General features: G+C 63.6%; 44 protein-coding genes and 1 tRNA gene. 19 read left to right on the top strand and 26 right to left on the bottom strand.

All coding sequences use genetic code 11. From position 1 onward, the window contains the following. Positions 1 to 315, top strand: a 315-nt coding sequence (locus tag QM467_RS17965) for a DUF2019 domain-containing protein (protein WP_283367713.1), incomplete at its 5' end; no start/stop codon positions are given. A gap of 114 nt (positions 316 to 429) precedes the next feature. Here QM467_RS17965 and QM467_RS17970 read toward each other — a convergent pair. The 3 genes from QM467_RS17970 to mnmA form a co-directional block, all read right to left on the bottom strand. Further along, positions 430 to 506: transfer RNA gene (locus QM467_RS17970), tRNA-Met, on the bottom strand. A gap of 77 nt (positions 507 to 583) precedes the next feature. Next, positions 584 to 1,243 (bottom strand): class I SAM-dependent methyltransferase, encoded by a 660-nt coding sequence (locus QM467_RS17975; RefSeq protein ID WP_283367714.1) that lies wholly within the window; start codon positions 1,241 to 1,243, stop codon positions 584 to 586. Then, positions 1,240 to 2,445: a tRNA 2-thiouridine(34) synthase MnmA gene (gene mnmA / locus QM467_RS17980; protein ID WP_283367715.1), complete on the bottom strand. Its 1,206-nt coding sequence runs from the start codon at positions 2,443 to 2,445 to the stop codon at positions 1,240 to 1,242. Before mnmA ends, QM467_RS17975 begins: the two co-directional genes overlap by 4 nt. 359 nt (positions 2,446 to 2,804) lie before the next feature. Between mnmA and sciP the strand changes: the two genes are divergently transcribed. Next, positions 2,805 to 3,080: a CtrA inhibitor SciP gene (gene sciP / locus QM467_RS17985; RefSeq protein ID WP_243066288.1), complete on the top strand. Its 276-nt coding sequence runs from the start codon at positions 2,805 to 2,807 to the stop codon at positions 3,078 to 3,080. 52 nt (positions 3,081 to 3,132) lie between these two features. On the opposite strand, the gene QM467_RS17990 is transcribed toward sciP, so the two are convergent. Together QM467_RS17990 and QM467_RS17995 are read right to left on the bottom strand one after the other, a co-directional pair. Beyond that, a complete protein-coding gene (locus QM467_RS17990) occupies positions 3,133 to 4,176 on the bottom strand; it encodes a UPF0104 family protein (RefSeq protein WP_283367756.1) in 1,044 nt (347 codons plus the stop codon). Between the two features lie 132 nt (positions 4,177 to 4,308). Beyond that, on the bottom strand, positions 4,309 to 4,707 hold the full coding sequence (locus QM467_RS17995; protein WP_283367716.1) for a flagellar export protein FliJ: 399 nt from the start codon (positions 4,705 to 4,707) through the stop codon (positions 4,309 to 4,311). Between the two features lie 518 nt (positions 4,708 to 5,225). On the opposite strand from QM467_RS17995, the gene ctrA reads away from it, so the two are divergent. Further along, the gene (gene ctrA, locus QM467_RS18000) at positions 5,226 to 5,927 is read left to right on the top strand and encodes a response regulator transcription factor CtrA (protein WP_283367717.1); all 702 of its coding nucleotides are present in this window, start codon (positions 5,226 to 5,228) and stop codon (positions 5,925 to 5,927) included. A gap of 144 nt (positions 5,928 to 6,071) precedes the next feature. Here the strand turns inward: ctrA and QM467_RS18005 are convergent, their stop codons facing one another. The 7 genes from QM467_RS18005 to QM467_RS18035 all read right to left on the bottom strand — a co-directional run bounded on the left by QM467_RS18005 (position 6,072) and on the right by QM467_RS18035 (position 13,388). Continuing rightward, a complete protein-coding gene (locus QM467_RS18005) occupies positions 6,072 to 7,079 on the bottom strand; it encodes a zinc-dependent alcohol dehydrogenase family protein (protein WP_283367718.1) in 1,008 nt (335 codons plus the stop codon). A 79-nt stretch (positions 7,080 to 7,158) separates the two neighbouring features. Further along, positions 7,159 to 7,527, bottom strand: a complete 369-nt coding sequence (locus QM467_RS18010) for a response regulator (RefSeq protein WP_283367719.1) — start codon at positions 7,525 to 7,527, stop codon at positions 7,159 to 7,161. A gap of 129 nt (positions 7,528 to 7,656) precedes the next feature. Beyond that, positions 7,657 to 8,616 carry a thioredoxin-disulfide reductase gene (gene trxB, locus QM467_RS18015; RefSeq protein WP_283367720.1) on the bottom strand — a complete coding sequence of 320 codons (960 nt, stop codon included), beginning with the start codon at positions 8,614 to 8,616 and terminating at the stop codon, positions 7,657 to 7,659. Positions 8,617 to 8,807: 191 nt separating this feature from the next. Continuing rightward, positions 8,808 to 10,187 carry a (Fe-S)-binding protein gene (locus QM467_RS18020; protein ID WP_283367721.1) on the bottom strand — a complete coding sequence of 460 codons (1,380 nt, stop codon included), beginning with the start codon at positions 10,185 to 10,187 and terminating at the stop codon, positions 8,808 to 8,810. Positions 10,188 to 10,238: 51 nt separating this feature from the next. Next, complete coding sequence (glpD, locus tag QM467_RS18025; protein ID WP_283367722.1) at positions 10,239 to 11,750, bottom strand: glycerol-3-phosphate dehydrogenase; 1,512 nt, start codon at positions 11,748 to 11,750, stop codon at positions 10,239 to 10,241. Between the two features lie 121 nt (positions 11,751 to 11,871). Then, positions 11,872 to 12,999, bottom strand: coding sequence for an S-(hydroxymethyl)glutathione dehydrogenase/class III alcohol dehydrogenase (locus QM467_RS18030; protein WP_283367723.1), 1,128 nt, complete (start codon positions 12,997 to 12,999; stop codon positions 11,872 to 11,874). 152 nt (positions 13,000 to 13,151) lie between these two features. Further along, complete coding sequence (locus QM467_RS18035; protein WP_283367724.1) at positions 13,152 to 13,388, bottom strand: hypothetical protein; 237 nt, start codon at positions 13,386 to 13,388, stop codon at positions 13,152 to 13,154. Positions 13,389 to 13,487: 99 nt separating this feature from the next. Here QM467_RS18035 and QM467_RS18040 point away from each other — a divergent pair, with 99 nt between their 5' ends. The 6 genes from QM467_RS18040 to QM467_RS18065 all read left to right on the top strand — a co-directional run bounded on the left by QM467_RS18040 (position 13,488) and on the right by QM467_RS18065 (position 19,552). Then, positions 13,488 to 14,438 carry a quinoprotein relay system zinc metallohydrolase 2 gene (locus QM467_RS18040; RefSeq protein WP_283367725.1) on the top strand — a complete coding sequence of 317 codons (951 nt, stop codon included), beginning with the start codon at positions 13,488 to 13,490 and terminating at the stop codon, positions 14,436 to 14,438. 299 nt (positions 14,439 to 14,737) lie between these two features. Further along, positions 14,738 to 16,540 (top strand): lanthanide-dependent methanol dehydrogenase XoxF5, encoded by a 1,803-nt coding sequence (gene xoxF5 / locus QM467_RS18045; protein WP_283367726.1) that lies wholly within the window; start codon positions 14,738 to 14,740, stop codon positions 16,538 to 16,540. A gap of 240 nt (positions 16,541 to 16,780) precedes the next feature. Next, complete coding sequence (locus tag QM467_RS18050; RefSeq protein WP_446737800.1) at positions 16,781 to 17,275, top strand: c-type cytochrome, methanol metabolism-related; 495 nt, start codon at positions 16,781 to 16,783, stop codon at positions 17,273 to 17,275. A gap of 61 nt (positions 17,276 to 17,336) precedes the next feature. Further along, positions 17,337 to 18,167, top strand: coding sequence for a quinoprotein dehydrogenase-associated putative ABC transporter substrate-binding protein (locus tag QM467_RS18055; RefSeq protein WP_283367728.1), 831 nt, complete (start codon positions 17,337 to 17,339; stop codon positions 18,165 to 18,167). Next, positions 18,164 to 18,709: a PQQ-dependent catabolism-associated CXXCW motif protein gene (locus tag QM467_RS18060; protein ID WP_283367729.1), complete on the top strand. Its 546-nt coding sequence runs from the start codon at positions 18,164 to 18,166 to the stop codon at positions 18,707 to 18,709. Before QM467_RS18055 ends, QM467_RS18060 begins: the two co-directional genes overlap by 4 nt. 33 nt (positions 18,710 to 18,742) lie before the next feature. Further along, positions 18,743 to 19,552: a quinoprotein dehydrogenase-associated SoxYZ-like carrier gene (locus QM467_RS18065; protein ID WP_283367730.1), complete on the top strand. Its 810-nt coding sequence runs from the start codon at positions 18,743 to 18,745 to the stop codon at positions 19,550 to 19,552. A gap of 161 nt (positions 19,553 to 19,713) precedes the next feature. On the opposite strand, the gene QM467_RS18070 is transcribed toward QM467_RS18065, so the two are convergent. The 6 genes from QM467_RS18070 to QM467_RS18095 all read right to left on the bottom strand — a co-directional run bounded on the left by QM467_RS18070 (position 19,714) and on the right by QM467_RS18095 (position 24,675). Next, on the bottom strand, positions 19,714 to 20,094 hold the full coding sequence (locus QM467_RS18070; RefSeq protein WP_283367731.1) for a hypothetical protein: 381 nt from the start codon (positions 20,092 to 20,094) through the stop codon (positions 19,714 to 19,716). Continuing rightward, positions 20,075 to 20,740 (bottom strand): hypothetical protein, encoded by a 666-nt coding sequence (locus QM467_RS18075; RefSeq protein ID WP_283367732.1) that lies wholly within the window; start codon positions 20,738 to 20,740, stop codon positions 20,075 to 20,077. The genes QM467_RS18070 and QM467_RS18075 overlap by 20 nt, the downstream gene beginning before the upstream one ends. Positions 20,741 to 20,821: 81 nt before the next feature. Next, positions 20,822 to 21,526, bottom strand: a complete 705-nt coding sequence (locus tag QM467_RS18080) for a response regulator transcription factor (RefSeq protein WP_283367733.1) — start codon at positions 21,524 to 21,526, stop codon at positions 20,822 to 20,824. Positions 21,527 to 21,797: 271 nt separating this feature from the next. Then, on the bottom strand, positions 21,798 to 22,409 hold the full coding sequence (locus tag QM467_RS18085) for a hypothetical protein (protein ID WP_283367735.1): 612 nt from the start codon (positions 22,407 to 22,409) through the stop codon (positions 21,798 to 21,800). 36 nt (positions 22,410 to 22,445) lie between these two features. Continuing rightward, entirely contained in the window at positions 22,446 to 23,426 is a 981-nt protein-coding gene (locus QM467_RS18090; RefSeq protein ID WP_283367736.1) for a PQQ-dependent catabolism-associated beta-propeller protein, read from the bottom strand. A gap of 25 nt (positions 23,427 to 23,451) precedes the next feature. Then, positions 23,452 to 24,675 carry an ABC transporter substrate-binding protein gene (locus QM467_RS18095; protein WP_283367737.1) on the bottom strand — a complete coding sequence of 408 codons (1,224 nt, stop codon included), beginning with the start codon at positions 24,673 to 24,675 and terminating at the stop codon, positions 23,452 to 23,454. Positions 24,676 to 24,862: 187 nt separating this feature from the next. On the opposite strand from QM467_RS18095, the gene QM467_RS18100 reads away from it, so the two are divergent. The 5 genes from QM467_RS18100 (at position 24,863) to QM467_RS18120 (ending at position 30,654) form a co-directional block, all read left to right on the top strand. Beyond that, positions 24,863 to 25,351, top strand: a complete 489-nt coding sequence (locus tag QM467_RS18100; RefSeq protein WP_283367738.1) for a DUF2380 domain-containing protein — start codon at positions 24,863 to 24,865, stop codon at positions 25,349 to 25,351. 94 nt (positions 25,352 to 25,445) lie between these two features. Beyond that, on the top strand, positions 25,446 to 26,021 hold the full coding sequence (gene gfa / locus QM467_RS18105; protein ID WP_283367739.1) for an S-(hydroxymethyl)glutathione synthase: 576 nt from the start codon (positions 25,446 to 25,448) through the stop codon (positions 26,019 to 26,021). Between the two features lie 119 nt (positions 26,022 to 26,140). Beyond that, positions 26,141 to 26,971, top strand: coding sequence for an S-formylglutathione hydrolase (gene fghA, locus QM467_RS18110; RefSeq protein ID WP_283367740.1), 831 nt, complete (start codon positions 26,141 to 26,143; stop codon positions 26,969 to 26,971). Positions 26,972 to 27,132: 161 nt separating this feature from the next. Continuing rightward, positions 27,133 to 29,355: an RNA degradosome polyphosphate kinase gene (locus QM467_RS18115; RefSeq protein ID WP_283367741.1), complete on the top strand. Its 2,223-nt coding sequence runs from the start codon at positions 27,133 to 27,135 to the stop codon at positions 29,353 to 29,355. Between the two features lie 81 nt (positions 29,356 to 29,436). Next, entirely contained in the window at positions 29,437 to 30,654 is a 1,218-nt protein-coding gene (locus QM467_RS18120) for a PQQ-dependent sugar dehydrogenase (RefSeq protein WP_283367742.1), read from the top strand. Between the two features lie 2 nt (positions 30,655 to 30,656). Here QM467_RS18120 and QM467_RS18125 read toward each other — a convergent pair whose 3' ends face one another. Then, entirely contained in the window at positions 30,657 to 31,871 is a 1,215-nt protein-coding gene (locus QM467_RS18125) for an MFS transporter (RefSeq protein ID WP_283367743.1), read from the bottom strand. 156 nt (positions 31,872 to 32,027) lie between these two features. Here QM467_RS18125 and QM467_RS18130 point away from each other — a divergent pair, with 156 nt between their 5' ends. The 3 genes from QM467_RS18130 (at position 32,028) to QM467_RS18140 (ending at position 34,451) form a co-directional block, all read left to right on the top strand. Further along, positions 32,028 to 32,972: an ABC transporter ATP-binding protein gene (locus QM467_RS18130; RefSeq protein ID WP_283367744.1), complete on the top strand. Its 945-nt coding sequence runs from the start codon at positions 32,028 to 32,030 to the stop codon at positions 32,970 to 32,972. Next, positions 32,969 to 33,730 carry an ABC transporter permease gene (locus tag QM467_RS18135; protein WP_283367745.1) on the top strand — a complete coding sequence of 254 codons (762 nt, stop codon included), beginning with the start codon at positions 32,969 to 32,971 and terminating at the stop codon, positions 33,728 to 33,730. The genes QM467_RS18130 and QM467_RS18135 overlap by 4 nt, the downstream gene beginning before the upstream one ends. A 220-nt stretch (positions 33,731 to 33,950) precedes the next feature. Continuing rightward, a complete protein-coding gene (locus QM467_RS18140; RefSeq protein ID WP_283367746.1) occupies positions 33,951 to 34,451 on the top strand; it encodes a J domain-containing protein in 501 nt (166 codons plus the stop codon). Between the two features lie 17 nt (positions 34,452 to 34,468). On the opposite strand, the gene QM467_RS18145 is transcribed toward QM467_RS18140, so the two are convergent. The 3 genes from QM467_RS18145 to QM467_RS18155 all read right to left on the bottom strand — a co-directional run bounded on the left by QM467_RS18145 (position 34,469) and on the right by QM467_RS18155 (position 36,871). Beyond that, positions 34,469 to 34,726, bottom strand: coding sequence for a hypothetical protein (locus QM467_RS18145; RefSeq protein ID WP_283367747.1), 258 nt, complete (start codon positions 34,724 to 34,726; stop codon positions 34,469 to 34,471). A 64-nt stretch (positions 34,727 to 34,790) separates the two neighbouring features. After that, on the bottom strand, positions 34,791 to 35,963 hold the full coding sequence (hemW, locus tag QM467_RS18150; protein WP_283367748.1) for a radical SAM family heme chaperone HemW: 1,173 nt from the start codon (positions 35,961 to 35,963) through the stop codon (positions 34,791 to 34,793). 200 nt (positions 35,964 to 36,163) lie between these two features. After that, positions 36,164 to 36,871, bottom strand: coding sequence for a response regulator transcription factor (locus QM467_RS18155; RefSeq protein WP_283367749.1), 708 nt, complete (start codon positions 36,869 to 36,871; stop codon positions 36,164 to 36,166). Positions 36,872 to 37,653: 782 nt separating this feature from the next. On the opposite strand from QM467_RS18155, the gene QM467_RS18160 reads away from it, so the two are divergent. Next, on the top strand, positions 37,654 to 38,862 hold the full coding sequence (locus QM467_RS18160; RefSeq protein WP_283367750.1) for a YbjN domain-containing protein: 1,209 nt from the start codon (positions 37,654 to 37,656) through the stop codon (positions 38,860 to 38,862). 36 nt (positions 38,863 to 38,898) lie between these two features. Here the strand turns inward: QM467_RS18160 and QM467_RS18165 are convergent, their stop codons facing one another. From QM467_RS18165 to QM467_RS18180, 4 genes are all read right to left on the bottom strand, one after another. Continuing rightward, positions 38,899 to 39,108 (bottom strand): hypothetical protein, encoded by a 210-nt coding sequence (locus tag QM467_RS18165; RefSeq protein ID WP_283367751.1) that lies wholly within the window; start codon positions 39,106 to 39,108, stop codon positions 38,899 to 38,901. Positions 39,109 to 39,231: 123 nt separating this feature from the next. Beyond that, positions 39,232 to 39,861, bottom strand: a complete 630-nt coding sequence (rdgB, locus tag QM467_RS18170) for an RdgB/HAM1 family non-canonical purine NTP pyrophosphatase (protein WP_283367752.1) — start codon at positions 39,859 to 39,861, stop codon at positions 39,232 to 39,234. Beyond that, a complete protein-coding gene (gene rph, locus QM467_RS18175; protein ID WP_283367753.1) occupies positions 39,858 to 40,568 on the bottom strand; it encodes a ribonuclease PH in 711 nt (236 codons plus the stop codon). The genes rdgB and rph overlap by 4 nt, the downstream gene beginning before the upstream one ends. A gap of 106 nt (positions 40,569 to 40,674) precedes the next feature. Then, positions 40,675 to 41,844, bottom strand: a complete 1,170-nt coding sequence (locus tag QM467_RS18180) for a glycosyltransferase domain-containing protein (RefSeq protein WP_283367754.1) — start codon at positions 41,842 to 41,844, stop codon at positions 40,675 to 40,677. Positions 41,845 to 42,118: 274 nt separating this feature from the next. Here QM467_RS18180 and lepA point away from each other — a divergent pair, with 274 nt between their 5' ends. Further along, a complete protein-coding gene (gene lepA, locus QM467_RS18185; protein ID WP_283367755.1) occupies positions 42,119 to 43,924 on the top strand; it encodes a translation elongation factor 4 in 1,806 nt (601 codons plus the stop codon). The last annotated feature ends 106 nt before the right edge of the window (positions 43,925 to 44,030 follow it).

Genomic DNA, 44,030 nt, shown 5'->3' on the forward strand with positions numbered 1-44,030 from the left:
AAGCAATCTGCGATTGACTATTATTCGGCGTGTGACGACGATAATTTCGCGAAGCAAAAAAAAGTCGTCGACCGTAGACGTGAGATCGTCCGGAAACTCGATGCTTTTGGGACCCAAGGCCGCCTCGCTTTAATGCCCCTCCTCGCCGATGCCGACCAAGGGGTGCGAGTTCTCGCCGCCGCCTTTCTTCTCAAGGTCAGCCCCGAGCAGGCGATCCCTGTGCTTCGTGAAATCAGCAAAGGTCCAACATTTTTCCCGCGGATTGCCGCAGGGAATTTTCTCGACAGTTACGCCAAAGGAAAGTGGAATCGGTAAGCGCCCATAGCAAGTGGCGCAAGGTAATTTCGACGCTTAGGACGCGATCCATGGTAGCGGCTTGGGCGTATGATCGGCGGCAATATTTTGTGTAACTTATTGTTTTTATTAAAATGGTAGCGGAGGAGGGACTCGAACCCCCGACACAAGGATTATGATTCCTCTGCTCTAGCCGGCTGAGCTACTCCGCCCCCGAAGCGCGGCAAAGCCGCGCCTCAAGTGGGCGGTCTATAGTCCGCCGCCGCCGCCATTGTCAAGGAATGCGCGCCTAATTAATCCGCTCGATGCGAGCGAGCGTGAAAAGCCCCAGCGGCGCGATCTTGCGGCGCTCGACAAGGCGCATATCGGAGCGCGCGGCGATCCAGTCGCCGAGAACCGCCCAGGGAAATTCCGGCCGCCAGCCAAGCGAGGCGGATTTCTTGCCGAGCCAACTTTCGGCCCAGGCGATCGGCCCTGATTCGGCGCCGACATGATTGACGAGGACGATCTCGCCGCCCGGCTTCAAAACCCGCGCCAGTTCGTCCAGCGTCGCGGCGGGATCGGGCACGACCGTCAGCACATAGGGCGCGACGACCGCGTCGAAATGAGCGGCGGGAAAGGCCAGCCGTGTGGCGTCCATCACGCAGAGGCCGGCGACCTGCAACAGCCTTTCATTGGCCGCGCGCATCTGGGCCCGGCGCAGCATTGGCTCCGACAGATCGACGCCGACCACCGAGACGTCAGGGTCGAACATGGGCAGTTCCAGCCCGGTGCCGACGCCGACATCGAGAATCAGGCCGCCCCGCCTCTGCGCCGCGGCGACGGCGGCGCGCCGGCCCGGCGCCATGACCGCCGCGAAGGCGAGGTCATAGACCGGCGCCCAGCGGGCATAGGCCTCCTCGACATGCGCATTCTCCAGCTGCGCGATTTCGCGGCGCGCTTCCGTCATGCGCTGGCCGCGCGCGACAGCGGCTCGACGGCAACGGTCGCGGCTTGCGTGCTGCGGATGAAGCCGCCGCCAAGCACGCGGGCGCGCGGCTCGGCGTTTTCGTAAAACACGCAGGCCTGGCCTGGCGCGACGCCGCTTTCGTCATCGACGAATTCGACGCAGATCTCGCCATTGCGGCTTTCCAGCACCGCCGGCACCGGCGGGCGCGTCGAGCGCACCCGCACGGCGATCTCAAGCCCCGCTGCCGCCATGTCGTCCAGCGCGCCGGGGCCGATCCAGTTGACGTCGCGCAGCGCCACCTGCTTGGTCGCCAGCGCCGAGCGCGGCCCGACCGTGACGCGCGCCTTCGCGGCGTCAATCTTGACCACATAAAGCGGCTCGCCCGCGCTCGCGCTGGCCGAACCCAGGCCGAGGCCGCGCCTTTGCCCGATGGTGTAATGCATGACGCCGGAGTGGCGGCCAAGCACGCGGCCGTCGACATGGACGATCTCGCCCGGCGCGGCGGCCTGCGGCGCCAGACGCTCGACAATATCGCTGTAACGTCCGGTCGGCACGAAGCAGATGTCCTGGCTGTCCGGCTTGTCGGCGATGGCGAGGCCGAAACGGCGCGCATGTTCGCGCACCTCGGGCTTGCTCATCTCGCCCAGAGGAAAGCGCAGCAACTGCAATTGCTCGCGCGTGGTGGCGAACAGGAAATAGCTCTGGTCGCGGTCGGAATCCTTGGCGCGATAGAGCGCGCGCTCTGGCCCGTCGGCGCGCGAGGCGATGTAATGGCCGGTCGCCAGCGCGTCGGCGCCGAGATCGCGGGCCATGTCGAACAGATCGGTGAACTTGATCTGCTGGTTGCAGGTCACGCAGGGAATCGGCGTCTCGCCCTCGGCGTAGGATTGCGCGAAGGCGTCGATCACCTTGGCGCGGAAGCGAGTCTCGTAATCCAGCACGTAATGCGGAATGCCGAGGCGGGCGGCTGCCTGCCGGGCGTCGAAAATATCCTGGCCCGCACAGCAGGAGCCGGGGCGATGCTCGGCCTCTCCCTGGTCATAGAGCTGCATGGTGACGCCGACCACGTCATAGCCCTGCTCCTTCAGCAGGGCCGCGACCACCGAGGAATCCACGCCGCCCGACATGGCCACGACCACGCGGCATTGCTCCGGGGCGCCCGGCAGGTCGAGACTGTTGAGAGGGTTCGTTGCGGCGTCCATGAATGCAGGTCTTGCCCGTGGGCTGTGCCGTCCCTCGGGACGGCGGAGTAACGGCGCGCGAACCGCGCCGGGCTTCCCCACTTTGGCGCGCTCCGCCTGTTCTTACTTCAATAAGCCGTCCGCCCTCCTTTTTCAACGCGTTTGGCGCAAACCCTCCGACGTCGAAAATGGTTAACGCGAAATTCCCGCCTGTTCCGATCCAGAACATTTTAGCCAATTCGCTAAGAATTTGGCAAGAAACCCCCGTTCAAACAAGTGTTTATCGCTCATTTCCGAGTGATTTGCTTAGCCGTTTTTTAAGCCCCTCGCGTTAGGCTGAAATCCTAGTCAGGGTTCTCCGCGTAACGTGAGTATCAAGCATGACCGAGCCCCACCGTCCGAGGGTCAAATATGTCATCGGTCCCGATGGCAGTCCGTTGACCATCGCTGACCTGCCCCCGCCCTCGACCAAACGGTGGGTGATCCGACGCAAGGCGGAAGTTGTGGCCGCCGTCCGAGGCGGACTGCTTTCGCTGGAAGAAGCCTGTAGCCGCTATACGCTGACTGTGGACGAATTCCTGTCCTGGCAGATGTCGATCGACCAGCATGGCCTCGCCGGCCTGCGCACGACCCGTCTGCAGCAATATCGCATGTAAATCGGTGCGCCCCTGAAAAGCCCCTGGACGCCGGCCTGAAAGCCGGCGTTTTTTATTGCGGCTTGCCTTGGGGCTTGGCTTCCGGCTTTCCATGCAGCGGGGCCCGGCCTTCGGCCTTTTCCTCGGCGAGGTGATGATGGTGCACGATCGCCTCGGCGAGCCGGCGCCGCTCGAAGGCCAGGACGACGAAAATCGCGATGACGAGCGGGATCAGCAGATAGAGCAGGCGAAACAGCAGCAGCGCCGCCAGCACGCCTTCATGCGGCGCCCCGGGCATGCTTTTCAGGAACACAAGCTCGAACACGCCGAGTCCGCCGGGCGCATTCGAGGCGAGCGCGGCGGAAAATGAAAAGATGAACACCGCGACCACGACGAGAAAGCCGGGATTGCCCTGCTCCGGCAGAGCGAAATAGATGATGCCCGCCGCGCCGAGGATTTCCGCCGGCGCCGCGACCAGCTGCCGCAACACGATATCCCATTTCGGATAGGCGATTCGGGCGCCGCGAAGGGTCAGCGACGGCAGCCGCAGCAGCGAGCCGACGACATATAGCGCGATGAGGCCAAGACAGGCGAAGCCGATCGTCCGCGCCGTCGAGGCGTGCGTCAGGAACGCTGGCAGGATATCGTCAAGCTGGGCGAGGGCCTGCGGCCGAACCAGCAGCGCCACGCCCCCGACCAGAACTTCGCCCAGCAGGAAAGTCAGCGAGCAGAGCGCCACAAGCACCGCGATCTGCGCCGTGTTGAGGCCCTTGGAGGTGTAGCCGCGATAGCGCACCATGGCGCCAGAGACCACGGAGGCGCCGATGTTGTGCGACAGGGCGTAGGTGGTGAAAGAGCAAAGCGTGATGAAACGCCAGGAAATATGGCGCACGCCCAGATGCAGCAGCGCAATCCAGTCGTAAAAGGCCAAAGCGATATAGGCCACGATGGTCGCGCAGAAGGACAGGAAATAATGCGACGGTGGGATCGCCTTGAAGGCGGCGATCAGCTGCGGCCCGAGCGACTGGCCGCGAAATTCCTGGAACAGCAGCCAGAAGGACGCCACGACGGCGGCAAGTCCAAGCGCAGGCCAGAAATAATCGAGATTGCGTTTGATGAAATCCATCCGGGCCCTGCAATGCTCGAACAGCGCCGGACGAATTGCCGCGCCAGCCTGCGCATCCTTTGCAACAGGCGGGCGTCAAGCGCAAGCCCGGATTGGCCCGGCGCCTGACAGGGGATGTACCGTTCAGGCCCGCGCGCCGCGCAGGTTCCCGAATTCCGGGACGTCGCGGGACATGTCGCCCAGCACGGAGGTCTTTTCGCGGCCTTCCAGCACCTGAGCCTTGGTCAGCTCCTCATTGGCCTGGTCGAACAGGACCCGGGCCTCTTCGAGCTGGCCCTTCAGCTCATCGGCCGAGTGCAGCAGGTTCTCGCGCCGCGTGCGGGCTGCGCGGGCATAGGTCGAATAGGCGTAATGGGCGGTGTCCTTGACCCCGGACTTCTGCTCCTCGGAGGCGATCTCGCGTTCGAGCTCCGCCGCCATGCGATTGAATTCCGCGATCATCATTTCGATCTGCGTCAGGCGGCGGCGTTTTTCCTCCACCTGGAAGCGCTTGAGACGGACGAGCGTATCTCGCGATTTCATCACTACAAACTCCAAGGACGCTGGCTGAAAGACTCTTTCAACCACGTGACGTAATTTCCGCGAGACAGCCGGAGATTGCCGTATGGAGGTTGCCGTTTCCTTACCGGAAAGCGCGAAATCCCACCGTTTCGCCAAATTTGTTGCGAGATGCGGTAAAAGCCACGATGCCTGTAAGGCTTCGTTAACCCCCATGCTTAACACTCCTTATCAAAGCTCCCGCCCACGCGCCGACCGGGGCGCCGAAACGGGAGCGGCAGGGCGCGCATGCGTCAGCCGGAGGGCTGGCCGACCGCCTTTCCACAATTGATTTTTCGTTGCGGCCGAGGAGTTTACGCAACCAGACGGAAAACGACGCCGAATGCCCTTGCCAGAGGGAATCACTCTTTGTTAACCATTCGGTATTAAGCGTTTTTCACAATGATTTGCGTGGGCGCTCGTCTTGGGCTGATGGCATGCCGCTAGCCCGGCGGCGGTTTCGGCCGGCGTCGCAATCCTTGGGGGCGGGGTGAGGACTTCACATGCGCGTATTATTGATCGAAGACGACAGCGCAACCGCGCAGAGCATCGAACTGATGCTCAAGTCCGAGAATTTCAACGTTTATACGACCGACCTCGGTGAAGAGGGCATCGATCTCGGCAAGCTTTATGATTACGACATCATTTTGCTCGACCTCAACCTGCCCGACATGTCGGGCTATGAAGTTCTGCGCACCCTACGCGTCGCCAAGGTCAAGACTCCGATCCTGATCCTCTCGGGTCTTGCCGGCATCGAAGACAAGGTGAAGGGCCTCGGCTTCGGCGCCGACGACTATCTGACCAAGCCCTTCCACAAGGACGAACTGGTTGCCCGCATTCATGCGATCGTCCGCCGCTCCAAGGGCCACGCCCAGTCGGTCATCGCCACCGGCGATCTGGTGGTCAATCTTGACCAGAAGACCGTCGAGGTCGGCGGCGCCCGCGTGCATCTGACCGGCAAGGAATACCAGATGCTGGAGCTGCTCTCGCTCCGCAAGGGCACCACGCTGACCAAGGAAATGTTCCTCAACCACCTTTATGGCGGCATGGACGAGCCGGAACTGAAGATCATCGACGTCTTCATCTGCAAATTGCGCAAGAAGCTCGCCAACGCCAGCGACGGCCGCAATTACATCGAGACCGTCTGGGGCCGCGGCTACGTGCTGCGCGAACCCTCCGACGCCGACGAGCGCATCACGGCCTGAGGCGGCCCGCCAGCCCAACAGCGCCCGCAACGAAAAACCCCGCCGGTCCGGCGGGGTTTCTTTTTGCTCAAAGCGTATTCGAGCGAAGAAAACGCGTCAAAGCAAAAGCCTTGAGCCCCAATCCGATTCCATCGGATCGGGCCTCTAGAACTCCAGGCAGATCTTGCCGAAATGCCTGTTGGTCTCCTGATATTGGAAGGCGGCGACGATGTCCTCGAGCGGAAAGCTCCGGTCGATCACCGGCTTCATGCCATTGGCGTCGATCGCGCGAATCATGTCGGCCTGCTGGCGCCGGCTGCCGACCAGGACGCCCTTCAGCTGCAATTGCTTCAACAAAGCCGTGATCATCGAGAACTCGCCGGAGAGTCCGCTGAGAATGCCGATGAGCGCGATATGGCCGCCGAGCCGCGCCGCGATCATGGATTGCTCCAGCGTACCGGGGCCGCCGACATCGATGACATGGTCAACGCCGCGGCCGCCGGTGAGGCCGCGCGCGATTTCCGCCCAGTTCGGGTTCTTGCGATAGTCGATCAGGTGATCCGCGCCGAGCGCTTCGAGTTTCGCCAGCTTTTCGGCGCTCGACGAGGTGGCGATGACGGTCGCGCCCGCCATCTTGGCGAATTGCAGCGCGAAAATGGAGACGCCGCCCGTGCCTTGCACAAGAACCGTCTCGCCGGCCTTGAGGCCGCCATCGTCATGCAGGGCGCGCCAGGCGGTCAAGCCGGCCGTGGTCAGGGTCGCCGCTTCCGCATGGGAAAAATTTTTCGGCGCATGGGTGAAGGCGCCGATCGGCGCGGTGACGATTTCACGGGCGTAGCCGTCCTGTCCGTCGCCCGGAACGGTTGCGAAATCTGCGAAAGGCGGCGCGCCGTCGCTCCATCCGGGGAAAAAGGCGCTGACGACGGCGTCGCCGACCGCGAATTCCGTGACCCCGGCCCCGACGGCCGTCACCAGTCCCGCGCCGTCGGCCATGGGAATGCGCGGCTCGCTCGGCCCCCACATGCCGCTGACCACGGCGTAATCATGATAATTCAGGGAATTGGCGTGCAGGCGCACGGTGATTTCGCCCGCCGCCGGCGGGCTGGCGTCGCGCTCGCCCGGGACCACCCGGTCAAATCCGCCGCCGGGTTGCACGATCATCGCCTTGGCCATCAAAAACCTCCCTGTGTTTTGAGGCCATTTCAACCCGGTGGTGCCCGGGCGGCAAGAGGCCTTTGGGAGGGGAAGGGCGTCAGGCGACCAAGCCCACGTCCTCGAATTTCTCCTGCATGCCGCGACGGTCGAACGGCTTGAACAGCACGTCGTCCGCGCCGGCGCGCAACACGCGGCCAATCACCATCGGATCGTTTTCCGTCGCGCAGAAGATGATTTTCGCCGCGTCGCCGCCCGGCAGGCGGCGGATCGCGCGCAAAAGCTCCAGCGAGTCGCCCCCAGGCAGGCTGCTGTCGAGCAGGATGACCTCGGGCATCTGCTGTTCGCAGATTTGCAGCGCCTTGGCGCCATCGTCGGCCTCGACGCTCTGGAAATGCAAGAGCCCCAGAATGCGGCCGGAGACCATGCGGATCACCGCCGAATCGTCAACGACTAGACCCCGTTTCATTCCACATCCCCCGAAACCGCCGCCGCGCGAGCAGGCGCGCAGGCTGTGATTGTGGGGCGAAGCCCTGAAGAAACCGCTAATAGGGGCGCGCCGGCCGAGATTCGCGGCGGCCGGCGCGCATGATTTCCATCAGCCGTGCTTGGCCGCCAGCCAGCGTTCGGCCTCCAGCGCGGCCATACAGCCGAGGCCTGCCGCCGTGACCGCCTGGCGATATTTATCGTCGGCGACGTCGCCCGCCGCGAAAACGCCTTCGACATTGGTCGCGGTCGAGTCGGGCGCGGTCTTGATATAGCCGTTGCTCTTCAATTCGATCTGGCCGGCGAAAAGCTCGGTGGCGGGCTTGTGGCCGATGGCGATGAAAACGCCGTCGAGCGGAAGCGTTTCGGTCGCGCCGGTCTTCACATTCTTGATGCGCAGCGCCTCGACCGAAAGCGGCGCCTCGCTGCCCAGAATCTCATCGACCGCGCTGTCCCAGCGGATCTCGACATTGGGCCGCGCGAGCAGGCGCTCCTGCAGGATGCGCTCGGAACGCAGCGAATCGCGGCGGTGGATGAGCGTGACCTTCTCCGCGATATGGGAGAGGTAAAGCGCCTCCTCGACCGCCGAATTTCCGCCGCCGACCACCGCGACCTTCTTGCCGCGGAAGAAGAAGCCGTCGCAGGTGGCGCAGGCCGAGACGCCAAAGCCCTTGAACTTTTCCTCGCTCGTCTCGCCCAGCCATTGCGCCTTGGCCCCCGTCGCGATGATCAGCGAATCTGCCGTATAGACCTGCCCCGAATCGCCGGTGATCTTGAACGGCCGCTGGCCCAGCTCAACCTGGGTGACGTGGTCGCTGACCAGACGCGCGCCGACATGCTCGGCCTGAAGCCGCATCTGCTCCATCAGCCAGGGGCCCTGGATGGGATCGGCGAAGCCCGGATAATTCTCGACGTCCGTCGTGATCATCAATTGCCCGCCGGCGTCGAAGCCCGAGATCAGGATCGGCTCGAGCATGGCGCGGGCGGCGTAAATGGCGGCGGTATAGCCCGCGGGGCCGGAGCCGATGACGACGACTTTGGCGTGGATGGGCGACGTTTCGGCGTTCGACATGAAAACTCCACTTTAAACCAGCTCTCCTTGACCGCGACACGTCGCGGTCAAGGCATCCCTCGCATAGGCTCGGCGGCGCAGTCGCGCCTAACAAAGACTCGCAGGTTCTCACCTGCGAGTCTCTAAATACGGCGGCGGAGCGCGGCTGCGCTTCTCAGGTCCGCAGGAGATAGGTCAAAGCTGGGCTTTCCTCAAGCCGGGACGAGCGAATCCCGCAACAGCACCGCCATATGCACGGGTTTGCGGCCGGAACCGTCCTTGATCTGATGGCGGCAGGAGAACCCATCCGCCACGATCACGTCCTGCGGCCTGGCCGCGCGGACCGCCGGCAGCAAGGCGAGTTCCGCCATTTTCTGCGAGGCTTCGTAATGTTCGGCCTCGAATCCAAACGAACCCGCCATGCCACAGCAGCCGGACTCGATCAGCTCGAAATCAAGCCCCGGCACGAGGCCCAGCGTCTTGCGCAACGACTTCATCAGGCCAAAGGCTTTCTGGTGGCAATGGCCATGGGCGTAGACCTTGACGCCCTCCGGCGCCTTCAGCGGCAGCTTCAGCCCGCGCAGCGCCTCGCGCGCGATGAATTCCTCGAACAGATAGAGGTTCTTGCCGAGCGCGCCGATTTCGGCTCCGAGGCCGAGGCTGAAGAATTCATCGCGCATCGAAAGCAGGCAGGACGGCTCCAGCCCGACGATCGGCGCGCCGGCCTCGATCGCGGGTTTGAGCGCGGCGATCACGCGGAGCGCCTCGGCGCGCGCCTTGCCCACCATGCCCATGGAGAGAAAGGTGCGCCCGCAGCACAAGGAGCGATTGGGTTCGGGATCGTCCGGCGCAGGCTGCGCGATCCGAACGCGATAGCCGCCCGCGGTCAGGACCGCGACGGCGGCTTCCGCGATTTCAGGATCGAAATGCTGGGCGAAAGTGTCCGCGAACAGCCAGACGTCGCCGCGTTCGCCGAAGCCGAGCGGCCCCTTGGCCGCGAAAGGCCCCTTGGCGGCGAAGGGCTTGACGGCGAAGGGCTTGGCGGCGGGCGGAGGCAGGGGCCTCCGCGACGTCAGCCCCAGAAACTTTTCCGCAGCCCAGGCGACAGGCGGCAAGGCGTTGCGCGTCAGGGCCAGCCAGCGCGCGGGGCGCCGCCAGCGGCCGAGCCAGGCCGGGAGTCCGCCGAACAATCTTGTCCGAAACGAGACGCCATGCGCGTCATTGCGCTGGGCGAGATATTCGGTCTTGATCAGCACCATGTCCACGGCGCTGGGACATTCCTTCTTGCAGGCCTTGCAGGACACGCAGAGGTCCATGGCGGCGGCGAGGCGCGAATCGCCGAAGGGATCGTCGCCATAGTCGCCGTTGAGCGCCGCCTTGAAGGCCGCGACCCGCGCCTCGGTGGAATGGGCGGGATCATGGGTGATGCGGAAACTTGGGCACATCACGCCGCGCCCTTCGGTCTGGCAGGCGCGATTGTGCATGCAGACCGCCACGGCCTTCGCGTAATTGCCACCGCGGGCGGGAATGCCGGAATAGGCGTCGCCAATGCCGTAAGTGTCGTAGCCCGACCAATCCAGATGCGTCTTCATGCGTGCTCCCGCCGTCAAGGCGAGCAAGCAAAAATCCCGCCATCGCGGCTTTCAGGACTGCGCCGCCAACCAGGCGTCCAGCGCTTTGGGAACGTCGGCCGACGCCCACAGGCCGAGCTTCGAGCGGCGCCATAATATGTCGTCCGACGTCCCCGCCCATTCCCGCGCAAAAAGATGCTCGACCTCCGCCTCGCTCAGTCCGAGGCCAAAGTCCCGGCCGAGATCCTCGCGCCGCCGCGCCGAGCCAAGGAAAGCAAGGCACAGCGTTCCATAGGCGCAAGCGAGACGCCGCGCTTCGGCGGCGCGAAGAAAGGCGTACCGCGCCTGAAGATCGCTTGCGAAAACGTCGAGATCGCCGCCGGGCAGATCGCCGCCCGGGAGGATCGCCGAGGCGGTCCAGGCTCCGCCGCGCGCGCCGAGGCAGGCGGCGGCGCGGTCCACGACCTGTTCCGCGACACGGCGATAGGCGGTGAGCTTGCCGCCCAAAATGCTGATGAAGGGTGCGCCGTCGGCCTGACCCTCGTCCAGCGCGTAATCGCGGCTGGCGCGCGCCGCCGCCTTCGTCCCGTCATCGACCAGAGGCCGCAGCCCGGCGAAAGACCAGACCACGTCTTCCGGCGCGACGGCGCGCGCGAAAAAGGCGTTCGCCGCCCGACAGAGATAGGCGATCTCCTCGCTCATGACGGTCACTTCGTCGGGCGCGCCGGAAAAGTCCGCGTCGGTCGTGCCGATCAGGGTGAAGTCGCGCTGATAGGAAATGGCGAAGACGATGCGCCCGTCGCCGGTCTGGAACAGATAGGCGCCGTCATGCCCGAACAGCTTTGGGACGACGATATGGCTGCCGCGCACCAGCCGCAGGCGCGGGCGCTCCGCCTTGCCGGCGAGAATGCCGTCGGCCCAGGGACCGGCGGCGTTGACGATGAGGCGCGCGGAAACGCCCCATTCGGTTTCCGTGACCTCGTCGCGAAGGATGCCGCGCCAGCCCCCAATCCCGGGCTCGGCGCGCAAAAATCTGGTCCGCGTGAAAATATCCGCGCCGCGATCGGCGGCGTCGCGGGCGTTGAGCACGACGAGGCGGGAATCGTCTACGCGGCAATCTGAATAGGCGAAGGCCCTGCTCAGATACGGCTTCAGCGGCGCGCCTTCCGGCGCGCGGCGCAGATCGAGCGACGAGGCGCCGGAGAGCTTTTCACGCGCGCCGAGATGATCATAGAGGAACAGCCCGAGCCGCAGCAGCCAGGCCGGCCGCGCGCTGGGCAGGACCGGCACGACGAAGCGCAGGGGCTGGATGAGATGCGGCGCGATCCGCCACAGCGTTTCGCGCTCGACCAAAGCCTCGCGCACCATGCGGAAATCGCCACTTTCCAGATAACGCAAGCCGCCATGTATGAGCTTGGTGGATTTCGACGACGTCCCGCTGGCGAGATCGTCCATTTCCACGAGCGCAACCTTGTAGCCGCGCCCCGCCGCGTCGCGCGCGACGCCGCAGCCGTTGATCCCGCCGCCAATGACGAGGAGGTCGTATTCCGTCCGTCCGCCGTTCACGCCGGTCCCCGCGCTCACGCTCTTTGAGTCGCTTTTCGCGATCTTCGGGCCGCGGGCGTCCGGCGTCAATTTGCGCCCGGAACAGCAAAACGCCGCCGGGCCAGCCGACGGCGTTTTGTCCGCGACGCGAAGCGCGAGATCAGAAGACCACGACGGAGCGGATCGATTCGCCCTTGTGCATCAGGTCGAAGGCGTCGTTGATCTTTTCCAGCGGCATGGTGTGGGTGATCAGATCGTCGATGTTGATCTTGCCATCCATGTACCAGTCCACGATCTTCGGCACGTCGGTGCGGCCGCGCGCGCCGCCGAAGGCCGAACCGCGCCAGTTGCGGCCGGTGACCAGCTGGAACGGACGGGTGGAGATTTCCTGGCCCGAGGGCGCGACGCCGATCAGGATCGACGTGCCCCAGCCGCGATGGCAGCATTCCAGCGACTGGCGCATGGTGTGGACATTGCCTACGCATTCGAAGGCGAAATCCGCACCGCCGCCGGTGACGTCGACGATCGCCTCGACCACCTTGTCGCGGCCGACTTCATTCGGATTGATGAAGTGGGTCATGCCGAATTTCTTCGCCATCTCCACCTTGGCCGGGTTCAGGTCCACGCCGACGATCTTGTCGGCGCCAACCATACGCGCGCCCTGAATGACGTTGAGGCCGATGCCGCCGAGGCCGAAAACCACGACATTGGCGCCCGGCCACACCTTGCCGGTATAGATCACCGCGCCGAGGCCGGTGGTGACGCCACAGCCGATATAGCAAATCTTGTCGAAGGGCGCGTCCTCACGCACCTTGGCGACGGCGATCTCGGGCAGAACGGTGAAGTTCGAGAAGGTCGAACAGCCCATATAGTGCCACAGGATGTCCTTGGCGCCGCCGGCGGGCGTGCAGGAGAAGCGGCTGGTGCCGTCCGGCATCAGGCCCTGGCCCTGAGTGGCGCGGATCGCCGTGCAAAGATTGGTGCGCTGCGACAGGCAGCTTTTGCACTGCCGGCATTCCGGCGTGTAGAGCGGAATGACGTGATCGCCGACCTTCACGGAGGTGACGCCGGCGCCGATCTCACGGACGATGCCCGCACCCTCATGACCGAGGATAGCCGGGAACTTGCCTTCGGAATCGAGGCCCGAAAGCGTGTAAGCGTCGGTGTGGCAAACGCCCGTCGCCATGATTTCGACCAGCACTTCGCCCGCCTTCGGGCCAGCCAGATCGACCGTTTCAATGGTGAGAGGCGCCTCCGCCTTCCAGGCGACAGCTGCACGCGTCTTCATGGAAAAAAACCTTTAAATGGGAAGGGATTACTTGCCCATTTAAGTCGCTTGCAGCTTTCCGCGCAATCTCCGCCTGCGATTATAAGGACAATTTCAGAATCGCCGGCAGAAAAGCCAAAGAAAAGATATTGCGGCGCACGCGCCGCGGCGCTTTACTCATTGGCGGCGGTCGATGTCGTTTTGCGCCGCACACATTGCGTCTTCATATAAACGGTTTCGCCAAGGCCTTCGCGCAGGGCCCCACGCGCCATCGACTCCTGAAAGCCGCGCATGCAGGCGAATTCGCTCTCGACCCGGGTCGAAATGACGTCAATGGCCCGCGATTCGTCGCAGGACTGCGGCGGGGTCGACAACTGACAGACAAGAACCAAAGCGGTGAAAACGGTCATGCCATCCTCCAGAGTCTCCTGCGGCGCGCCTCGGCCGACAGGATCATTGGGAAACAAGCCACCATTGCTCTGCCCCTTCCCGCCCAGGGGCAGGAAAGGATGAAGCGGGCGTTTCTCTCCGGCATTCTCACCGCGCAGATTTTCTTGGCTGTCGCGCTGGCCCAGCCGGCGCAAGCGCCGGTCGAGGCCGCGAGGCCTTTTGTCGCGGAGCAGACGGCCCCCGGCGTTTACGTCGTTGTCGGGGAGACTGCGCTTTCTTCTATACAAAATGCGGGCCAGATCAGTAATTCCATTTTTCTGATCGGAAAAGAGGCGATCGCGGTCGTCGATACGGGCGGCAGCGCCTTGGCTGGCCGACGCTTGCGCGCGACCATCCGCACTTATTCCGATCTGCCCATCCGTTACGTCGTCCTGACGCATGACCATCCTGACCATATTCTCGGCGCTGCCGCATTTTTAGGCGACAACGCCGTTTTTATAGGCCACCGCAATCTGCCGGAGGCCCTGCAGACCCACGCGGCGGATTATCTTCGCCACGCGCGCGAGGATGTCGGCGCGGACGCATTTGCCGGCACGCGCGTCATCGCGCCGACGCTTTTGGTCGATTCCGCCCAAACCATCGACATTGGCGACCGCCCGCTGAAGCTGGAGGCCTGGCCCGTCGCGCACACCAATTGCGACCTGACCGTACTGGACGAGAAAACCGGAACCTGGCTGCTCGCCGACCTGATCTTCTCGGGCCATATCCCGGCGCTCGACGGCAATCTCAACGGCTGGATCGCGGCGCTGGAGCGCCTCAAGACGCTCCCGGCCGCACGCATCGTCCCCGGCCACGGCCCCGCCTCGATGGCCTGGCCCGACGCAGCCGCGCCGATCGAAACCTATCTGCGCGTTTTGCGCGAAGATGTGCGCGCGTCGCTCCGCGCCGGAGAGACCATCCGCGAGGCCGCCGCCAAGGCGGCCGCGTCTGAGCGCGGCAAATGGGAATTATTCGACGACTTCAACACCCGCAACGCGACCGCCGCCTATCACGAGCTGGAATGGGAATAATCATTTCGCATTTGCGAAATAAAAACCGCCTCCGCCGCCGCCGCCAATGCATTCAACTAAGTGCGTACCTAACAGCCTCTAAGCCAAATATAAAACTCATAAGCCTTGTCGCCTCGTTGCTACGCTCGAATGCTGCTTGTACATTTTTTTGGTCATAAAAATGACCGCGCCCCTGAAATCGACAGTTCGGCAATTTGTTCGCCTTCTGTCGAGGGGCAAAGAAAAAACTGGCTCAGAGCGGCCAATACCTCGGCAGCCGAAGAAAAAGACGGAAGCCGTTGCGTTTCGGAGGAACACCTATGAAGAGGCTTTACGCATCTCTGCTTTCTGCTACCGCGCTGTCGCTGAGTGCGCCGGCGTTCGCTAACGATTCCGTCCTGAAGGCCGAGAAGGATCCCAAGCAGTGGGTCATTCAGACGGGCAATTACGCCAACACGCGCTATTCCGAGTTGAACCAGATCACCGCCGCCAATGTCGGCAAGCTGGCCCCCGCCTGGAGCTTCTCGACCGGCGTGTTGCGCGGCCATGAAGGCGCGCCGATCGTCGTCGGCGACGTTATGTATGTGCATACGCCGTTCCCGAATATCGTTTACGCCCTCGACCTGAAAAACGAAGGCAAGATCCTCTGGAAGTATGAACCCAAGCAGGATCCGAACGTTATTCCGGTGATGTGCTGCGACACCGTCAACCGCGGTCTCGCCTTTGCCGACGGCAAGGTCTTCCTGCATCAGGCCGACACCACAGTCGTGGCGCTGGATGGCAAGACCGGCAAGGTCGTCTGGTCGGCGGTCAACGGCGATCCCAAGCGCGGCGAGACCAACACCGCGACCGTCATGCCGGTCAAGGACAAGGTCATCGTCGGCATCTCGGGCGGCGAATTCGGCGTTCAGTGCCATGTGACCGCCTATGACATCAATAGCGGCAAGCGTGTCTGGCGCGCCTATTCCGTCGGTACGGACGATCAGATCCTGCTCGATCCGGAAAAGACCACCGTGCTCGGCAAGCCCGTCGGCAAGGATTCCTCCATCAAGACCTGGCAGGGCGATCAGTGGAAAACCGGCGGTGGCTGCACCTGGGGCTGGTATTCCTATGACCCGGACCTGAACCTGGTCTATTACGGCTCGGGCAATCCCTCGACCTGGAACCCGAAGCAGCGTCCCGGCGACAACAAGTGGTCCATGACCATCTTCGCCCGCAACCCGGACACGGGCATGGCGAAGTGGGTCTATCAAATGACCCCGCATGACGAATGGGACTATGACGGCATCAACGAAATGCCGCTGGTCGAACAGAAGATCGACGGCAAGGACCGCAAGCTCCTGGTGCATTTCGACCGTAACGGCTTCGGCTACACGCTCGACCGCACCAACGGCGATCTGCTGGTGGCGGAAAAATACGATCCGGCCGTCAACTGGGCGACCAAGGTCGATATGGACCGCAGCAGCCCGACCTTCGGACGTCCGATGGTCGACAAGCGGTTCTCGACCGAAGCCAATGGCGAGGACGTGAACTCCAAGGGCATCTGCCCGGCGGCTCTCGGCTCGAAAGACCAGCAGCCCGCCGCCTACTCGCCGAAGACCGGCCTGTTCTACGTGCCGACCAACCATGTCTGCATGGATTACGAGCCGTTCCGCGTGAGCTACACCCCGGGCCAGCCCTATGTCGGCGCGACCTTGGCGATGTATCCGCCGGAAGGCCAGACCAACATGGGCAATTTCATTGCCTGGGACGCCACCAAGGGCAAGATCGTCTGGTCTGACCCCGAACAGTTCTCGGCTTGGGGCGGCGCTCTCGCCACCGCCGGCGACATCGTCTTCTATGGCACTCTCGAGGGCTACCTGAAGGCGGTCGATTCCAAGACCGGCAAGCTGCTCTACAAATACAAGACCCCGTCGGGCATTATCGGCAACGTGATGACCTATCAGCACGCTGGCAAGCAGTATGTGGCCGTTCTGTCCGGCGTCGGCGGTTGGGCCGGCATCGGCCTCGCGGCTGGCTTGACCGATCCGCATGCGGGTCTGGGCGCGGTCGGCGGCTATGCCGCCCTCAGCGACTATACCTCGCTCGGCGGCGTGCTGACGGTCTTCGCCCTCCCCGATTGATCGCCACACCCACTCCGAGCCGGGCGAGTCGCAAGACTCGCCCGGCTTCTTATTCGGTCAGACTTGTTCGGTTAGTTCTGGCTTTTGTTAGACCTGGCGTTCGCGTTTCGAGCCGCCCGACGCGGGCAGGCGTGAGGATAGCTGCGCCCAAATGATATGACGATTGGAACCCGCGTCGTGAAAGATTTCGCTTCAGCAAGACCCGCCCGCCAGACGGCCAAAAAGCGGTTCGCAGCCTCTCTGTTCGCGGTTGTCGCCGCGCTCGCCGTCGCCGGAGCCGCGCAGGGCGAGCCCAAGCAGCCGGCGAAAAACGACGATGGCAGATATTATGACGCCGAAGGCAATCCGACCTATCGGGTCGACGCGGACGGCAAGACGGATTGGACCACTTATTCCGGCTTCCAGCGTTACAATGCGGAATGCCTGCGCTGCCATGGTCCCGACGGCATGGGCTCGAGCTATGCGCCCGCCCTCGTCGACTCGCTCAAGACAATGGATTACGCCACCTTCCTCGCCACCGTCGCGCAGGGCCGCAAAAATCTCGTGAATGGCCAGGAAAAGGTCATGCCGCAGCTCGGCGAAGACAAAAACGTGATGTGCTACATCGACGATATTTATGTCTATCTCAAAGCCCGTTCCGACGACGCGATTGGTCGCAACCGTCCGCCGGGGCATGATCCCAAGGGCAAGAGCTGGCAGGCGGCGCAAGATTCCTGCATGGGCGCGCCGAGTTGACGCAGCGCCGATGAAGCGGCGCGCGAGCCCATTGAACGCCAGCTTCTCCGCGGCCTGCCTGTTGGCTTTGCTTTCCGCGGGGCCGGTTGCGGCGCAGACAAGTCCCGATCTCGTCTCGCGCGACCGCCTGCGCGTCTGCGCCTCGCCGGCGGACCTGCCTTTCTCCAACAAGGAGAAGCAGGGCTTCGAAAACAAGATCGCAGAACTCGTCGCGGAAGAACTGAAACTTCCGCTGCATTATTTCTGGATGCCATCAGGCCCTGGCTTCATCCGCAATACGCTTCTGTCCGACATGTGCGACCTCGTCATCGGCTACGCCTCCGAGGCCGACCTGGTCGATCATTCCAATCCCTATTACGCATCGACCTATGTTCTGGTGACGCACAAGGGCGGCAAGTTCGAGGGCGTCGACCATCTCGACGACCCGCGCCTGAAGGATGCGAAGCTCGGCGTCATCGCCCGCACGCCCCCGGTCGACCATCTGATGGCGCTCGGCATGCTCGACAGCGCGAAGAGCTATTCGCTGCTGGTGGACCGCCGCTTCGCCTCGCCAGCCGAGGACGCTCTGCACGATGTTGAGACGGGCGAAACCGACGCGGCCATTCTTTGGGGACCGATCGGCGGCTATTTCGCCCGGAAGGCGTCGCCGCCGCTCGTCGCGACCGAGCTCCACACCGACAAACGCCCACCCTTCATCTTTCGCGTCGCCTTCGGCATGCGCGCCGGCGAGACGGAATGGAAGCACAAGCTGAACGACATCATCCGCAAGCGGCAGAAGGACATCGACGCGATCCTTACCAGTTATGGCGTGCCGCTGGCGCCGGTCGAGGCCGCGCCGATCCAGGGCGCTCCGAACGACGCGCCGCATCCGGAGCGGAGCGACCCGCGATGAACAGGCGAAAAGCGCTGGCTTTCGCGCTCGCGGGATTCGCCCTCGCTACCCTCGCCGCCGCCGCCGCGCCGCCCGAACCACCCGGCTATCGCCTCGACGATTACCAGTCCCCGACGCCGGACACGTTCAACGGCGAACCGGCGCTGAGCGTCGAGGCCGCGAAAGCCGCCTGGTCCGATCCCAAGACCATCTTCATTGACGTGCTGCCGCATCCGCCCCGCCCCGAAGGCCTCCCGAAAGGGACAATCTGGCAGGAAAAACCTCATGCCGGCATAGCGCGGTCGATCTGGCTGCCGGAAGTCGGCCGCGGGGCCCTGGCGCCGGAGACCGAGGCCTATTTCAGCCGCAGCCTTTCCGAAATCACCGGGGGCGACAAGGACGCGATTCTGGTATTCTACTGCAAACGCGCCTGCTGGATGTCCTGGAACGCCGCCAAACGCGCCGCCTCCATGGGCTACAGCCAGGTCCGCTGGTATTCGGACGGAATCGAGGGATGGCGGGAAGCGGGACTGCCAACCGAAACGATCGCTCCGCGACCATAAGGCTGCGAAACGCGCCAGAACGAGGAGGACGCCATGCTGACGAAACGGACTCTTTTACACGCGGCTGTTCTGGCGCTGGCGGCGCCCGCCGCGCTGCGCGCCGAGATCAATACGCCCGAGAACGAGGACAGCTGGAAATCCCTCAGGACCCAATTTTTCGGCGACCGTCCGATCGGCGCGGGGGATGGCTTTATCGTCCTGAACGCCCCCACGCGCGCGGAAGACGCGGCGCTTGTGCCGATCGATCTGATGTTCCCTGCGCGCGGCGCCGGGGACGACAGGGTCAAGGCGGTCACGCTGATCGTCGATGAAAATCCCATGCCCATGGTCGCGACGCTTCAGCGCGGCCGCATCGACAAAGGCCCGTTCGCCTTTTCGCTGCGCATTCGAGTCAATTCCTATTCCAATGTCCGCGCCATCGCCGAGACGGAGAGCGGCGCGCTGCATATGGCGCGCGTCTTCGTCAAGGCGGCGGGGGGCTGTTCGGCGCCGGCCGGCAAGGACCCGGAAGAAGCGCGGGCCGCCGCGGGGAAGATGCGCTTCCGCACTTTCGCCGCGACCGGACGCGATGAGGCGCAGGTCCAGATCCGGCACCCCAACTATTCCGGCATGCAGATGGATCAGGAAACCCGGCTCTACACGCCGGCCTGGTATATCGTCGCGGTGAAGGTTCTTCAGGGCGACGACCTGCTGTTCAGCATGGAGAACGGAATCTCGCTCAGCGAGGACCCGACCTTCCGCTTCACCTATCGCGCCAATGGCGCGCCGATCCGCGTCGAGGCGCGGGATTCGCGCGGAGCGGAATTCACCCGCGTCTTCTCCGGCAACGGCGATCCGGCCTGACCCATAAGCGCGTAACGCCAATCGTCATAGGTTGAGGCCTTTGACGATTGGCAAGGAGCGAATGCGACCGAAGCCCGGCGAAAGACTGCCGTCTGGCGACGCCCTATGGGCTTACGCGAGGGGCTCCTGATCGCGCGGCATCGCGATCGGGATGAAAAAAGTCAGAAGCAGCGGATTTCCGCCTCGGCCTGTGCGCGGCGCAATTCCGCGACGATGTCATCGAAACGCGATGAGCTGCGAAAAGCGTTGGCGGCCTGCCCGACGCCCTGTCGCATGGACAGCACGGTCTCCGCCTCGACATATTTGTCATAGGGCAGGATCGCGGCGAGCATGTCCTGAGAGCAGGCGCATTTCTTCAGCACTTCGCGGGTCTGGCCATTGGCGGCCATGCAGGCGAACACATAATCGGCGCGCGCCTCGGTCGGATAGTCATTGACCGGATCGCCGTCGCCGGCCAAAGCCGGCGACGCGAAAACCAGCGCGAGAATGAGCGCCCCCGGAACGAGCCGCCAGGCGCGACGCTCAGCTCTTCTTGCCGTCATAGCGCAATGTCTCCTCGAGCAGCACCGCGCCGGCGGCGTCGCGGGCGGCGATGTCGATTTCATAGACTGCGCCCGGCAGATCGGGCGCAACGCGGAACACATAGGTCAGCGTGTCGAGCCCATTCATCCGCTCCTTTTGCGGGTCGTTCCTGAACGGAGCGATTTCGACGCGCCACGCCTTCGCCTGCCCGTCGATCTTGTCCGGCGCGGTCTGCGCCTCGCGCAAGGCGGCCCGAATGGCGTTCTTGAGATAGCGCGGATTGGCTCTGAACAGGGCCGACAATTGCTGGATGTTGTTCTCCAGCATCAGGCTGATCACCGGGTTGCCCGACATGGACTCGAAGGGTCCAGCCGGCCGGCGGTGTTCCGCGCTGAACATGTCCACCCGCACATTGCGCTCCTCGGGGGCCTTGCCGGCCTCGTCGATCGTCAGCTTGACCTTGTCGTCGAAGGCCTTGCCATATTTGGCGGGATCGGCTGATTTCTGGCTGTAGGAATAGTTCAGCTCGTCGCCTGGATTCGTATTGGCCAGCTGCGGGGCTTCAAACAGGATGTCGGCGGCGGCGGGCGGCTTATCCTGCGCCAAAGCCGCGGCGGCGTTGAAAAACAGAAGGCATGCAACAACAGGCCCCGGACGGAGCTTCATACTTCTCTCCCTTGCGAGCGCCCCGAGCGCCGTGCGGCGCTCGGGGACTTGACGTTTCTTGTTGGAGTCAGCGCCGTGCTCTCAGCGCGCGGCGCTCTTGTAGCCCGCCATGTCGAGCATGAAGCCGCGACCGCGCACCGTGCTGATGAACGGCCCGCCGACGCGCGTGATCTCGGTGAATTTGGTGCGCAGATAGCCGAGATAGACGTCTACGACATTCAGCGAGGTGCAGCCCTGGTCGCCCCAAAGCTGGTCATAGATTTCGCCGCGGCCGACCGGATGGTTGGCGTTGTCCATCAGGATCGCCAGCAACTCCGACTCGCGCTGCGTCAGCCGAATGTGGGCGTTGCCGTAATGGGCCTGGCGCGTGTGCATGTCGAGCACAAGCTGCCCGACCTTGCGGCGCTCGCTCGAGTCCGCCGAGATCGCATGGTGCATCAGATGCGCCCGCAGGCGCTCCACCAGTTCATCGAACTGGAAGGGCTTGGCGATATAATCGTCAGCGCCCGCATTCAGGCCGCTGGCCCGATCGGCCGCCTTGTGGCGGTCGCTTAGAAAAAGGATCGGTTCGGTCCGACCATTGCGCCGCATGGCGCGGCACATCTCAAAATCGTGATTGTCCGGAGACGGCGTGTCGAACAAAACCGCGCATGGATTGAGCGCCTTGGCGGTTTCGACCGGGTCCTCTCCTTCGCCCACGAAAGTGACGTCAAACCCTTCCGCCTTGAGACCTTCGGCGAGCACGCCTCCGGCCACGAGATCGGTTTCGATGATGAGAACATTCATCGTTACTTGCCCTGCGTTTCACATTCCCCGCCGCCGACCTTGTTTGAGACTTGCGCTCGGTCGTTCGACGCCGCGAGGATAGAGCCTCGCTCTCACGCTCACAACTCACTCATGCCCCGATCGGGCGCGTTTTCGGGAAAAAAATCTTATTAAATTCGTCTTATATTTCTTATTTTATATATGTTGGCCTGACCTCAGCCACCCGTCAGCACCTGTTTTGGCGATTTGCTCCGGCCTTTGATGCGCCCTGAAGCCGCCAAATCCGGCAGTGTCAGAGACGCTGCTGGATCTTTCGGGCCATTTCGAACGCGCGGCGCTCCAACAAGATGGGCGTTTCGCAAACATAAGACAAGGCTCGTGAACGGTCGTCGAAAATTCGCTTGTCCCATTTCAGGCTGGAAGCCGCGTCGTCGAGCGCCGAAGGCGAGGAAACGTCCTTCGACTCCTGCTCGTCGCTGATCTTGTCGGCCTCGGCGCGAATTTTCTCCGCCAGGAGATGCTGTCCCCGCGCATAGCGTACGACCCCCGAAATCACCCGATTGCGCTCGCTGTTGATGATGGCGAGCGCGCCGGCGAACACGCGCGTCAGCCGCACGGACTTGTCCGCGCCGGCGCTGGCCGCGAATTCGTCGATGAGGCCGTCCATCTCCGTTATCTGCGTGCGACGCGAGGCGAGCTTGCGCGCCAGGGCTGTTGCCCCGGAATCATCGTCCCAGGGGCCCGCCGACGCGAGATCGGGACCGGACCAGACGGCGGCCGGGCTGATCTCGCCGGTCCGCCGCTGGGCGCAGGGCCAGTCCGGATCCTCCGCCGGCTTCGCCAAAGCCGGCGCGGCTATGCCCAGCAGGAAGGCTAAGGCGACCAAAGGTGCGAGGCGGACCATGCGAATTCCTCCAGAACCCTGACGGGTCCCCAATAGTTAGTGCGGAGACGAAGCCACTCCAAGCGGCGACTGGCCGACGGGGATGCTCTTGACCACCTTGAGGCTCGCCACGTCGATCACGGAGACGTCGTTGGAATTGCCATTGGTGGTGAACAGCAGCTTTTCATCGGGCGTCAGCGCCAGATGCCAGACGCGCTGGCCGACGAGCAGATATTTGCGAACCTCGAAAGTCTCGGCGTCCACCACCGCGACGCGATTGGCCGGCCCCAGCGCGACGAAGGCGGTCTTTCCGTCGCTGGTCAGCCGAATGCCGACCGGCTGGATTTCCTCGCGGGTCAGGCCGGGGATTTCGAACTTGATCTTCTTGATGATCTTGTGCGTCTTCGGATCAATCACCGCGACGGCGCCGCCGACCTCGGAGCTGACCCATAGCCTTGAGCCGTCCTTGCTGAAGACCGCCACCCTCGGGCGCTTGTCGACCAGCACGCTGTCGATCAGCTTGAAGGTATGGGCGTCGATGAAATGGGCCATGCTGGTTGTTTCCGAGGTATTGACCAGCACATTGCCATCGGGGCTTAGCGCCATGCCCTCCGGCTCCACCCCCACCGGCACGCGGGCGACGATCTGGTTCTTCTCGATGTCGAGAACGGTGACCTCGGAATTGTCCTCATTGGAGATATAGAGCGGATTGCCGGAAGGGTTCATCGTGAACTGCTCCGGGTCCTTGCCAGAATCCAGCGTGCGCAGGAGTTTCATGGTGGAGGTGTCAATGACCTCGACGCCGTTCTCGTCGCTGGCGCAGATATAGAGATTCTTGCCGTCCGGGCTGACGAGAACGCCGCGTGGCCGCCGCCCGACCTTGACGGTCTTGACCACCGCCAGCTTCTCGCTGTCGATCACGCTGACATTATTGCTCTTCTCATTGGTCACATAGATCTGATAGGCCCCCGCCGGCAGGGCCGACGCGGCCCACAGGCCCGAGAGCGCCAGCGCGCCCCAAATTCCAAATCCACGCATTCCAGTCTCCCCGCCTCCGCGGCGCTCAATTCATATGACAGGTCGTTTCCGGCAGGTCCGCGCCCAGCGTGTCGAGGACCGAGCGCTGGTGCAGGAAGCCCGGCTGCGGCGCGACGCCGACGATGGATTTCGGCTGGGCGTAGAGCAACACCTGCCTCAACTGCTGGTCCCACGGCCGGAAGCTCCCGGGCGAACCCTTGTAATTGGCCAGGTTGAAGTCCGGCCCGTCGAGAAAGGCCCGCAGCCCCTCCGGATTGGCGCTCTTCTGGTTTTGCGCGGCGTCGCCGATCGCCCGCGCCGCCATCCACGCCTGGTAATCGACCGGGCGCATCACGCGGCCGGCGAAGCGCAGGAAGCGGCTCTGCAATTGTTCGGCGCCCCAGGCGATATGGACCGCGCTCCAGGAGGTCGGAACAAGCCCCTGTGTGCCGAGAACCAGCTTCGGGTCGGCGGTGCGATAGAGAAGGAAGTCGCCGAAATCGGCGGCCTCGTCAGCCACGACGATGACGTCATAATCCCCGCCGCGCGCGAAGTTCAGGGCCTCGGCCTCGGTGATGTTGTCGCCGCGCGCCCGGGCCAGCGGGCCAAAGGTCCACGGCTTCTCCGCGACGATCTTGAGGCCGAATTTCCGCGCCGAAGCGCGAAAGGCGGCGGCATAGGCGGCGTCGGCCTCGCCCGGCCCGATGACCAGCAGCGCGCGGGTCCAGCGCCGCACGAGCAGGAACTGCGCCAGCGCGTCGGTCAGCATGGCGCGGCTCGGCGCGATGTGGAACAGGTTGGCGCGGCAATCGGGACCGCGCAGCCGGTCGTCCGGGGCGGAAGCATTGAACACCAGCGCGCCCGAGGGCCGCAGGGCGTCCGCCAACTGGAGCAGTTCCGCTGCCGGCAGATCGGCGATGAACAGGCGCAGGCCCTTGTCGGCCAGCTTGCGCGCCGCCTCGACAGGCGATTCCCCGGGCTCGACCAGCGCCTCAGTCAGCTCGAAGCTCTGCCCGGTGAAGGCGCCGGTCGTGTTGTTCTCCGAGATCGCGAGCGCCGCGCCCTTCACGCCTTCATCGCGCGGGACGGCTTCGAGATCGTAGAGCGGCGGCGGCGGCTTCGCATATGCAATATAGCCGATGTCGATCTTGAGCTTTTCCTGCGCCTGAGCGCCTTTCAACGCGCCGGCGCAAAGGCAGAAAGCGCAAAATGCCGCCCAGAGGACTGGACGGCGCCGCAAAGCAGCAAAAATCTTGAAACTACTTCCCATGTGAAGATTATTCTTGGACATTTGCTAAGACGTCAATGTGAAAATCATAAGCGATTTTTAAGACGGGGGTCAATGCGCGCCCTCAGGCCTTATGCCATAATCGTCACATGATAGTTTTAGCGCGAGACTTACCGCATAATCGCGCCAAGTCTTCCGAAAATATGGCCATTATTACTTGGAGTTCTAGATGAGCACTCTATGGCTGGCCGCCATGGGCTTGCCCACGATGCTTGCTGCTTTCGGCGTTTCCGCCAGAGCGGCGCCGACTCCCGTTCTTGTGATGCCCTTTGCTTTCGCTGACGACGGCGCGGCCGATCAGGCCGTCGCGCACGCCGGTCATCTCGAGCTGATGATGCGCGAACTGCGCGTCGCCATCGACCAGAAGGGCGTCTACCGCACCATTTCGCCCGATCCGATCCTGGCCGATTTCATCGAAAGCGACGCCGCCTGCGTGCTGCAGCGGGCGCGCGATCTCGGCGCGACCTATGTTCTCGCCGGCGCCATACAGACGCTCGGCGCGACGGCCTCCAATGTATGGCTCGGCCTGTTCGACGCCGCCGACGGCCGGCGTCTTTCCTGCTGGCAATCGACCTTTCGCGGCGACAGCGACGAATCCTGGCGCCGCGCCGCAAATTTCCTTGGCGAAGAAATATCCGCCGCTCCGCTGCCGAATTGAAGCCCCGTCATCCGGCCGGCGCATTCGCGCAGGCCGCTTGCGCCTCGGATATTCGGGTTATTCCGAGGCTTCGCAAAAACCCGAGGAGGAAGCCATGACTGTCAGTATCCACCCCTCAGTCGACAACGGCGTCAGGCCCGGTCGCGCCGATTTCGCCGGCGGCACGCTGAGCTGCAAATGCGCCCACGACCCCGTCAAGGTCACGATCAAGGGCAATGTCGCCCACAACCACGCCTGCGGCTGCACCAAATGCTGGAAGCCGGCCGGCGCCAATTTCTCGGTGGTCGCCGTCGTTCCGCGCGACAACCTCTCCGTGACCGCCCATTCGGAGAAGCTGCACATCGTCGATCCCAATGCGACGATCCAGCGCTATGCCTGCAAGGAATGCGGCGTGCACATGTTCGGCCGCATCGAAAACAAGGCCCATCCTTTCTACGGCCTCGATTTCGTCCATACCGAATTGTCGTCGGAAGAAGGGTGGGCGGCGCCGGAATTCGCCGCTTTCGTTTCTTCGATCATTGAATCGGGCTTCCCGCCGTCCCGCATGGGCGAAGTACGCTCGCGCCTGACGGAATTGGGCCTGCCGCCCTACGACGCCCTGTCCCCGGCGCTGATGGACGCGATCGCGACCCATATCGCGAAGGCTTCGGGCAAACTGGCGGCCGCCTGACGGCATCGCGCGCCGCCAATCTGGCGATTAACCGAGCGTCGGAGAGCCCGGACAGGCTCCCCGACGCATTCCTTTTCCGCCAGCCATTCAGACTGGCTTGATGATCCTGGAGTTCGACGATGGAGACTGTTTCGACCAACAAATCCCATGGAGGCGTGCAGGGCGTCTATCGCCATGAATCGCGTGAAACGAAATGTGCGATGACCTTTTCGGTATTCACGCCGCCGCAGGCCGAACGCGGCCCTGTTCCGGTGCTCTGGTATTTGTCCGGCCTGACCTGCTCCCACGCCAATGTCACGGAGAAGGGCGAGTTTCGCGCCGCCGCCGCCAAGCATGGCGTCATCATCGTCGCGCCCGACACGTCTCCGCGCGGCGCGGACGTGCCCGATGAACCTGACAACTGGCAGTTCGGCTCCGGCGCCGGCTTCTACGTGGACGCGACGCAGGCGCCCTATGCCAAGAATTACCGCATGTATTCCTATGTGACCGAGGAACTGCCGGAGCTGATCGCCAATCATTTCCCCGCCGACATGACCCGGCAGGGCATTTTCGGACATTCCATGGGCGGGCATGGCGCCTTCACCATCGCGCTGAAACATCCCGAGCGTTTCAAGAGCTGCTCCGCCTTCGCGCCCATCGCCCAACCCTCGACCAGTGGCTGGTCGAAGCCGTCGCTGGAGAAATATCTCGGCCCCGACGAAAAGGCCTGGCGCGCTTATGACACGACCCTGCTGATCGCCGACGGCGCGCGCTTCAAGGAATTTCTGGTCGACCAGGGCGCCGCCGACAATTTCCTGCAGGACGGCCTGAAACCCTGGCTGCTGGAGGAGGCCTGCGCGGCGGCGGGGATTCCGCTGACCCTCCACATGCGCGAGGGCTATGACCATTCCTATTATTTCATCTCGACCTTCATGGCCGATCATATCGCCTGGCACGCCGCCCGGCTCTGACCCGCTTCGATGGACTGACCGAGCCGTCCAGCCGGAGCGGCTGGACGGCTTTGCTGTCGCAGCGCTGTAACAAGGAAATGATGGAGTGGCGCGCCGCAACGTCCGGCGCCCGTTCAAAGGGCCGGGCCTTTCGCTGCGGCGTCGGAACCGGCGAGGACTCCATGGACGATTTGGCGCGCATTCCCGAGCAGTCTCACGATGCGGGCGCGCAGGGCCGCGGCGCGCAGGGTCTGGACCTGCGGGAGTCGCCCGCGCGTTTCGTCAACCGCGAATTGTCCTGGCTGGCTTTCAATCGCCGGGTGCTCGAAGAAGCCCTGAACGAGCGCCACCCGCTGCTCGAACGCCTGCGCTTCCTGTCGATTTCGGCCAATAATCTCGACGAATTCTTCATGGTGCGCGTCTCGGGCGTCATCGAACAGATCGAGGCCGGCGTCGCGACGGCGACCTTCGACGGCCTGACGCCGACCCAGCTTCTGGCCGAGATCCGCCGCCAGACGGGGAACATGACCACCGACCAGGCGGCGATCTGGCGCGAACTTCGTCTCCGGCTGGCGGATGAGGGCGTCGTCGTCGTCCCGCGCGCCGACTGGAGCGAGGCGGACCGCGCCGCGCTCGAAAGCCATTTCGTCAATCATGTCTTCCTGGCCGTCACGCCGATCGCCATCGACCCGACCCATCCCTTCCCCTTCATTCCCAATCTGGAAATGTCGGTGGTGCTCGACATCCGCCGCCACGATCACGACCGCGCCTTCCGCGGCCTGATCCGCCTGCCCGGCAAGCTGCAGCGCTTCATTCCGCTCGCGCCCACGCAAGGCTCCGCCCACGGTTCCTCGACCCGCTTCGCCGCCCTTGAGGACGTGGTCGCCGCCTTCGCCGCCATGTTGTTCCCTGAATGCGATTTCGCCTCGACCGGCCTGTTCCGCGTCGTGCGCGACCTCGATATCGAATTCGACGACGACGCCGAGAACGCCGACGATCTGGTCGAGACCTTCGAGGCGGCCCTGCGCGAGCGCAGGCGCGGCAATGTCATCCGGGTCGAATTCAGCCCCGAAACGCCGCCGGACATGCGCGAATTCATCGCCGGACAGCTGAAACTGTCCTCGCTCGGCGATCTCGTCTGCGAAGACCAGCTGGCGCTGGCCACGCTGTCGCAGATCGTCGGCGCCGAGCGCCCCGAACTGAAATTCCCATCTTTCTCGGCGCGCTATCCCGAACGCGTGCGCGAATTCGAGGGCGATTGCTTCGCCGCGATCCGCAGCAAAGATTTCATCGTCCACCATCCTTATGAGACCTTCGACGTCGTGTTGCAGATGCTGCAGCAGGCGGCGCGCGACCCGCGCGTCGTTTCGATCAAGCAGACGCTCTATCGCACCTCGTCGAACAGCCCGATCGTCGCCGCGCTGATCGAGGCGGCGGGCGCCGGCAAGGCCGTCACCGCCTTGGTCGAGCTGAAAGCGCGCTTCGACGAGGAGGCCAATATCCGCTGGGCGCGGTCGCTGGAGCGCGCGGGCGTCCAGGTCGTCTATGGCTTCTCCGAACTGAAGACCCACGCCAAGCTGTCGATGGTCGCGCGCGAGGAAGCGGGCGAAATCGTCACGTTCTGCCATATCGGCACCGGCAATTATCACCCGATCACGGCGCGCATCTATACCGACCTCTCGGCTTTCACCGACGAGCCGGCGATTGGCCGCGACGTCGCCAGAATCTTCAATTTCATCACCGGCAATGGCGCGCTCGCCCCGCTGGAGCGCATGGCGATCTCGCCGGGCGGGATCAAGCGCCGCCTGCTCGACCATCTGGAACAGGAAATCGCCCATGCCGCGCGCGGCGAACCGGCCGCCTTCTGGGGCAAGTGCAATTCGCTGGCGGACCCGGAAATCATCGACGCGCTTTACGCCGCCAGCCAGGCCGGCGTGAAAATCGAACTGGTAGTGCGCGGCATCTGCTGCCTGCGTCCCGGCGTTCCCGGCCTGTCCGAAAACATCAAGGTGAAGTCGATCATCGGGCGCTACCTCGAACATTCGCGCATTTACGCCTTCGGCTGCGGCCGCCAACTGCCCCATGCCGACGCCGCGCTCTATATCTCCTCGGCGGACCTGATGCCGCGTAATCTCGACCGCCGCGTCGAGACCCTGTTCCCGATCGAGAATCCGACCATGCACGAGCAGGTGCTGAACCAGGTCATGCTCGCCAACCTGCTCGACAATGAGCAGAGCTGGGACATTCTGGAGGACGGAACCAGCCGCCGCGTGACGCTGGAGCCGAAGGAAGAGCCTTTCAACGCGCAGAATTACTTCATGACCAATCCGAGCCTTTCGGGCCGCGGCGACGCTTTGTCGGACTCCGCGCCGCGCGATCTCGCCCGCTACAGCGATTCCGTCTGAGGCTCGCGCCAAAAGGCGTCGACAAATGACGCGCCGCTCCCCAATTTAGTGCGGGCGGCGTTTCCCTGCGAGGTCGGTTCGATGCGGCGCGTGGTTCGACTTGCCTTGGCTCTGGTCGCGGCGCCCGTTTTCCTCACGGCGGCGCCGGCGCGCGCCGACCACGCCGACGAATTGCGCGCCACTCTCGCCAGGATCCAGTTGCCGCCGGGCTTCCATATCGCACTTTATGCCCTGACGCCGAACGCCCGCAGCCTGGCCCTCTCGCCGGATGGCGCGACGCTGATCGTCGGCAGTTCCGGGGCCAGGGTTTACAAGGTCGCGCTTGGGCCGGACTTGAAGGTCGCGCAGGGGCGGGACTTGAAGGTCGCGCAGGGGCGGGACTTGGCGGCAAAGGTCGAGCCCTTCGCGCCGGGGCAAAGTTTCACCCTGCCTAACGGCCCCTGCTTCGCGCCAGATGGAACCCTGTTCCTCGCCACTTTCGACCGCATTTTGCGTTTCGCTCCGCGCCCGGGCGGGGGCTGGGATGAAGACCATCCGCAACAGATCGTCGCGCCGGGCGCCTTGATCCCGGCTGCGGAAAAGAAGCAGTCTCACGGCATGCGGGTCTGCCGCGTCGGTCCCGACGGCAAGCTTTATGTTGCGGTCGGCCAGCCGGACAATGTTCCGCCCAAGGACCGGCAGCCGCTCTATGCGAAATGGGGCATGGGCGGCATCCTGCGAATGGATCGCGACGGGACGAACAAGGAGATTTTCGCCAGCGGAATCCGCAACAGCGTCGGCATGGATTTCGAGCCGGGGACGGGCGTGCTGTGGTTCACCGACAATCAGGTGGACGGCATGGGCGACGACATCCCGCCCGAGGAATTGAACAAGGCGCCGCGTGCGGGGCTGAATTTCGGCTTCCCCTGGTACGGCGGCGGCCATGTCCGCACCAAGCTCTATGCCGACGAGACGCCGCCCGACGACCTCGCCTTTCCCGAACTTGAACTCAACGCCCACGCCGCCGACCTCGGCATGATCTTTTCGCGCGGCGCCGTCTTTCCGGAATCATGGCGGGGGATTTTCATCGCCCAGCATGGGTCCTGGAACCGGAGCGTCCCCATCGGCGCGCGGGTGATGTTCGTTCCCTTCCGCGACGGCAAGCCGGGCCGGGCGATCCCCTTCGCGGAAGGCTGGAACCGTGGCGACGGCGGCTATTCGGGCCGCCCGGTCGCGCTCGCCGAATTGCCGGACGGCTCGCTGATCGTCTCTGACGATCAGGAAGGCGCGCTTTATCGGATTTTCTACGACGGGAAGTAGTTCTATCTTTTCCCGCCCGCCATGGCCTCCGCCTCCGGCCGCGCCCGCAAAGTCAGCATGGCCCAGACGCCCAGAAAGGGTCCAATCGCCAATATCGCGAAGGCGTAGCGCCAGCCGAGCCAATCCACCGCATAGGGCATGAGATGGATGCTGACCAGGGTCAGCAGAAAGCCGATGCAGGTCTGCGCCGTCAGCATGGCGCCGCGCAAGCTTGGGTCGCATAATTCCACCGTCGAGGCCGAGAACTGCGCGGAATCCGCGATGACGGCGACGCCCCAGACAATGCCAACCGCAAGCACCGCCGTCGCGGAGCCCCCGAAGACGAAGCCGATCAGGATCGAGCACAGGCCGGACGCAGCCATGGCGACGCTCGTGACGAGGGTGCGGCCGAGACGGTCCGCGAAAAACCCGCCCAGCAGCGCGCCGAGCGCGCCCGAGCCGACGATGAAAAATGTCGCGAGCGCGGGATGCAGCGGCGGGGCGTCGCCATAGCGGGCGCGAAAACTCGCCGCGACAAAGGCCCCGATCCAGGCCCACATCGCATAAAGCTCCCATTGATGGCCGAAATAGCCGAAATTGGAGAGGCGCAGGGGAACCGAACGCCAGCCCAGCAGCACGTTCGACCAGCGGAATTCCGGCGCGCGCGCCACATTGGGGCCAAGGCCGATGAGGCCCGCGAGCAAAGCGGCGAGCAGCGCGCCCGCGCTGGCGAACAGGATCGGCGCCCGCCAGTCCAGACCGCCCAGGGCGGCGGCAAGATGCGGCGAGGCCGAACCCAGCGTCAGCGCGCCGACGAGCAGGCCGATGAGCAGGCCGAGATCGCCGCGCGCCCAGGTCGCGGCCAGGGCCATGCCGACGGGATAGACCCCGGCGAGGCTCACGCCGGTGACGAAGCGCAGGACCGGCGCAACGGGCGAGACCGGCGGCAACAAGGCGGCGGCGCCGGTACAGATCGCCGCGACGAGGGCGGAAAGACGAAACAGCAGCCTCTTGTCGAGCCGGTCCGGCAGAGCCAGCAGCGCCGAAACAAAGGCGCCGGCGACAAAGCCTGCCTGCACGCTGGAGGTCAGCAGCGCGGCGAAAAAGGGGCTCAGCGGCTGCTGCGCCTTGATCGCCGCGATGGAGGCGTTGGAGGCGAACCAGCAGGCCATGGCGAGGACCTGGCACAGCAGAAGAATCGCGAGCGAACGGACGCGCCCCGGTTTCGCCTCGGTCATGTCCCCTCCCCGTGCGGCCTCGCCGTCGTCCTGCATTCATAGAAGCCAAGGTGGAGCCCGCGCGCAAGCGGAACAAGCGGCCCTTTGCGCGCAGGCAATTGGCGCATCCCCCGCTTTCGTGCAAAAACAGCGCGCCTGTCGAGAGGATGATCGCGCTTGGACAATGTGCTGTCGGTCGAAAACCTGACCAAGACTTACGCCACCGGCTTCGCCGCGCTGAAAGGCGTCGATCTTTCGATCCGCCGCGGCGAGATTTTCGCGCTGCTCGGGCCAAACGGCGCCGGCAAGACAACGCTGATCGGCATTGTCTGCGGTCTGGTGCGCGCGAGCGGCGGGAAAGTGACCGTGGACGGCTTCGACATCGCCGTGGATTACCGCTCGGCGCGCAAGAAGATCGGCCTCGTGCCGCAGGAGCTGGCGACGAACATGTTCGAGACGGTCTGGAACACGACCGTTTTTTCGCGCGGCCTGTTCGGCAAGAAGGCCAATCCAGCCTATGTCGAAAAGGTGCTGCGCGACCTGTCGCTGTGGGACAAGAAAGATGCCAACATCCGCGCTCTGTCCGGCGGCATGAAGCGGCGCGTGCTGATCGCCAAGGCTCTGGCGCATGAGCCGGAAATCCTGTTCCTCGACGAGCCCACCGCGGGCGTTGATGTCGAATTGCGCCGCGACATGTGGGAAATGGTGCGCAAGCTGCGCGAAAGCGGCGTCACCATCATCCTCACCACCCATTATATCGAAGAAGCCGAGGACATGGCCGATCGGATCGGCGTGATCGACAAGGGCGAAATCATTCTCGTCGAGGAAAAACACGCCTTGATGCGCCGCCTCGGCCAGACGCGCGTCTGCGTGAGCCTGACCCAAAAACTCGACGCCATCCCGGAAGGGCTGTTCGACCTGCCGCTGACCCTGTCGCCCGACGGCAAGTCGCTGTCCTTCACCCAGATGGGCGAAAGCGCGGGGCACGACGGGAGCAAAGACGCCAGCCTGGCGCGGCTCCTGAAAAACCTCATCGCGCAGGGCGTGGATTTCGCCTCGGTCCAGTCCAGCCAATCCTCGCTGGAAGACATTTTCATCGATCTCGTGGGCAAAAGCCGATGAACTTCTCCGCCGTCCGCGCCATCTATCTGTTCGAACTCGCGCGCACCTGGCGCACCCTGTTCCAGAGCATCGCCTCGCCCGTGCTTTCGACGGCGCTTTATTTCGTCGTGTTCGGCTCGGCCATCGGCTCGCGCATGCAGCCCATCGACGGCGTGCCCTATGGCGCCTTCATCGTGCCGGGTCTGATTCTTCTCGCCGTGCTGACGGAGAGCGTCTCCAACGCGTCCTTCGGCATCTATCTGCCGCGCTTTACCGGCACGATCTATGAAATATTGTCGGCGCCCATCTCGGCCTTCGAGGTCCTGCTCGGCTTCGTCGGCGCGGCGGCGACCAAATCCGTCCTGCTCGGCCTGATCATTTTCGTCACCGCGCGGCTCTTCGTCTCCTTCGAGCTGGTTCACCCGCTCTGGTCGCTCTGCTTTCTGGTGCTGATTTCCGTCACTTTCGCTCTGTTCGGCTTCATTCTGGGCCTGTGGGCGGATGGATTTGAGAAATTGCAGATCATTCCGCTGATGGTCATTTCGCCGCTGACCTTTCTCGGCGGCACCTTCTATTCGATTGACATGCTGCCGCCGCTCTGGCGCGACGTCGCTCTGTTCAACCCCATCGTCTATCTGGTCGACGGCTTCCGCTGGGCCTTTTACGGCGTCGCCGCCGTGGGGCCGGCCATCAGCCTCGCCCTCACCCTGACCATGCTCGCCGTCTGCATCGGGCTGGTGGTCGCGATCTTCAAGACCGGCTACCGCCTGCGGACTTAACGTCAACTTGCATTGAAAATGCCCGTTGACGTCCGCGCCGACTGGCGCGGCGGCGGCTGACGCCGCCGGGCGCCTCGACCATTGACAAGTCAAAGGTCGAGGCAATTGGCTTGATCCTCGACTCTGGCTCCGTTCCTGCATGCGGGACCGAAAAGGCGGGATCGCATCGGGAGCTTGGAGCAAATGCGACGCGCCGCGCCGGCAGCGGGAAGCGTTTCGCATGAGCGACAATCATGAATGGGTGGTCTGGAACGGGTCGCTGGGCGTGCTCGACAGGGCGGCGATGGGCCGCGTCGAGCAGGATTCAACCGGACGCAACGCCTGGCTTGCTGAGCCCTATGACATTGTCGGCCCGTTCAATCTCGACGAACTCGAAACGCTTGGCCTCATCGCTTTCGGCGCCTGCCTCGTCATGTCGCGGCGGAAATGGCAGGAGGATCAGACCGAGCTCCGGATGAAGGCGCGCGAACAGCGCCGCGCCCAAGCCGAGCAATTCAACCGGGAATTCGCCAGACGCTTCGCCGAGCCGGACAACGACAGCGAGCATCGCGCGCTGCTGGATCTGCCGCCCGAGGGCGATCTCACGGCGGCCCAGGTCAATTCGGCCTTCCGCCGCCTTGCCAAGACCACTCATCCCGACGCCGGCGGCGACCATGACGCCTACTGCCGCCTGACGGAAGCCCGCGACGCCCTGCTCGAACAGGCGTCATCGGTGAATTAGCTGCTGGACCGGCGAGATCAGTACTGGCGCGCAGTCGAGGCGTGACGGCGGTGGTAATATCGGCGTCGGCCACAGCCGCCGCGCAGGCCGCAATTGATGCTCGGGCCGGCGGAATAGCCGATGACGCCGCCCGCGACGAGCCCGACCGGACCGAAAACCAGCGCGCCGGCGCCCGCCCCGAGCAGACCGTCGAGGCCGCGTTCATCGGCCAAAGCCTCGGCGCTGGCCAGCGACAGTCCCAGCGCGAGCGCGGCGACGAACAATTTCCTGATCATGAATCGACCCCCTGTTTTGGGCCGAGTCACCTCATGGAATTGTTCAAAATAAGGCGGCGAACGTTCAAGCAGCGAGATCGGCCACCACGGCGTCGAGCACGGGAAAGCCTTCCGAGGTCACGCGGATGCGGCCCTGCCGCGTATATTCCACCATCCCGTTGGCGATGAGATCGGCGACGCGCGAGGCCTCGAATCGCTTGCCCGTGAGGGCCTGGAAGCGCGCGGGGTCAATGCCTTCCGTCAGCCGCAGGCCCATCAGCAGGAACTCGTCGCCCTGGGCCTCCATCGACAGCGCCTCGTCCTCGACGAGGCCTGTGCCTTCGCTTTCCACCACGGTGAGCCACATTTCGGGATGCGGTTCGGTGGCGTGGGCGCGGCGCCCGCCCTTGGCGGCGACAATGCGGCCATGGGCGCCGGGGCCGACGCCGACATATTCGCCATAGCGCCAATAGATCAGATTGTGCCGGCTCTCGCTGCCGGGCCGGGCGTGGTTGGAAATCTCATAGGCCGGCATGCCCGCCTTTTCGGTCAGCTCCTGCGTCACGTCCCACAGGTCGCGCGCCACATCCGCCTTTGGAATCTTCAGCTTGCCGGCGCGATAGAGCTGCTCGAACATCGTGTCCGGCTCGATGGTGAGCTGGTAGAGCGAAAGATGTTCCGGCGCGCGGGCCAGAGCCTCGGTCAATTCGTGCGCCCAGACCTGCGGCGACTGGCCGGGACGGGCGTAGATCAGGTCAAAGGACATGCGATCGAAGGTCGCTCCCGCGATGTCCAGCGCGCGCATGGCTTCCTCGGCGCTGTGCATGCGGCCGAGCATTTTCAGATCGGCGTCGTTGAAAGCCTGCACGCCGAGCGAGACGCGATTGACGCCCGCCTGGCGATAGCCCCTGAAGCGCCCCGCCTCGACGCTGGTTGGATTGGCCTCCAGCGTGATTTCCGCCTTGGGATCGAGCTTCCACAGCTTGCCGATGGTTTCGATGATCGCTGCGACTGTTTCCGGCGCCATCAGCGAGGGCGTGCCGCCGCCGAAAAAGATCGACCGCACCTGCCGCCCTTGCGTGAGGGCGGCGCGATGCTGCAACTCGGCCTGAATGGCGGCGAGAAAGCGCGGTTCATCAACCCCGCCCCGCCGGACATGGCTGTTGAAGTCGCAATAAGGACATTTCGACAAACAGAACGGCCAATGGACGTAAACGCCAAAGCCGGGGTCGGGAATCATGGGGGCGATGCTGGCCATGCGTCCTTATGCCATTTCTGGAATTTTCCGTCACGCGACGCTTAACGAAATCTTCAGCTTGATTGCGACGAGGTTAACGCGGGGCCAGGCGCCGCGCGAGGCCTTGCTTTTCCGGCGCAAGACCAGCGAATGAGCCGATTTTCATCCCTTTGGCCCGATGTCGCGATCTGGGCCGGCGACCGACCTTCATCTAATTTAATTCATTCCCGTCTGAAGCTCGCCCCAAAGACCGCGCCGTCCAGGACAGGAGACCGGCCGCCGATTTCGCCGCGCGGGGCCGGCAGAGACAGATTGCCGGCCTTCATGGCGACTTCGGTGCGGTTCCTCGCGTTCAGCTTTTTCATGATGTTCCGAACGTGAACCTTGACCGTGCTCTCGCACATGTTCAGTTCATAGGCGATCACCTTGTTGGGCTTGCCCTGGCGAATCCCCTGGATCACTTTCAGTTCGCGGACGGTCACGCCATTCTCGGCAACCTGTTCGGTCGCGGGCGTTGCCGCCTGCCTGGCCGAGAGGAGACATTGCGGCGGAACATAAGTGCCGCCCGCGCCGACAAATCTTATGGCCTGGGCGAAAACCTCAAACCCCGCGCTCATCGAGATATATCCGTTGGCCCCGGCGCCAATGACGGCCAGAGCCTCGTCCAGATTGTCGGTCTTCGCCAGCACCATGGAGCGAACCGGCGGATCAAAAGCCACCAGACGGGCAAGTTCAGATTCCGCTTCTTCGTCGGACAGCGAGTAGGTCGACAGGACGACCAGGGCCGAGGGGTCGAGTGCGGGAGACTGCGCCAGTTCAGACAGGCTCGCAAAAGCGGCGGCCTCGCCCGGCCAGTAACTGTCGACGCTGCGCTGCAAGCAATCCCGAAGGAAGGCGTTGCGCTCGACGATCACAATCCGTCCCGCCACTTCGGATCTCACGCCCCGGGATTCCCTTTCTTCGGCCGCTCTATTGGCGCCCATGGCAAAAATGGATGACTTCACGCGCCATTCTCCGGGTATAGACCGCTCAGAAGCCAACATTGGTGATCCCCCTACATATATCTGAATACACAAGCGCATGAGAGCGCTTGACGACGACGATCTCGCTCTTATTGTAGTTTGCTAATTGCATTATTATAAATAAACTTGTTATTTCTATAAAACTAAAATCAAACCAATATGAAAGAAAAAACAATATTTCAAAATATCCATGTGACAAAAACACACATCAACTTTCGAAAGCGTGCGATAAAATTCGGCTCCAATCACGCCTGGCGTCGGCGGAACCGGCAGACGCGCAATAATGGCTGGCCGGAGCGCCCGCCTGATGCATTTCGACACTGTAGAAACTTGAGCCTTTGATACACACGACAATTTGACCGTTAGAAAAATGTCATATTTGTATAAAATTGTAAAATCGAATCGCAATACTTAGTAAATACGTGACTTTTTTCATTTCGACTCAATGAGATGTGTCGCCTGATTGAATTGCATTAACTCGAAACTGTTAATTCGACGCCTTCCTCGGTCAAAGCACGGGATTGCAACATATTGCATGAGATGGCGACGGCGCTCGGCTTCCCGCCTGAGTCATGACGCGACGCACTCGATATGCAGAATTTTATGAGCAGACATGTGCATGCATCATGGCTACGCTGTAGCGATATCGTTCCTTTCTGCCGTCCATTCCAGCCAGAGGCTCTGACAAAATGTCCGTAAAAGCGCTCCTGAAAGCTTCGATCTGCCTGTTTGCCCTCATGGGATCGCAGGCCCGGGCGGAGAGCGCAAGCGAACTGGCTTCGGGCGCGATCAGCGGCTATGTCACCATCAAGGCCTTCGCCAACGTCTGCAAATTCGAGATCGAGAAGCCGATCGCCGGCGCGCTGGATTCCAACATCGCGGCGCTGGCGAGCAAGTTCAACGTGCCTGGCGCCGCCATGGACGCGATGATGAAGGAGAGCGTCAAACAGCTCAGCGGCCATGATTCCGAGACCTGCGTCTGGGGACCGGACAAATTCAACGCCATGGTTTCCGAGATGGCGAAGGAGCCGCTCGCCGCCGCCGCCAGGGCCGGAGTCGCGCAGGCGCAAATCCCGGCGTCGAAGGTTCCGCTGGCCCCTGTCCCCGCCGAGCCGCCGGCGGACGCCGTGAAACAGAAGGCGCAAAACGGCATCGGCGGCTATATGGCTATCGTGGCGATCTCGAAGCTGTGCGACTTCACCCTCGACCCCGCCGCCGTGAATACGATCCTCGGCAACATCAACGTGTTGAAGCCGGGATCGGAGCTGACGGACAAGGAACTTGATGACATTCTTGACCGGACCGTCGCGACCTTCGGCGAGAACAAGCAGAAATATTGCGGCCCCGGACAGGCGGCGTTCGTTTCCGGCGTAACGGAAATGGCGAAGCTTGCGGCAGCGGAAGCCGAAGGCAGCGGAATCAGGCTGAAACCCGTGGAGGCGCCCCAGCCCGCAGCCGCCGCAACGCCGGCGGGCGCAGCCGGCCCGGCGACCAGCATGATCACGGGCTCCGACGTCGACGCGATCGTAGCGATGGCCGCCCGTTACGGCGACGCCGCCCTGACCAAGGACAAGAACGGAAACCCCTATATCAAGAACCGCTCCAACGGCGCCGGCTGGACGATCTCGTTCTATGGCTGCGACAAGGGCGCCGACTGCAAATCAATCGAATTTTATCACGGCTTCGAAACCGACAACAAACCGACCAGCGCCCGGATCAACGAGTGGAACCAGAAAAAGCGCTGGAGCAAGGCCTATCTCGACCAGGATGGCGACCCGAACATCTCGTTCGACATCAACCTGCGTTACGGCGTGGCCCGCGGCAATCTGGAGGCTGACATCGGCCGCTGGGTCGAAACGATCAGGGACTTCAAGGCTTTTGTCGGCGGCAAGAACTGATCACGCCTTAAGCCGCCTTCGCCCCGGTCGCCCGATTCAATAATCGCCGCTGCCGACCAGAGGATGGATGCCCCCGAGGCTGCGACTGCGGCGCGAAACGCGTGCGCGGCTGCTGCGTTTCGTCCCCACCTGCGCGATCGGACCGGCTTTCGACAGCGATAGCGAGTTCGGGCTGAAGGCGGGAAAGGCGCCGGCCGCCGGCGCGCCGACCGCGCAGGCCAGGATCACGGCAAGAATATAGCGCATGGGCGTGGCTCCCTTCGAAGGGCGGCCGGTCGGGCGCGCCCTTGACCTGACGGCGAGACTAGCACGAATCGACCGCGCGGTGGAGGAGGAACGCGGGGCGCAGACGCCCGGCGGCAGGAGCCTTCACTCCCGTGCGAGCAGGGCCGCCGCCAGCATCTGGAAGGCCCGGGCGCGATGCGACAGGGCTTTCGAGCCATCGGCCGGAATGCCGTGCTTCTCCTCGGCGCTCATCTCGCCGAAAGTGCGCTCGTAGCCGTCGGGGGTGAAGCAGGGATCATAGCCGAAGCCCGCCGTACCGCGCGGCGGAAAGGCGAGGTCGCCGAACACCTTGCCCTCGAAAGTCGCGGTTTCGCCGTCCGGCCAGGCCAGAGCCAGAGCCGAGACGAAATGGGCGCGGCGCGAGGGCGAGCCGGAATTGCGCACCTCGTCCTCGATCCGCGCCATGGCGGCGGAAAAATCCTTGCTCTCGCCCGCCCAGCGCGCGGAATAAATTCCCGGCGCGTCGCCCAGCGCCTCGACGCAGAGGCCGGAATCGTCGGCCAAGGCCGGCAGGCCCGCGCCGTGAGCGGCGGCCCGCGCCTTGATCAGGGCGTTAGCGATAAAATCATCGCCGGTCTCCTCCGGCTCTGCCAGGCCGAGTTCGCCCGCCGAAACCGCCTCGATCCCAAAAGGCGCGAGCAATTCGCGCATTTCGCGCAATTTGCCCGCATTATGGGTGGCGATGACGATCTTGCCTTCAAGCTTGCGGCTCACGACTCGATCGCCTGCTTCTGCAACTCCACCAGCAGGTTCACCCCGCTGCGGGCAAGGCCCAGCAGGGAGGTCAGTTCGGCTTCCGAGAACACCGCACCTTCCGCCGTCGCCTGCACCTCGACCAGCCCGCCCGAGCCGGTGATGACGAAATTTCCGTCGGTATGGGCGGAGGAGTCCTCGGCGTAATCAAGGTCCAGCACCGGCACGCCCTGATAAATGCCGCAGGACACCGCCGCGACATGCTCCTTGAGCGGCATGTCCTTGATCATCGAGCGGCCGCGCATCCATTTCAGGCAATCATGCAGCGCCACCCAGGCGCCGGTGATCGCCGCCGTGCGGGTGCCGCCATCGGCCTGCAGCACGTCGCAGTCCAGCGTGATCTGGCGCTCGCCCATGGCCTGCAGGTTGGTGACGGCGCGCAGGGAGCGGCCGATCAGCCGCTGGATTTCCTGCGTGCGGCCCGAGGGCTTGCTGGTTTCGCGCCGGGTGCGCGTATGGGTGGCGCGCGGCAGCATGGAATATTCCGCCGTGATCCAGCCCTTGCCCTGTCCGCGCAGCCACATCGGCGGCTTGTCCTCCAGCGAGGCTGTGCAGAGCACATGGGTTTCGCCGAATTTCACCAGGCAGGAGCCTTCGGCGTAACGCGCGACATTGCGCTGCATTGAGACGGGACGCATGACGTCCGGCGCACGATGGGATGGGCGCATGATTTCTCCTTCGAGTGTTGCCGCGCGTTGTAAAGGCTTGGCGCGCCGGCGCAAGAGGAAGTCGCCGCCGTCCGCCTGACGCGCCGCGCTCGACGCGATCGCGACGCTATGGCTCGCGCTCGATCGAGCCGCCCGCCGCCTCCTCTTCGCCCCGCACCTGGCCCAACGCGCGCCGCGCCCCATCCAGTTCGCCGCGAATGAGCCCCAACTCACGCCGCGCTTCGTCGAGTTCTCCGCGCATCAGACCGAATTCGGTTCGCACCGCATCGGGTTCGGTGCACATCTGGCCCAGGGCGCGCCGCGCTTCATCCAATTCGCCACGCATCTGCCCCAACTCGCGCCGCGCCGCATCAAGCTCGCCGCGCATCTGGCCCAACTCGTTTCGCGCCGCATCCAGTTCGCCCGGAAATACCCCCGGCTCGCGCGAGCTGGCCGCGTCCGCCGCCGGGATCTCGGAATTCCCGGTTCTCTCAAAGGCGAGGCGTTCTTCCAGCGCCCGCGCCAGGGATTCCCGCGCGCTCTCCTTTTCCGCCAACTCGCGTTCCGCCTTCCTCAAGCGGTAAACCACGGGACTCAGCGAGGTCGCGATGTCGCGCATGCCCTTCGTCCGCTCCCGCCCGATAGTGACTGGCCAGCTATGGAACCACGATTCGAAATTATCAATTTCGATCGCATGCGGCGTCAGCCCCGCGTTCCGAAAGGCCAGATTGGCCGACAATTGGTCCCGCCGCGAATAGCGGAAGACATGGGCGGCCCAGATTTCCAGCATTTTCCGGACGCTGGAATCAGCATGATCGCGCAAAAGGATCGCCGTCCAATAAGGTCTCTCCTCCAGCAGCGTCGGATCGAACAGCGCATAGTGGTTGATCTGCTCGAACAGACGGTTCGGATCGTCGAAGCCATAGCGAGTGACTTCAAGGAACTCGTCCAGCAGATTTTCACGATAGCTATGGGTCGGAATCGCCATGGGCGTATCGTTCAGGAAGGTCGCGAAGAGCGTTTCAGGCCGAACCTTCAGGATCACCGAATTGTCGATATAGAGGGACTGGTCGAACTCCGGTAGATGCACGTGCGGCCGGATTTTCAGGTCGCGCTGGCTGCGGATCGGATCCGTCGCGAATGTCGGCTCGATCTGCTGGATTTTCCACGAGTCGCTCATCAGGTTCGGGTCGTCGGTCAGGCAGATGAACGGCAGTGAAGACTCCTTGGCGACCGCCTGCTCGTTCAAGAGTTCGTAGCCGCCCGTCAAGACCGTATAGACGCAGCGTGAAGGCATGATTCCATCCATTGCTCGGGCCAGAGGCGCCAGCCCCCGTCGCATAGCCCCGCGCTGAACGCGCCAAAGCCGCGAATAGCAATATAGGGTCAAATGATCGCCGCTTCGACCCAGCGGCCCGAGGCGTGCGGCATCGCTCCGGCATCCGACACGAAATGCCGCCCCGGCAGGGGCGTGAACAGGCGGAAGCGCGGCCTTTTCTGAGCGGCGGAAAAACGCCGGCGCCTCTCCCTCCTCTCTTCCTTTCCCGCAGCCAGCCTGCTATTTGCGGCGCATGAGCGCGCACAAGATCGAAAACATCCGCAATTTCTCCATCGTCGCCCATATCGACCATGGCAAGTCCACCCTCGCCGACCGGCTGATCCAGCAAACCGGGACCGTGGCCGCGCGCGACATGAGCGAGCAAATGCTCGATTCGATGGATATCGAGCGCGAGCGCGGCATCACGATCAAGGCCCAGACCGTCCGCCTCGAATACAAGGCCGAGGATGGCAAGACCTATATTCTCAACCTGATGGACACGCCCGGCCACGTCGATTTCGCCTATGAGGTGTCGCGTTCGCTCGCCGCCTGCGAAGGCTCGCTGCTGGTGGTGGACGCATCGCAGGGCGTGGAAGCCCAGACGCTGGCCAATGTCTATCATGCGCTCGACGCCGGCCATGAAATCGTGCCAGTGCTCAACAAGATCGACCTGCCCGCCGCCGAGCCGGACCGCATCAAGGCCCAGATCGAGGAAGTGATCGGCCTCGACGCCTCCGAAGCCGTGCCGATTTCCGCCAAGACCGGCATCGGCATCGATCTGGTGCTCGAAGCCATCGTGAAAAAGCTGCCGCCGCCGCAGGGCGACGAAAAGGCCCCGCTCAAGGCGCTGCTGGTCGACAGCTGGTATGACGCCTATCTCGGCGTCGTGGTGCTGGTGCGCATTTTCGACGGCGAGTTGCGCAAGGGCCAGAAAATCCAGATGATGGCCGCCGACGCCCATTACGAAGTGGACCGCATCGGCGTGTTCCGCCCGAAAATGCAGGATGTCGCCAAGCTCGGCCCCGGCGAGGTCGGCTTCATCACCGCCCAGATCAAGCAGGTGGCCGACACCCGCGTCGGCGACACCATCACCGATGAGAAAAAGCCCTGCGCCGAGGCCTTCGCAGGCTTCAAGCCGGCCCAGCCCGTGGTGTTTTGCGGGTTGTTTCCGGTCGACGCCGCCGATTTCGAAGATTTACGCGCTGCGATGGGGCGGCTCAGGCTCAATGACGCCAGCTTCTCCTTCGAAATGGAATCCTCCGCCGCGCTGGGCTTCGGCTTCCGCTGCGGGTTTTTGGGCCTGCTGCATCTCGAAATCATCCAGGAGCGGCTGGAGCGCGAGTTCAATCTCGACCTGATCGCGACGGCGCCATCGGTGATCTACAAGATCATTATGAACAATGGCGAGACCATCGAGCTGCACAATCCCGCCGACATGCCCGATGTGGTCAAGATCTCCGAAATCCAGGAGCCCTGGATCAAGGCGACCATCCTGACGCCGGACGAATATCTCGGCTCGGTGCTGAAGCTGTGCCAGGACCGGCGCGGCGTGCAGGTCGATCTCAATTACGTCGGCAAGCGCGCCATGGTGGTCTATGAGCTGCCGCTCAATGAAGTGGTGTTCGACTTCTATGACCGGCTGAAGTCGATCTCGAAAGGCTATGCCTCATTCGACTATCAGATCATCGATTACCGCCCCGGCGATCTCGTCAAGATGTCGCTGCTGGTCAACGCCGAGCCGGTGGACGCGCTGTCCATGCTGGTCCATCGCACCCGCGCCGAAATGCGCGGCCGCGCCATGTGCGAGAAGCTGCGCGAACTGATCCCGCAGCACATGTTCCAGATTCCGATCCAGGCCGCCATCGGCGCGAAGATCATCGCGCGCGAGACGATCCGGGCGCTGCGCAAGGACGTAACCGCCAAATGCTATGGCGGCGACGTGACCCGCAAGCGCAAGCTGCTTGAGAAGCAGAAGGAAGGCAAGAAGCGCATGCGGCAATTCGGCAAGGTCGAAATCCCGCAGGAAGCCTTCATCGCCGCCCTGAAGATGGACAGCTGACGCCCCGGCGAACCGGGGCGCGCTGCGGCCAACGTCCGCTTACTGGTTGAAGATGGTCTGCGCCTGGACGATGGACGGCGCGACGCCAGCGACGAATATGTCGAAA

It is taken from the genome of Rhodoblastus sp. 17X3 (assembly GCF_030056575.1).
Taxonomy (GTDB): Bacteria; Pseudomonadota; Alphaproteobacteria; order Rhizobiales; family Beijerinckiaceae; genus Rhodoblastus.

What these genes read in the sequence shown, in the direction of transcription:
- QM467_RS18060 (WP_283367729.1), top strand. Translation starts at nt 18,164, where the DNA reads ATGAACAGGCGAAAAGCGCTGGCTTTCGCGCTCGCGGGATTCGCCCTC.
- QM467_RS18010 (WP_283367719.1), bottom strand. Translation starts at nt 7,527, where the DNA reads ATGAAACGGGGTCTAGTCGTTGACGATTCGGCGGTGATCCGCATGGTC.
- QM467_RS18095 (WP_283367737.1), bottom strand. Translation starts at nt 24,675, where the DNA reads ATGGGAAGTAGTTTCAAGATTTTTGCTGCTTTGCGGCGCCGTCCAGTC.
- QM467_RS18090 (WP_283367736.1), bottom strand. Translation starts at nt 23,426, where the DNA reads ATGCGTGGATTTGGAATTTGGGGCGCGCTGGCGCTCTCGGGCCTGTGG.
- lepA (WP_283367755.1), top strand. Translation starts at nt 42,119, where the DNA reads ATGAGCGCGCACAAGATCGAAAACATCCGCAATTTCTCCATCGTCGCC.
- QM467_RS18020 (WP_283367721.1), bottom strand. Translation starts at nt 10,187, where the DNA reads ATGAAGACGCATCTGGATTGGTCGGGCTACGACACTTACGGCATTGGC.
- QM467_RS18160 (WP_283367750.1), top strand. Translation starts at nt 37,654, where the DNA reads ATGTCCGTAAAAGCGCTCCTGAAAGCTTCGATCTGCCTGTTTGCCCTC.
- QM467_RS17995 (WP_283367716.1), bottom strand. Translation starts at nt 4,707, where the DNA reads ATGAAATCGCGAGATACGCTCGTCCGTCTCAAGCGCTTCCAGGTGGAG.
- trxB (WP_283367720.1), bottom strand. Translation starts at nt 8,616, where the DNA reads ATGTCGAACGCCGAAACGTCGCCCATCCACGCCAAAGTCGTCGTCATC.
- QM467_RS18145 (WP_283367747.1), bottom strand. Translation starts at nt 34,726, where the DNA reads ATGATCAGGAAATTGTTCGTCGCCGCGCTCGCGCTGGGACTGTCGCTG.
- QM467_RS18165 (WP_283367751.1), bottom strand. Translation starts at nt 39,108, where the DNA reads ATGCGCTATATTCTTGCCGTGATCCTGGCCTGCGCGGTCGGCGCGCCG.
- QM467_RS18035 (WP_283367724.1), bottom strand. Translation starts at nt 13,388, where the DNA reads ATGACCGTTTTCACCGCTTTGGTTCTTGTCTGTCAGTTGTCGACCCCG.
- QM467_RS17975 (WP_283367714.1), bottom strand. Translation starts at nt 1,243, where the DNA reads ATGACGGAAGCGCGCCGCGAAATCGCGCAGCTGGAGAATGCGCATGTC.
- QM467_RS18125 (WP_283367743.1), bottom strand. Translation starts at nt 31,871, where the DNA reads ATGACCGAGGCGAAACCGGGGCGCGTCCGTTCGCTCGCGATTCTTCTG.
- QM467_RS18085 (WP_283367735.1), bottom strand. Translation starts at nt 22,409, where the DNA reads ATGGTCCGCCTCGCACCTTTGGTCGCCTTAGCCTTCCTGCTGGGCATA.
- rph (WP_283367753.1), bottom strand. Translation starts at nt 40,568, where the DNA reads ATGCGCCCATCCCATCGTGCGCCGGACGTCATGCGTCCCGTCTCAATG.
- sciP (WP_243066288.1), top strand. Translation starts at nt 2,805, where the DNA reads ATGACCGAGCCCCACCGTCCGAGGGTCAAATATGTCATCGGTCCCGAT.
- QM467_RS18140 (WP_283367746.1), top strand. Translation starts at nt 33,951, where the DNA reads ATGAGCGACAATCATGAATGGGTGGTCTGGAACGGGTCGCTGGGCGTG.
- hemW (WP_283367748.1), bottom strand. Translation starts at nt 35,963, where the DNA reads ATGGCCAGCATCGCCCCCATGATTCCCGACCCCGGCTTTGGCGTTTAC.
- QM467_RS18115 (WP_283367741.1), top strand. Translation starts at nt 27,133, where the DNA reads ATGGACGATTTGGCGCGCATTCCCGAGCAGTCTCACGATGCGGGCGCG.
- QM467_RS18065 (WP_283367730.1), top strand. Translation starts at nt 18,743, where the DNA reads ATGCTGACGAAACGGACTCTTTTACACGCGGCTGTTCTGGCGCTGGCG.
- QM467_RS18135 (WP_283367745.1), top strand. Translation starts at nt 32,969, where the DNA reads ATGAACTTCTCCGCCGTCCGCGCCATCTATCTGTTCGAACTCGCGCGC.
- fghA (WP_283367740.1), top strand. Translation starts at nt 26,141, where the DNA reads ATGGAGACTGTTTCGACCAACAAATCCCATGGAGGCGTGCAGGGCGTC.
- QM467_RS18030 (WP_283367723.1), bottom strand. Translation starts at nt 12,999, where the DNA reads ATGAAGACGCGTGCAGCTGTCGCCTGGAAGGCGGAGGCGCCTCTCACC.
- mnmA (WP_283367715.1), bottom strand. Translation starts at nt 2,445, where the DNA reads ATGGACGCCGCAACGAACCCTCTCAACAGTCTCGACCTGCCGGGCGCC.
- xoxF5 (WP_283367726.1), top strand. Translation starts at nt 14,738, where the DNA reads ATGAAGAGGCTTTACGCATCTCTGCTTTCTGCTACCGCGCTGTCGCTG.
- QM467_RS18180 (WP_283367754.1), bottom strand. Translation starts at nt 41,844, where the DNA reads ATGCCTTCACGCTGCGTCTATACGGTCTTGACGGGCGGCTACGAACTC.
- gfa (WP_283367739.1), top strand. Translation starts at nt 25,446, where the DNA reads ATGACTGTCAGTATCCACCCCTCAGTCGACAACGGCGTCAGGCCCGGT.
- QM467_RS18100 (WP_283367738.1), top strand. Translation starts at nt 24,863, where the DNA reads ATGAGCACTCTATGGCTGGCCGCCATGGGCTTGCCCACGATGCTTGCT.
- QM467_RS18040 (WP_283367725.1), top strand. Translation starts at nt 13,488, where the DNA reads ATGAAGCGGGCGTTTCTCTCCGGCATTCTCACCGCGCAGATTTTCTTG.
- QM467_RS18120 (WP_283367742.1), top strand. Translation starts at nt 29,437, where the DNA reads ATGCGGCGCGTGGTTCGACTTGCCTTGGCTCTGGTCGCGGCGCCCGTT.
- QM467_RS18070 (WP_283367731.1), bottom strand. Translation starts at nt 20,094, where the DNA reads ATGACGGCAAGAAGAGCTGAGCGTCGCGCCTGGCGGCTCGTTCCGGGG.
- ctrA (WP_283367717.1), top strand. Translation starts at nt 5,226, where the DNA reads ATGCGCGTATTATTGATCGAAGACGACAGCGCAACCGCGCAGAGCATC.
- QM467_RS18080 (WP_283367733.1), bottom strand. Translation starts at nt 21,526, where the DNA reads ATGAATGTTCTCATCATCGAAACCGATCTCGTGGCCGGAGGCGTGCTC.
- QM467_RS18075 (WP_283367732.1), bottom strand. Translation starts at nt 20,740, where the DNA reads ATGAAGCTCCGTCCGGGGCCTGTTGTTGCATGCCTTCTGTTTTTCAAC.
- QM467_RS18005 (WP_283367718.1), bottom strand. Translation starts at nt 7,079, where the DNA reads ATGGCCAAGGCGATGATCGTGCAACCCGGCGGCGGATTTGACCGGGTG.